Here is a 57671-nt window from a genome sequence, read left to right as displayed (position 1 = left end):
CCTCGTTATAATCCGGCCACTTACTGAGGGCCTATAGCTCAGTCGGTTAGAGCAGAGGACTCATAATCCTTTGGTCCACGGTTCGAGTCCGTGTGGGCCCACCAGAAAACTCAAAGGCCTACGTTGCAGAACGTAGGCCTTTTTCTTTTCGGCAGTTCTGCCGGATGAAAAAGCTACGGCCAATGTTTACATCCTGGGCCAGGCCGACACGGCAGCTGTAGGAGCGGCCTTGTGTCGCGAAAGGGCCGCGAAGCGGCCCCGGGATTTCGGCACTGAGCAAATATTGTTGGGGCTGCTGCGCAGCCCTTTCGCGACGCAAGGCCGCTCCTACAACGGGGGCGCATCAGCATGGCCAACTGTCTACCCTTGCCCTGCTTACCGCAGGCTGGCTAGGCTAGCGGGTCAACCGTAGAGACTCGCCATGTCGGATTCCCGCTCCATCACGCTGGATGAAATCGATCGCCAGCTGATCGCCCTGCTGCAGATAAACGCCCGCGAAAGCGTCGCCACCCTCGCCCGCCAGTTGGGTATCGCCCGCACCACCGTCAACTCGCGCCTGGAGCGGTTGGAGAAGAACAAGGTCATCTCCGGCTATGGCGTGCGCCTGGGCCAGCGGGTGATGGGTGGCGGGCTGCAGGCGTATGTGGGGATCAAGGTGCAGCCGCGCTCGGGCAAGGAGGTGGTGCGGCGCCTGAGTGCCATGGGCCAGGTGCAGCAGCTGTGCGCAGTGAGCGGCGAGTTCGACTATGTGGCTTGGCTGCGTACGGATTCGCCCGAGCAACTGGACCAGTTGCTTGACCAGATCGGCAGTGTCGACGGGGTGGAGAAGACCACCACGTCGATCATTCTCAGCAGCAAGGTGGACCGCGGGCAGCCGCTCTGAACCTGGCTGGCGGTCAGGCCTCCTGGCCGTCGAGCAGGCCTTCCAGAATCGCCGAAAGGCTTTCGGCGGAATGCTGCATCGACCAGACAATGTCACGGCTGCGCTCGGGGGCGTGATGCTGGGCGTAGTCGGTGGCGATCTGATTGAGGCCACGGGCCAGCAGGCAGGCGTGGACCAAGGCGTCTGCGGCATCGATGCCGGGGCGTATGGCGAATAATGGCGGATGGCTGGATTCGCAGTTGCAGAAGGTTTTTTCTGCGGTGGGTTTCAGTTTTTCGGGTTGGTCGGAATAAGTCTTCTTCATGATGCAATTTCCAAATTGAGTCTTGAGGAAACCGCCTACCAACTCCTTCTCACGGGAAATAGGTGGCAGCCATGCACGGGGTGAGAACCGGCCAACTTGGAAATCCGGCCAGGCGAAAGCCTGCCCGCGCACAGCTGCCATGACATAAGCCTTGGTGCGAAGTTGGAGATGGGTTCTCACACCCAGTCGCCCGAACAGCGGCGACCCAGTGAAGTTAACGATGAGGCGTTTCCCACGCAGCCAGACCGAGGCTATAGCGGGCGTAGGGTAATTCTTTAATTCATGGCATGGGTGTAGGAACTGTCTGATCACACCCTGTGGGAGCGGGCGTGCCCGCGAACACGGGCGCAGCCCGTGCCATACACCGCGGGGGCTCTTCGCGGGGCTCGCCCGCTCCCACAGGGACCGATGCTGTGCTTGAGATGGGTAGGTTTCCTGTTCGTCATAAAGCTATCTTGTTTATACATTTCGACGGCACAAGCTACATTCAGACAACAATCTGCACCTTAATAACGAACACCCCACTCCCTAAAATGGCCCCCAGGCATCTCCTATACTCAGGCTCCGCCCGCTGCGCAGCCTCTCTGGCAAGGTCACTTCATGAACAAGAAAAACCGCCACCCCGCCGATGGTAAAAAACCGGTCACCATCTTCGGCCCGGACTTCCCCTTCGCCTTCGACGACTGGCTGGAACACCCCGCAGGCCTGGGCAGCATCCCGGCCGAGCGTCATGGTGAGGAAGTGGCAATCGTGGGCGCCGGTATCGCCGGCCTGGTGGCGGCCTACGAGCTGATGAAGCTGGGCCTCAAGCCGGTGGTGTACGAAGCATCCAAGCTGGGTGGCCGGCTGCGCTCGCAAACCTTCAACGGCACCGACGGGATCATCGCCGAACTGGGTGGCATGCGCTTCCCGGTGTCATCCACTGCCTTCTACCACTACGTGGACAAGCTGGGCCTGGAGACCAAACCGTTCCCCAACCCGCTGACCCCGGCCTCGGGCAGCACGGTGATCGACCTGGAAGGCCAGACCTACTACGCCGAAAAACCCACCGACCTGCCCAAGCTGTTCCACGAAGTGGCCGATGCCTGGGCCGACGCGCTGGAAAGCGGTGCCCGGTTCGCCGACATCCAGCAGGCCATCCGCGACCGTGACGTACCGCGCCTGAAAGAGCTGTGGAACAAGCTGGTACCGCTGTGGGACGACCGCACCTTCTACGACTTCGTCGCCACCTCGCGCTCGTTCGCCCAGCTGAGCTTCCAGCACCGCGAAGTGTTCGGCCAGGTCGGCTTCGGCACCGGCGGCTGGGACTCGGACTTCCCCAACTCGATGCTGGAAATCTTCCGCGTGGTGATGACCAACTGCGACGACCACCAACACCTGGTGGTCGGCGGTGTGGAGCAGGTACCGCAAGGCATCTGGCGCCATGTACCGGAGCGCTGCGTGCATTGGCCGGAAGGCACCAGCCTGAGCGGGCTGCATGGCGGCGCACCGCGTACCGGGGTCAAGCGCATCGCCCGCGCCGCCGATGGCCGCCTGGCGGTCACCGACAACTGGGGCGACACCCGTCACTACAGTGCCGTGCTCGCCACCTGCCAGACCTGGCTGCTGACCACCCAGATCGACTGCGAGGAATCGCTGTTCTCGCAAAAGATGTGGATGGCCCTGGACCGCACCCGCTACATGCAGTCGTCGAAGACCTTCGTCATGGTCGACCGGCCGTTCTGGAAGGACAAGGACCCGGAAACCGGCCGCGACCTGATGAGCATGACCCTCACCGATCGCCTCACCCGTGGCACCTACCTGTTCGACAACGGTGACGACAAGCCGGGGGTGATCTGCCTGTCCTACTCGTGGATGAGCGACGCGCTGAAGATGCTGCCGCACCCGGTGGAAAAACGCGTGCAACTGGCCCTGGACGCACTGAAGAAGATCTACCCGAAGACCGACATCGCCGGGCACATCATCGGCGACCCGATCACCGTTTCCTGGGAGGCCGACCCGCACTTCCTCGGCGCCTTCAAGGGCGCGCTGCCTGGGCACTACCGCTACAACCAGCGCATGTACGCGCACTTCATGCAGCAGGACATGCCTGCCGAGCAGCGCGGCATGTTCATCGCCGGTGACGACGTGTCGTGGACGCCGGCCTGGGTAGAAGGCGCGGTACAGACATCGCTGAATGCGGTGTGGGGTATCATGAATCACTTCGGTGGCCGCACCCACCCGGACAACCCCGGACCAGGCGATGTGTTCGACGAAATCGGCCCGATCGCCCTGCCGGACTGAGACAAGGAGGCAGCATGCGCATCGCTCTGTTCCAGGGCGCACCCAAGCCACTGGACGTGCCCGGCAACCTGCAACGGTTGCGCCACCAGGCGCAACTGGCGGCCGAACGCGGCGCCAGTTTGCTGGTGTGCCCGGAGATGTTCCTGACCGGCTACAACATCGGCCTGGCCCAGGTCGAGCGCCTGGCCGAGGCCGTCGATGGCCCGGCGGCCATGGAGGTGGTGGAGATCGCCCAGGCGCACCGCATCGCCATCGTCTATGGCTACCCGGAGCTCGGTGATGATGGCGCCATCTACAACAGCGTGCAGTTGATCGATGCGCACGGCCGCAGCCTGAGCAACTATCGCAAGACCCACCTGTTCGGCGAGCTGGACCGCTCGATGTTCAGCGCAGGTTCCGATCACTTCCCGGTGGTGGAGCTGGATGGCTGGAAGGTCGGCCTACTGATCTGCTACGACATCGAGTTCCCGGAGAATGCCCGGCGCCTGGCGCTGGACGGCGCCGAGCTGATCCTGGTGCCGACTGCGAACATGTCGCCGTACGACTTCATCTGCCAGGTGACCGTGAGGGCGCGGGCGCAGGAGAACCAGTGCTACCTGGTGTATGCCAACTACTGCGGCTCGGAAGGCGAGATCCAGTATTGCGGGCAGAGCAGCATCATCGGCCCGGATGGCAGCCTGCTGGCCATGGCCGGGCGGGACGAATGCCAGTTGCTGGCGGAGCTGGAGCATGAGCGGGTGGTACAGGGGCGCGGGGCGTTTCCTTACCTCACCGATTTGCGCCAGGAGTTGCATCTGCGTAAGGACTGATGGCCCTTTCGCGGGCACGCCCGCTCCCACAGGGTCTGCGCTGCCTTTCATACCTGTGCCATTCCTGTGGGAGCGGGCGTGCCCGCGAAGAGGCCGGGCCTGCAAACAAATGGGTTAGCATGGACAGCAGTTACCGGAGCCCCCATGCCTGACGCCACCCGCCACCTCACCCTCGCCAACGGCCTGCAGCTGACCCTGCGCCACGCCCCGCGCCTGAAGCGCTCGGCCGCCGCCCTGCGGGTGCACGCGGGCAGTCACGACGCGCCGACCAATTGGCCCGGCCTGGCCCACTTTCTGGAGCACCTGTTCTTCCTCGGCACCTCGCGCTTCCCTCTGGACGACGGCCTGATGCGCTACGTGCAGGCCTACGGCGGCCAGGTCAATGCCAGCACTCGCGAACGCACCACCGACTTCTTCTTCGAGGTCCCGCCCAGCGCCCTGACCGGGGGGCTGGAGCGCCTGTGCCAGATGTTGGCCGAGCCAGACCTGGGCATCGAGCGCCAACGCCGCGAACGCGAAGTAATCCATGCCGAGTTCATTGCCTGGTCGCGCAGCCCTCAGGCCCAGCAGCAGTTCGCCTTGCTGCAATCGGCAGCGCCCGGCCATCCATTGGGCGCTTTTCATGCCGGTAACCGGCACACCCTGGCCTTGCAGGATCCTACCTTCCAGCAAGCGCTCGGTGGCTTTCACCAGCGCTTCTACCAAGGCGGCCAGGTCACTCTGAGCCTGTGCGGCCCGCAATCGCTGGATGAACTGGAATTGCTGGGCCGGCAGCATGCCAAGCTGTTCGCAACGGGTGAACGGGTGCCACAAGCTCTGCCACCGCCTTTATCGGCGACCGACACGCACCTGCTGTTCAGCCACGAGAACCTGCCGGCAGGTGCCGAGCAGGCCCTTGAGTTGCTCATCGCCTGCCTCGGCGATAGCCGCCCGGGCACCTGGCTGCATGCGCTTCGCCAGCGTGGCTGGCTGCAAGGTTTCAAGGCCGAGGCGATGTATGCCTTCGCCGGGCAGTTGCTGTGGCACATTGACCTGAAGCTGAGCGAGGACGCCTGCCCAGAGGAAGCCGATGCCCTGTTGCAGGGCTGGTTCGGCTTCATCCGCCAGGCCGCCCCTGAGCAATTGAGTACCGAATTCGAGCTGCTGCAGCAAAGCCGCGAACGCAGCGCCAGCGCGCTTGAGCTGGCCCGCCGGGACAGCGCCGGCCAGCCGTTCGCCGGTTTGGACACACAAGGCTTGCAGGCGCTCCGTGCCCTGCTGGAAGGCCTGCCGGCCCGCGAACATGGGCATTGGCAACTGCCCGCTGTCGACACCTTGCTCCTGGCCGACTTGCCTGATGCCAGGCCGCAGCCGCTGCCAGCGGCACTGAAGGTCAGCGACCAGCTGCCTGGCGCCCGTCAGTACGCGGCGCTGTACCTGCGCTGGCATGTCCCGTCCCTCTTGCGCCAGCGCCTGCATGCGCTGCTCGACCGCGCCTTGCACCCCCTGCAGGAGCGCTGCGAGCGCGTATCGGTGCAGTTGCAGTTCAGTACCGCTGGCGAATATTGGCAACTGCGCTGCGCCGGGCTGCCGGCAGCGGTATTGCGCACTGTGGAACAGGCCTTGGCACTGATGCTCAAGCCCCCGGCAGGAAGCTGGCTGCCGAGTTCGACGCAGCCTCCGGCACTGATCCCCATCCGGGCCCTGCTCAAGCAGCTGCCCGACGCCGTGCTGGGCGCCGCGCCTGCACCTGCTCCGGCCTGCACCCTGGCACAGACGCATCTCGACAGCCTGTGGCAGCAAGCACGCTGGCACGGCCTGGCTGCCGGCTTCGACGATGCCGCCCTGAACGCATTGGGCACCGTGCTGCAGCACTGCCCTGGCCAAGGCTCGGCGCCTGGCCCTCTGCCCGCCTGGGCCAACCACCGTTGGCAACATGCCGAAGTACCTGGCAGTGAGCATGCCCTGCTGCTGTTCTGCCCACTGCCGGCGGCCATGGAGGCCACTGGCCGCCTGCTCGCCCAGTTGCTGCAAGGGCCGGTTTACCAACGGCTGCGGGTAGAACTGCAACTCGGCTATGCGGTATTCAGTACCTTTCGTCAGGTCGAGGGGGTCGGCGGCCTGCTGTTCGGGGTCCAGTCGCCTCATGCCAGCCAGGTACAGATCCTCGACCACCTGCTCACCTTGCTGCGCCAGGGCGTCACCCTGGCCCCTGCCGCTGGTCAGGCCCTGGCCGGGCAATTCGATGAACCGGCGATGGGCAACGCCGAAGTCGCCGAATGGGCGTGGCAGACGTTCCTGGCCACACAACCCGGCAGGCTGGATGCACTGCACAGGTCTATCCTGAAAACGCGGCAGACGGATCTGGACCAGTTGCTGAGCCACTTGCTCGATACAGGCTCCACTTGGCTATGCCTTGCCAACGCTGCCGCACCAGATGCTTCCTGGCTGGGTACAACCCCATGATTGTTACGAAAACCGCAACGGAGTTTTCGAATAATTAACCTTTCGGTACAAATTTTTCTTGTAAGATAGCGCAATCCCAGCCATGGGAACCTCCAGCCAATGGCGGTACCCAAGTAGTAGCTGACAAACCCACCCCCTCATCCGGAAGGAGTAATTCCATGTGGACCAAACCTGCATACACTGATCTGCGCATCGGCTTCGAAGTCACCATGTACTTCGCCAACCGCTAAGCCCGGCTTACGGTTCAACGCCTCGGCCTGCCGGGGCGTTTTCGTTTTTTCGCTACGGTTTCTGCAGAGAGAGTGGCCATGTACATCCAGGTTCTCGGTTCCGCCGCCGGCGGCGGGTTCCCACAGTGGAACTGCAACTGCGTCAACTGCAAGGGCTTGCGTGACGGCACCCTGCGGGCCACGCCACGCACCCAGTCGTCCATCGCCCTGTCCGACGACGGCGTGCACTGGGTGCTGTGCAATGCCTCGCCCGATATTCGCGCCCAGCTCCAGGCCTTTGCGCCGATGCAGCCGGCCCGCGCCCTGCGCGACACCGGCATCAACGCCATCATCCTGCTGGACAGCCAGATCGACCACACCACCGGCCTGCTCAGCCTGCGCGAAGGCTGCCCGCACCAAGTGTGGTGCACCGACATGGTTCACCAGGACCTGACCACCGGCTTCCCGCTGTTCAACATGCTCAGCCACTGGAACGGCGGCCTGCAGTGGAACCGCATCGAGCTGGAAGGCAGCTTCGTCATCGACGCCTGCCCCAACCTGCGCTTCACCCCGTTCCCCCTGCGCAGCGCCGCGCCGCCCTACTCGCCGCACCGCTTCGACCCGCACCCGGGCGACAACCTTGGCCTGCTGGTCGAGGACACCCGCACCGGCGGCAAGCTGTTCTACGCCCCGGGCCTGGGCCAGGTGGACGACAAGCTGCTGACGATGATGCACGGCGCCGACTGCCTGCTGGTCGACGGCACCCTGTGGGAAGATGATGAAATGCAGCGCCGTGGCGTGGGCACCCGCACCGGCCGCGAGATGGGCCACCTGGCGCAGAACGGCCCCGGCGGCATGCTGGAGGTGCTGGATGGCTTCCCGCGCCAGCGCAAGGTACTTATCCACATCAACAACACCAACCCGATTCTCGACGAAGACTCGCCCGAGCGTGCCGAAGTGCTGCGCCGGGGTGTGGAAGTGGCCTTTGATGGCATGAGTATCGAGTTGTAAAAAGGTCTGCGAGTTACACAACCCCCTGTGGGAGCGGGCATGCCCGCGAAAAATCCAACACGGTGTATGGCACCGGCTTCGCCGGTGTTCGCGGGCATGCCCGCTCCCACAGGGGGCGAGGTGAGCCCAGACTCAGCTATACAGGAGCCAGCCGAATGAGCGACGCACTGCCAATGTCCCCTGCCGAATTCGAGCAGGCCCTGCGCGCCAAGGGCGCCTACTATCACATTCATCACCCGTACCACGTGGCGATGTACCAGGGTCGCGCCACCCGCGAACAGATCCAGGGCTGGGTAGCCAACCGCTTCTACTACCAGGTCAACATCCCGATGAAGGATGCCGCGATCCTGGCCAACTGCCCGGACCGCGAAGTGCGCCGCGAGTGGATCCAGCGCCTGCTCGACCACGATGGCGCGCCCGGCGAGGACGGTGGTATCGAAGCCTGGCTGCGCCTGGGCCAGGCCGTGGGCCTGGACCCGGACCAGCTGCGCTCCCAGGAGCTGGTACTGCCCGGTGTGCGCTTTGCCGTGGACGCCTACGTCAACTTCGCCCGCCGGGCCAGTTGGCAGGAAGCGGCCAGCAGCTCGCTGACCGAGCTGTTCGCCCCGCAGATCCACCAGTCGCGCCTGGACAGCTGGCCGCAGCACTACCCGTGGATCGACCCGGCCGGCTACGAATACTTCCGCACCCGCCTGGGCCAGGCCCGGCGTGACGTGGAGCACGGCCTGGCGATTACCTTGCAGCACTACACCACCCGCGCGGGACAGGAGCGTATGCTGGAGATACTGCAGTTCAAGCTGGACATTCTCTGGAGCATGCTCGACGCCATGAGCATGGCCTACGAGCTGAACCGCCCGCCCTATCACTCCGTCACCCAGGAACGGGTGTGGCACAAAGGGATCGCCCTATGAGTTTCGACCGTAATCAAGTGCCAGCCTGGCGCCCCGGCTATCGCTTCCAGTACGAGCCGGCGCAAAAGGGCCATGTGCTGCTGTACCCCGAGGGCATGATCAAGCTCAACGACAGCGCGGCCCTGATCGGTGGCCTGATCGACGGCCAACGCGACGTTGCCGCGATCATCAGCGAACTCGAACAACAGTTCCCCGGTGTCCCGGAAGTGGCCGATGACATCGAGCAGTTCATGGAGGTGGCCCGTGCCGAACACTGGATCGTCCTCGCCTGAGTTACCGCCCACGCCCGCAGTCGGCCTGCCACTGTGGCTGTTGGCCGAGCTGACCTATCGTTGCCCGCTGCAGTGTCCGTACTGCTCCAACCCGCTGGACTTCGCCGCCCAGGGCCAGGAGCTGAGCACCGCGCAATGGTTCAAGGTGATGGCCGAAGCCCGGGAAATGGGTGCCGCGCAAATCGGCTTTTCCGGCGGAGAACCGCTGGTACGCCAAGACCTCGCCGAACTGATCGGCGAGGCCCGCCGGCTGGGCTACTACACCAACCTGATCACCTCGGGCATCGGCCTGACCGAAGCGCGCATCGCCGACTTCAAGAAAGCCGGCCTGGACCATATCCAGATCAGCTTCCAGGCCAGTGACGAGCAGGTCAACAACCTGCTGGCCGGCTCGAAGAAGGCCTTCGCGCAAAAGCTGGAAATGGCCCGTGCGGTAAAGGCCCATGGCTACCCGATGGTGCTCAACTTCGTCACCCACCGGCACAACATCGACAAGATCGACCGCATCATCGAGCTGTGCATCGCCCTGGAAGCCGACTTCGTCGAGCTTGCCACCTGCCAGTTCTACGGCTGGGCCCACCTCAACCGGCTGGGCCTGCTGCCGACCCGCGCGCAGCTGGAACGGGCCGAACGCATCACCAACGAGTACCGGGACAAGCTCAAGGCCGAGGGCAACCCGTGCAAGCTGATCTTCGTTACCCCGGACTACTACGAGGAGCGCCCCAAGGCCTGCATGAATGGCTGGGGCAGCCTGTTCCTCACCATCACCCCGGACGGCACCGCCCTGCCCTGCCACGGCGCGCGCCAGCTGCCGGTGCAGTTCCCCAACGTGCGCGACCACGACCTGCACCACATCTGGTACGACTCGTTCGGCTTCAACCGCTTCCGCGGCTATGAGTGGATGCCCGAACCCTGCCGTTCCTGCGACGAGAAGGAAAAGGACTTCGGCGGCTGCCGCTGCCAGGCCTTCATGCTCACCGGCGATGCCAGCAACGCCGACCCGGTGTGCGCCAAGTCGGCCGACCACGGCATCATCCTCAAGGCCCGCGAGGAGGCGGAAAGCGCCCAGCTCACCATTGAAGAGATGACCTTCCGCAATGAACGAAACTCCCGTGTCATCGTCCGCGGCTGAGTTCAGCGCGGCCCAGGCAGTTGCCGCCGGCACCGACTTCGCCGAACTCAAGGTCAGCGCCGCGGGGCTGTTCTGGAACGAGTTTCGCCCGGCCGATGGTGCCTGTCGCATCTGGCACTGGCAGCACCAGCAGGCCCGCTGCCTGACCCCCGATGGCTTCAGCGTGCGTAGCCGGGTGTACGAATACGGCGGTGGCAGTTTTTGCCTGGGTGGTGACGGGCTACTGTTCGTCAACGAAAAGGACCAGCAGGTCTATACCCAGGACCTGGAAGGCGCGGTACCACGTGCCCTGACCGATGATGCCAGCTGCCGCTACGGCGATGTGCAGTGGCACGACGGCCTGGTGCTGGCGGTCGAGGAGCAGCATGGCGAACGGGTCGAGCATCGCTTGGTCGCCCTGGGTGAACGAGCCCGCGAAGCGCTCGCCGAGGGTGCCGACTTCTATGCCTCGCCTACGGTGAGTACCGACGGCCAGCGCCTGGCGTGGGTCGAATGGGACCGCCCGGCACAACCCTGGACCGTCACCAGGCTGATGTGCCGCACACGTGATGCAAGTGGCCACTGGGGGCCCGCGCAATGTGTGGCCGGCGCTGACGAATCGCTGCAGCAGCCGCGCTTCGATAGCGAAGGCCGACTCTTCTGCCTGTCTGACCGCAATGGCTTCTGGCAACCCTGGGGCGAGATCGATGGCTGCTGGCAGGCCCTGCCTGCCGAGCCCGCGGACCACGCTGCGGCGCCCTGGCAACTGGGCGCCAGCACCTGGTTGCCACTGGGACAGCAAAGCTATCTGGCCAGCTGGTTCGAAGACGGCTTCGGGCAACTGGGGCTGCGTACTGCCGATGGCCGCCTGGAGCGTTTCGCCAGCGCCTACACGCGTTTTCGCAGCCTGGCCATGGATGCCGAACACCTGTACGCGATTGCCGCCTCGCCGATCAGCCCGCCGGCGGTCATCGCCATCGCCCGTAGCAACCACGAGGTCAGCGTATTGGCTGGTGGCGCCGAAATGCTGCCGGCAAGGCATATCAGCCTGCCGCAGTCGATCCACTACGGCAGTGACGGCCACCGCGCCCATGGCTTCTTCTACCCGGCAGCCCGCTCGCAAGGGGCCGCGCCGCTGGTGGTGTTCATCCACGGCGGGCCGACTTCGGCCTGTTATCCCGTGCTCGACCCGCGCATCCAGTACTGGACCCAACGCGGCTTCGCCGTCGCCGACCTGAACTACCGGGGCAGCACCGGCTATGGCCGTGAATACCGCCAGGCCTTGCATCTGCGCTGGGGTGAAAGCGATGTGGCCGATGCTTGCGCGGCGGTGGAACACCTGGCCGGACGTGGGCTGGTCGACAGCCGCAAGGCGTTCATCCGCGGCGGTAGCGCGGGCGGCTACACCACACTGTGCGCCCTGGCATTCCATGATGTGTTCCGCGCCGGCGCCAGCCTGTACGGGGTCAGCGACCCGGTTGCCCTGGGCCGGGCCACCCACAAGTTCGAAGGGGACTACCTGGACTGGCTGATCGGCGACCCGCTGCAGGATGCCGAGCGCTATCGCCAGCGTACGCCGCTGCTGCATGCGGGGCAGATCAAGGTGCCGGTGATCTTCTTCCAGGGCGAACTGGATGCGGTGGTGGTGCCGGAGCAGACGCGGTCGATGCTGGCGGCATTGCAGGCTAACGGGATAGAGGCCGAAGGGCACTTCTATGCGGGGGAGCGTCATGGGTTCCGCAAGGCGGAGAACCTGGCGCATGCCTTGGAAGAAGAGTGGAAGTTCTATTGCCGGGTGTTGGAGGGCTGAGATTCTGGGGCCGCTTTGCGGCCCATCGCGACACAAGGCCGCTCCTACAGGGATCGGACAAGCCCGAATGTGGCGCTGTACCTGTAGGGGCGGCCTTGTGTCGCGATGGGCTGCAAAGCAGCCCCAAAAATCTCAGCGCTTGGCGATGATATACACCGCATGCACGATCCCCGGAATGTACCCCAGCAAGGTCAGCAAGATATTCAGCCAGAACGCCCCGCCAAACCCCACCTGCAGGAACACGCCCAGCGGTGGCAGGATGATGGCGATGATGATGCGTATAAAGTCCATGCGAGTCTCTCCTGAAGGGGTTACATCAGAGACTAGCCGCCCGCCACAGAGGTTCAACAGGCAAAAAAAAACGCCCCGGGCCGAATGAATCAGGCCAAGGGCGATGCGCAGGAACGCCAGACGGTTCGTAGAATTCTCGATGTCACCAGGCCGCTAGGCTGGCATTTCGCGGCGGGCCTGCTGCTGGGCGTGCAGGCGGGCAAAGGCACGGGCCAGGCGCAGCAGCATTTCGTCGATGTTGCCCTTGCTCACGGTCAGCGCTGGCGAAAAACGCACCACATCCGCCTGCGGTGCGTTGAGCAGCAGGCCTTCGTGCAGGGCAGCCGCCACCAGCTCGCGGGCCAGGTTTTCTTTCATCTGCAGGGCCCACAGCAGGCCTTGCCCGCGCACTTCGCCCTGGCCATAACGCCCGGCCAGCCGGCTCAGGCCTTCACGCAGGTGGCGGCCGTTGTCCTGTACCTGAACGAAGAAGCCAGGCTCCAGCACGGTATCCAGCACGGCCAGGCCGGCGGCGCACATCAGCGCGTTGCCATGGTGGCTGCCTTCCAGTTCGCCAGGCTCGGCGCAGCACGCCGTGCCCCGGGCCAGCAAGGCCGCCAGCGGCACGCCACCGCCCAGGCCCTTGCCCAGGGTGATGATGTCGGCGCGCACGCCGTAGGTTTCCTCGGCCAGCAGCGCGCCACAGCGGCCGATGCCGGTCTGCACCTCGTCGAGGATCAGCAGGATGCCCAGTTCGCGGCACAGCGTTTCCACACCCTTGAGGTATTCCTGCGTGGCCGGGATGACACCTGCCTCGCCCTGGATCGGCTCGAGCATGATCGCCACGGTGCGCGAGTCCACCTCGGCGTGCAGCGCCGCCAGGTCATTGAACGGCACCTTGCTGAAGCCCGGCAGGCCCGGCTCGCAGCGGTTGCATGGCAGCGGGTCGGACGCCGACAACGCGCCCAGGCTGCGGCCATGGCAGGCCTGGCTGGCGGTAATGATGTGATAGGCGCCGTTGCGGTGCAGTTGGCCCCACTTGCGCGCCAGCTTGATCGCACCTTCGCAGGCTTCGGCACCGCTGTTGAGCAGGTAGGCCTGGTCGCTGCCGGTGCTCTGGCACAGGCGGTTGACCAGCCCCAGCAGGCCACGGCTGTGGAAGCCCGAGCCCGGGTTGATCAGCGCCTGGGCCTGGTTGCCCAGCGCCTTCACCAGCACACTGGGGCTGTGGCCCAGGCTGTTGACTGCACCACCCTGGGTGAAGTCCAGGTAAGCATGCCCTTCGTTGTCCCACAACCAGGAGCCCTGGCCACGCACGAACACCTGCGCTGCGCGTTCGGTGCTGGGCATCAGGCGCTCACGCGACAGCTGCGGCGCTTCCGGCACGATCACCGGCGCACGCTTGGGCTCGGCGACGGCGGCAGGGGCCGGGCGGCGCAGGTTGAACAGGTTCATCAGGGCTCCAACCAATCACGACAGGGGCGGCCACGGTGCGGTCTGGGTGCCGGCACTCGATATTTTGCCTTGCCTATCAAAAGTGTTTTTCATCCGGGGTAACAATCGACCGATTCATCGCTGTAACCCATTGGAATACGGCGATAGACTAGGCCTCGCCAGGGTTTTCGACCATTTCGTTTTTCCAGCATTTTCGATAAGTATCACTTATGGATTTCCGCCAACTGCGTTATTTCGTCGCGGTGTATGAAGAAGGCCACGTGGGCCGCGCCGCCGAGCGCCTGTCGCTGTCCCAGCCAGCGCTTTCCCAGCAGATCCGCCAGCTGGAGCACAGCCTCGACCTGAGCCTGTTCGAACGCAGCAACAAGCGGCTGCTGCCGACTCTGGCCGCCCATACCCTGTACAACCACGCCCTGCCGCTGCTCGACGGCCTGCAGCGAGCCCACGAGGCCATGCGCAACTTCAAGGGCCAGTCGCTGCGTACTTTGGCCATCGGCGTGCTGCAGACCGTGCGACCGAGCCTGGTGCCGCAGCTGCTCGAACGCCTGCGCAGGGCACAGCCGCACCTTGTGGTGCAGATCTACGAATTGTCGGGGCTGGAGATCGAACGGCGCTTGCTCAATGGCAGCCTGGACATCGGTATCAGCTACCTGCCGCCACGCCAGCCGGGGCTGCATGGTCTGCTGCTGTACGAAGATGAGCTGCAACTGGTCATCCCCGCTACCCACCCGTTGAAGGACTTCAAGAAGGTGTCCATCCGCCAGGCCGCCGAGCTGCCCATGCTGATGCTGGGCGAGGAGTTCCAGATCCGCCAGATCTGGCAGGCGCAGCTGGCCAGCCAGGGGCGTCGGCCGCAGGTGCAGGCAGAGATGAACAACATGGCGGGGATTCTCGACAGCCTGGCCCATACCGCGCTGGCCACCATCCTGCCGGGGCGGGCCAAGGAGGCCGCCGAGGATGACCAGGGGCTGCTGTGGAAGCCGTTGAGCGAGCCGCGGGTACCGCTGAAGGTTGGCTTGGTGTTCCGCGATGCCCAGCGCCAGCAGGCCTCTGTGGAGCTGCTGCGCACGCTGCTGGAGGAAGAGACGGACGCCCGCCTGTTGGGGGCATCACCGCTGGATGTGCTGGGCTGAAAAACACGCGCACAAAGAAAACCCCGCCGAAGCGGGGTTTTCCAGACTGTTTCCCTGTGACATCCGTATCGCCCCGCCATCCTGGCAGGTGGTCCTTCGTCGTCATCCTTGATCTGTCCTTTGCGCTTCCTGCGCAACGTCCATGTGGTAAAGAATAACCGTGGATCCAATCTGAGAACAGTGGTGAAAAGTCACCACGTTGTGTAGGAAAAAGCTTACACGGCAGGTGCCACAGGGGAACGCATAGCCATTCGAGCTTGCGCGGTACCTGTGGGAGCGGCCTTGTGTCGCGATGGGCTGCGCAGCAGCCCCCAAATCTGTCAGAACTGCTCGGCATCCAGCAGGTACAACGACTCACTCCCCGCCTTCACCGAAGCCACCAGCGAATCCACCCGCGGCAGCAACCGCGCAAAGTAGAACCGCGCCGTACCCAGCTTGCCCGCATAGAACGCTTCATCCCCCTCACCCGCCTTCGCCGCCCGCGCCATCAATGCCCACATGTAGGCATAGGCGACATAACCAAAGGCATGCAGGTACTCGACAGAAGCCGCGCCAATCTCGTTCGGGTTGCCCTTGGCCTGTTCCAGCACCCACTCGGTCAGCCCGTCGAGCTGATCGAGATAGGCAGCCAACGGCTTGGCAAATTCCTCCAGCTCGCTACCCGCGCTGGCAATGAACTGGCGAATCTCGTCGGAGAACAGCCGGTAGTACGCCCCACCACTGGCCACCACCTTGCGCCCCATCAGGTCGAGGGCCTGGATGCCGTTGGTGCCTTCGTAGATCTGCGTAATACGCACATCGCGCACCAGTTGCTCCTGCCCCCATTCGCGAATGTAGCCATGCCCGCCGAACACCTGCTGGCCGTGCACCGCGCACTCCAGGCCCAGGTCGGTGAGGAAGGCCTTGGCCACCGGCGTCAGCAGTGCCACCAGCTCTTCGCTGCGCTTGCGCACGGCGGGGTCTTGGCTGTACTTGGCACTGTCCAGCTGCATGGCCACGTAGCTGGAGAAGGCACGGCCACCCTCGATCAGCGCCTTCATGGTCAGCAGCATGCGGCGCACGTCCGGGTGGACGATGATCGGGTCAGCGGCCTTGTCCTTGGCTTGCGGCCCGGTCGGGGCGCGGCTTTGCAGGCGGTCGCGGGCATACTCCACGGCGTTCTGGTAGGAGCGCTCGGCCGAAGCCAGGCCCTGGATACCAACACCCAGGCGCTCGTAGTTCATCATGGTGAACATGGCCGCCAGGCCCTTGTTCGGCTCACCGACGATATAGCCGACCGCTTCGTCGAAGTTCATCACGCAAGTGGCCGAGGCCTGGATGCCCATCTTGTGCTCGATCGAGCCACAGGTGGCCGGGTTGCGCGCACCCAGGCTGCCGTCTTCATTGACCAGGAACTTCGGCACCAGGAACAGCGAAATACCTTTCGGCCCCGCCGGTGCGTCCGGCAGCTTGGCCAGCACCAGGTGGATGATGTTCTCGGTCAGGTCGTGCTCGCCGCCGGTGATGAAGATCTTGGTCCCGCTGACCTTGTAGCTGCCGTCGGCCTGGGGCTCGGCCTTGGTGCGGATGATGCCCAGGTCGGTACCGGCATGCGGCTCGGTCAGGCACATGGAACCGGCCCACACGCCGGCGTACATGTTCGGCAGGTACTTTTCCTTCAGCGCATCACTGGCGTGGGCATTGATCGACAGGCAGGCGCCAGCAGTCAGCATCGGGTACAGGCCGAAGGACAGGCTGGAGGCGTTGACCATTTCCTCGACCTGGGCCGAGATGACCTTGGGCATGCCCATGCCGCCGAACAGCGGGTCGCCGCCCACGCCCACCCAACCGCCTTCGGCGTAGGTGTTGTAGGCCTCGATGAAACCGGCCGGTGTGCGCACTACGCCGTTGTCCCAGTGGCAGCCCTCTTCATCTGCGGCGCGGCTGAGCGGCGCAATGGATCTGGCAGTGACCTTGCCGGCTTCTTCCAGCACCGCCATGGCCGTGTCGGCATCGACAACCTCGGCCAGCCCGGGCAACTGCGCCCACTGCTCGGCCACGTTGAAGACTTCATTCAGTACGAAGCGCATGTCGCGCAGGGGCGCTTTATATTCAGCCATGACAACCTCTCGCTAGTCGGGTCGGGGCGGTCTCGGGGAACCGCGACACTGGGTTGCAGGCAGTGTAACCGAACAACTTTTACGAGACATAGGGTCATCACTAGACCGTATAGTCTATTTCGGTCACGCCGTGCGCACTGCCCCTCGCTGCGATTGTTGCCCATGCACCATGACACAATTGCGCCCCGCGCCCTTGGCGCTGTACAGCGCCTGGTCGGCGGATTTCAGCACGGCTTCGGGGTTACGATGATCGGCCTGGCGCTCGGCCACGCCGATGCTGATGGTGACCGACACCGTGCCGCCACTGCTGCCCGCCCGCCGCTGGCGTCCGGTGGTATCGTCCTGCGGGCGGTTGTGCTGGTCGCGCAGGTGCATCACGTAATTGGCGATCACTTCGCGCACGGCCTCCACGTGCGGCACGCATTCCTCGGCGGTCTTGCCAGCAAACACGAGGGCGAATTCCTCGCCGCCATAGCGGTAGGCGCGGCCACCCCCGGTGACCTTGGACAGGCGGCTGGCGACCAGGCGCAGCACCTGGTCGCCAACGTCGTGGCCGTGGGTGTCGTTGAATTTCTTGAAGTGGTCGACATCGGTCATGGCGATCACATAGTTGCGCCCCAGGCGCTGCATGCGCTCGTTCAGCGCACGGCGCCCCGGCAGGCCGGTCAGCTCGTCGCGGAAGGCCATCTGGTAGGCCTCGTGCGCCACCGCTGCGGCGATCATCAGCATCACCTGGCTGCACATGATGTTCAGGGTGAACGGCAGGATGAAGGTTTGCGGCAGCATCCAGAAGATGCCCAGCAGGCCCATCACCTGCGCAGCGTGCAGCGGCCGTGGCGCACGCAGGTATTGCACCACCAGCAGGATGAATACGCCGAGGAACAGCGGGTAGACCATCTGGATCAGACTCATCCACTGGCCATGCAAGGTTGGCCAGCGAATTTCGGCCAACCAGGTCAGCAGCGCTTCGGGGTAGCTTTGCTCCAGGGCCACTGCCACGCTGCCCACGGCAAACAGCACGGCGCCACGGGCGACCAGGTCCTGCAGCAGGTGGGTGCGCTCCTGCCAGGCACCATACAGCCCGAACAGGGTGGGCAGCAGCAGGCACACCAGGTGGAAGATCACCGCCGCGTCCTCGCGCACGCGGCCATGGTCACGGTAGAAGTCGGTCTGGGTGTCGAGCAGGTAGTAGGCGATGTACACCGTGAGCATCAGGAACAGCTCGCGCTGGCGACGGTACACCGCACAGTAGGCTCCGCCCAGTAGCAGGACCAAGGTGGGCAGGACGTTGAACAGCGATGTGAAAAAGACACTGAGGTCTCTCACATAGGCCGCGGCGAGGCCTGCCAGCAAAAGAATCAGCGAAGGCAGGAAGTGGCTCGCGCGAACAGCGTTAAAACGAAACAAGGGTAATCTCCAACCCGGCAGATCAATGGTGGCATTGTGCCCTTACTTCATCGGCAGTGCACATGAACAGTTGAATATGCGGATGGAATGAACAGGAAATTCCGGCGTGCACGCTATCTCTTGTGGGAGCGGGCATGCCCGCGAAACAGGCGACGCGGTGGCTGGCACCGGCTTTGCCGGTGTTCGCGGCGGTTCGACGCCTCGACACGCCCGATCCCACAGGAATTGCGCCCGCCCCAAAATGCAAAAACCCGCCTGCCGGTGAAGGCAGGCGGGTTTGGTTTACAGCGGCAGGATCAGTACGACAGGCCGAAGTGCTCTTCGTCCATCGCCATCAGGTTGTTGGCACCCGACAGCATGGTCGCCACGTGGGTACGGGTACGCGGCAGGATGCGCTGGAAGTAGAAGCGCGCGGTCTGCAGCTTGGCGGTGTAGAACGCTTCTTCGCTGGTGCCGGCAGCCAGTTTCTCGGCCGCCAGGCGGGCGATGTCGGCCCAGAAGTAGGCCAGGCAGGCGTAGCCGGAATACATCAGGTAATCGACCGAGGCCGCACCCACTTCTTCGCGGTCCTTCATGGCGGCCATACCCACTTTCATGGTCAGCTCGCCCCATTCCTTGTTCAGCGCCGCCAGCGGTTCGACGAACTCCTTGACCGCTTCGTTGCCTTCCTGCGCCTGGCAGAACTTGTGCACGATCTTGGTGAAGCCCTTCAGCGCTTCGCCCTGGGTCATCAGCACCTTGCGGCCGAGCAGGTCCAGGGCCTGGATGCCGGTGGTGCCTTCGTACAGCATGGAAATGCGGCTGTCGCGCACGTTCTGCTCCATGCCCCACTCGGCGATGAAGCCGTGGCCACCGTAGATCTGCACGCCATGGTTGGCGGCTTCGAAGCCGACCTCGGTCATGAACGCCTTGGCGATCGGGGTCAGGAACGCCAGCAGGGCATCGGCCTTCTTGCGCTCTTCTTCATCCTGGCTGTACTTGACGATGTCCACCTGCTTGGCAGTGAAGTACACCATCGCGCGGTTGCCTTCGGCGAAGGCCTTCATGGTCAGCAGCATGCGACGCACGTCCGGGTGGACGATGATCGGGTCAGCAGCCTTGTCCGGTGCTTTCGGGCCGGTCAGGGAGCGCATCTGCAGGCGCTCACGGGCGTACTTCAGGCCACCCTGGAACGCTACTTCGGCGTGGGCCAGGCCTTGCAGCGCGGTACCCAGGCGAGCGGTGTTCATGAAGGTGAACATGCAGTTCAGGCCTTTGTTGGCCGGGCCGATCAGGTAGCCGGTAGCGCCGTCGAAGTTCATCACGCAGGTGGCGTTGCCGTGGATACCCATCTTGTGTTCGATCGAGCCGCAGCTCACGCCGTTGCGCTCGCCCACACCGCCTTCGGCGTTGGGCAGGAACTTCGGCACGATGAACAGCGAGATGCCCTTGGTGCCAGCCGGTGCGTCCGGCAGGCGGGCCAGGACGATATGGACAATGTTGTCGGCCATGTCGTGCTCACCGGCCGAAATGAAGATCTTGGTGCCCGACACCTTGTAGCTGCCGTCTGCCTGTGGCTCGGCCTTGGTGCGCAGCATGCCCAGGTCGGTACCGCAGTGCGGCTCGGTCAGGCACATGGTGCCGGTCCACTCGCCGGATACCAGCTTGGTCAGGTAGGTGTGCTGCTGCTCGGCAGTACCGTGCGCAGAGATGGTGTTCATCGCGCCATGCGACAGGCCCGGGTACATGCCCCACGACCAGTTCGAACCGCCGACCATTTCGCTCAGGGCCAGGCCCAGCGACTCCGGCAGGCCCTGGCCGCCGTGCTCGACGTCATGCGCCAGGCTCGGCCAGCCGCCTTCGACGAACTGCTGGTAGGCCTCTTTGAAGCCGGTAGGGGTTTTCACGCCCGATTCGCTCCAGGTGCAACCTTCCTGGTCTCCCACGCGGTTCAGCGGCGACAGCACCTGCTCACAGAACTTCGCGCCTTCTTCGAGGATCGCGTCGACCATGTCGGGCGTGGCGTCCTGGCAACCCGGCAGGCTCTGATAGTGCGCCTCATAGCCGAGCAGCTCGTCGCGAACGAAGCGGATATCACGCAAGGGAGCTTTGTAATCAGGCATTGCGATGAACCTCTAGGTGAGTTCTGTGGGGTGACCCGCACTTGGCGGCCGTCGATCAAACAGTTGTTTGAAACTTACGTTTAGCTCCGCCTTATGTCAAGGATGGACTATGGTGCCATTTACGCCACGAAAAACGGCATTCATGCCAAGCCTTGAAAAATAAAGACGCCCCTGTGGGAGCGGGCGTGCCCGCGAAAGGGTCCGGCCAGGCAGTAGAGGTGCCTGATCTGACGCATTCGCGGGCACGCCCGCTCCCACAGGGGCTGCGTGTAAATCGGGTGAGCGCCCTGTCAGGCGTAGGTGTCGATGATCCGACCGAGCATTTCGTCGGATGCCTTGGCGACCTTTGCGCCAAGCTCGACTTCGAGTTTGCCCACGGCCAGCTGCACGGTGCTGGTGGCCAGGTCCATCTGCTGGCTGCGGTCGACCGCGCGCAGGCGTTCGGCCTGAAAATCGCTGGACTGGCTGGTGGCGCTACGTTCGGCGGTGGTGCTGGCGATCTGGCTGGCGGCCTGATCGACGCGGTTCTGGCCGGTCTGGATTGCGCTCAGGCCCGCGTAGTAGGCGGAGCTACCGGTGATTTCCATGTCAGGACTCCATTGACGCTGGATGACGAACAGGCCCAATTAAAGCAGGCCAGAGGTGAAAAGGCCCGTTTAAATCCCTAATGGCCTGGTGCCAGTTGATAGGCCTTAGGTATTCCTGTACCGGCCTCTTCGCTGGCTTGCCCGCTCCCACAGGGACCGCACAATACCTGAACCCTGCGCTGTACCTGTGGGAGCGGGCAAGCCCGCGAAAGGGCCAAGCCTGGAAACGGCTAATCCAGCAGATCCAGCTGAAGGTGTTCAGCCACCATGTCGGCACTGGCCTGCTTCAATTTGGGCACCCGCCCCAGGCATGGCGCCGGCAAACGCTCGGCCAGGCTGGCCAGGTTCTCTTCCAGGCGCGAAGTACGCGGCTCGATGATGTTCGCCACCCATCCCGCCAATTGCAGCCCGTCACGGGCAATCGCTTCGGCGCTGAGCAAGGCGTGGCTGATGCACCCCAGTCGCACCCCCACCACCAGGATCACCGGCAACTTCAAGGCAATGGCCAGATCGGACAAGTTGGCCTGCCCCGACAACGGCACGCGCCAGCCACCGGCCCCCTCGATCAGGGTGAAGTCGGCATTTTGTTGCAGCACTTTGCGCATCGCCGCTAACAGTTCCTGCACGGCAAGCGTTACTCCCGCCTCGCGCGCTGCCACATGGGGTGCGATAGCCGGTTCGAAGGCAAACGGGTTGACCTGTTCGTAGGGCAGCTTGATCGTGCTTTCATCGATCAGCGCCTGGGCGTCACTGTTGCGCAAGCCTTTCGGTGTCATCGTGCAACCGGAGGCCACCGGCTTGGCCCCCAGCGTGCTCATGCCCTGCAACCGTGCCGCATGCAACAGCCCGGCAGCGATGGTGGTCTTGCCAACATCGGTATCGGTACCGGCAATGAAATAGGCCTGGCTCATCTCGCTCCCCTTACACCTGTGGCTTGCGCAACAAACCATAGACCACCTGATAGGTGGCTGGCAGCCCCTCAGGCTGGCGAAATGCCTCATAAGCCTGCAGCAGGCCCTGCATGCGTGCCCGACCGGTAAGCCCGGAAGGCCGGCCAGGGTTCAGATTGTGGGCACCGAGGGCCTTGAGTTCATGGGTCAGGCTGCGTACATCCGGGTAGTGCAGCACGTGCGGGCAGCGCTGCAGCCCAAGCTGTTCGAAGCCGCTGGCTGCGCACAGGCGCTGATAGTCCTCGAAACGGCGGAAGCGGTTCACATGCACCAGGCCATCCACCGCCTGCCAACTGGCGCGCAGTTCATCGAGGGTACCCACACACAGGCTGCTGAAGGCCAGCACGCCGCCCGGGCGCAGCACTCGCAGCGCTTCTGCCAGCACGCTGGCGAACTGGTCGCACCACTGCACGGCCAGGCTGGTGAACACCAGGTCGACGCTGGCATCACGCAGCGGCAAACGCTCGGCGTCACCGGCCACGTGATAGAGCGCCCCGCCCTGTTCGTTGCGGGCATGGCACAACATGCCCTCGGCGATATCCACCGCCACACCGCTGGCCTGGGTGAAACGCTCGGCCAGCGCCCGGCTGAAATGGCCGGTGCCGCTACCCAGGTCCAGCCAGCGTGACGGCTGCAGGCCTTCCGGCAACTGCTCCAGCAAGCTCGAACCCACCGCGCGCTGCAAGGCTGCCACGCTATCGTAGCTGGCTGCGGCGCGGGAGAACGAGGCCGCTACCTGGCGCTTGTCGGGCAGCGCGCCGGGCAGGGTCGGACGGGAAAGGTCAGTCATCGCCACTCTCATGCAGGAAACTCTTGATGCCCGCCGCCAGTTCCTGCGGGTACTCCAGCAGGAACGCGTGGGAACTGTCTTCGACCAGGCCCACTTCCACATCGGGCAGCAGTTCGCTCAGCGCTTTTGCCGCCTCTGCCGGCACCAGCGCATCGCTGCCGGCGAACAGGTGCAACTGCGGGCCACCGTAGGCCTGCAATGCTTCGCGGGTGTCCAGCTTGGCCAGCACCTCAAGGCCGGTGGCCAGGTACAGTGGGTCGGTGTCCGGTACGCCGACACCCAGCTGGCGGAGCAGGGTGCGCGGTTGCAGGGCACCGTCGCTGCACAAGGTACGGAAGCGCTTCAGGGTGACCTGGGTATGGCTGCGGCAGCCGTCGAGGAAGGTGCCGAAAGTGTCTTCGGCCATGCCGTGGGGCCAGTCGGGGCGAGCCACGAAACTGGGGTTGCTGGCCAGGGTCAGCAGGCCACAGCAATGGTCGCCGCGCTTGTGCGCCAGCGCGCTGGCCAGCATGCCGCCTAACGACCAGCCGCCCAGCCAGACATCGCTCGGCAGCTTGCGGTCGAGGTGGTCGACCCAGGCCTGCACATCGCTGTGGGCCAGTTCCGGCAAGGGCATCAGCTCTACCTGCAGGCGGGCGTCCTGGGCACGCAGGCTGGCGGCCAGCGGCTCCAGAGAAGCAGTGCCCAGGCCCCAACCAGGCAACAGAACAAGTCGATTACGCATCGGCGCTCTCCAACTGTGGATAACACTCGGCCAATGCATTCAACAATAGCTGCACCTGCGCCTCGCTGTGCGCGGCGCTCAATGTCACCCGCAGGCGTGCGCTGCCCGCCGGCACGGTGGGCGGGCGGATGGCCGTCACCAGCAAGCCGCGCTCGCGCAGCATGCGTGACAGGCGCAGGGCCTGCGCGCTGTCACCGATGACGATCGGCTGGATCGGCGTCGGGCTGTCCATCAATGCCAGGCCGATCTGCTGCGCGCCTTCACGGAACTGGCGGATCAGCGCGGCCAGGTGCTCGCGGCGCCAGGCCTCGCGGCGCAGCAGTTCCAGGCTCTTGAGGGTGGCGCAGGCCAGCGCCGGTGGCTGGCTGGTGGTGTAGATGTACGGGCGGGCGAACTGCACCAGCGCCTCGATCAGCTCTTCGCTGCCGGCCACAAAGGCGCCAGCGGTACCACAGGCCTTGCCCAGCGTACCGATCAACACCGGCACATCTTCAACGCCCAGGCCGAAGTGCTCGACGATACCGCCACCCTGGGTGCCGAGGGTGCCCAGGCCATGGGCATCATCGACCATCAGCCAGGCACCGCGAGCGCGGGCGACATCGGCCAGCGCCGGCAGGTCGGCCAGGTCGCCGTCCATGCTGAACACGCCATCGGTCACTACCAGGGTATTGCCGACGGCCTTGTCCAGGCGGCTGGCCAGGCTGGCCGAATCGTTGTGCAGGTAGCGGTTGAAACGGGCGCCGCTGAGCAACCCGCCATCCAGCAGCGAAGCGTGGTTCAGGCGGTCCTGCAGCACCGTGTCGCCCTGCCCCACCAGCGCGGTGATGGCGCCCAGGTTGGCCATGTAGCCGGTGGAGAACAGCAGCGCGCGCGGGCGCCCGGTGAGTTCGGCCAAGGCCTCTTCCACCTGGTGGTGCGGCGTGCTGTGGCCGATCACCAGGTGCGAGGCACCGCCACCGACACCCCAGCGCTCGGCGCCGGCCTGCCAGGCGGCAATCACCTCGGGGTGGTTGGCCAGGCCCAGGTAGTCATTGCTGCAGAAGGCCAGCAAACGCTGGCCATCGACCACCACTTCCGGCCCCTGCGGGCTTTCCAGCAGTGGCCGCTGCCGATACAGGTCTGCGGCGCGCCGTTCGGCCAGGCGCGCTGCCAGGTCGAAGGCCATTTCAGGCTGTCGCGGCGTTGTAGAACATCTCGCTGCTGCGCTGCTCGACCAGCGCCTGCTCGATGGCCGCCTGGTGCACTTCGTCGGCGTGCTCTTCACGCGCTTCGGGCTTGATGCCCAGGCGTGCGAACAGCTGCATGTCCTTGTCGGCCTGCGGGTTGGCGGTGGTCAGCAGTTTTTCGCCGTAGAAGATCGAGTTGGCGCCAGCCATGAAGGCCAGGGCCTGCATCTGCTCGTTCATCTGCTCGCGGCCGGCGGACAGGCGCACGTGCGACTTGGGCATGAGGATACGGGCCACGGCCAGCATGCGGATGAAGTCGAACGGGTCGACGTCCTCTTCCTCGGCCAGCGGCGTGCCGGCCACCTTGACCAGCATGTTGATCGGCACCGACTCCGGGTGTTCGGGCAGGTTGGCCAGCTGGATCAGCAGGCCGGCGCGGTCGTCCAGCGACTCGCCCATGCCGAGGATGCCGCCGGAGCAGATCTTCATCCCGGCATCGCGCACGTAGGCCAGGGTCTGCAGACGCTCGCTGTAGGTGCGGGTGGTGATGATGCTGCCGTAGAACTCCGGCGAGGTGTCGAGGTTGTGGTTGTAGTAGTCCAGGCCGGCCTGGGCCAGGGCCTTGGTCTGTTCCTGGTCAAGCTTGCCGAGGGTCATGCAGGTTTCCAGGCCCATGGCCTTCACGCCTTTGACCATCTCCAGCACGTAGGGCATGTCTTTGGCCGACGGGTGCTTCCACGCCGCGCCCATGCAGAAGCGGGTAGAACCGATGGCTTTGGCGCGGGCGGCTTCTTCCAGCACCTTCTGCACTTCCATCAGCTTCTGTTTTTCCAGCCCGGTGTTGTAGTGGCCGGACTGTGGACAATATTTGCAATCTTCCGGGCAGGCGCCGGTCTTGATCGACAGCAGGGTCGAAACCTGCACGCGGTTCGGGTCGAAATGCGCGCGGTGCACGGTCTGCGCCTGGAACAGCAGGTCATTGAACGGTTGCTGGAACAGCGCCTTGACCTCGGCCAGGGACCAGTCGTGACGTGTTGTTGCAGTTGTGCTGGCGCTCATTGGCGTTTCCTTGTTTAGGCTGAAGCAGGCGCCGGGACAGGAAAGCCCGCCAGCGCATCACGGATAGCTCGCATAGTCATGGAAGGCCTATGAACTGTCAACCACACTGGAAAAGACTGGTTTACAAGTGCTCACTTATTAACCAATCATGTTTACTGTGCGATGAACCTGCCGAGCAGGCCTACCCGCTGTGTGTCGCCTGCGAGCAGGAACTGCCCTGGCTGGGCGATCATTGCCTGCGCTGCGCCCTGCCGTTGCCCATGGCCGGCCTGACTTGCGCCCAGTGCCAGCGCCGCGCACCGGCCTTCGAGCAGGTGCTTGCACTGTGGCATTTCGGCTTTCCGGTGGACACGCTGATCAGCCGTTTCAAGCACAACCGCCAGTGGCCCTTGGGACGCCTGATGGCCGAATTGCTCGCGCATGGGCTGCTGCACCGCTTTACCGAAGGGCTGCCGCGCCCCGACCTGTTGTTGCCTGTACCCTTGGCCAGACGTCGACTACGGGAGCGGGGGTTCAACCAGGCGGGGATGCTCGGGCGCTGGCTGTCGTCGCACGTGGGGGTACGTTGCGACGAGCGGCTACTGTTGCGTACACGGGAGACACCTGCGCAGCAACAACTGGACGCCAAGGCCAGGCGACGCAACTTGCGCCTGGCGTTTACCGTCACGGGCAAGCTGACGGGCAAGCATGTCGCCATTGTCGATGACGTGTTGACCACCGGTGCGACCGCGCAGGCGGTTGCCCAAGTGCTGCGCAAGGCCGGTGCGCGGCGGGTGGATGTGTATTGCCTGGCGCGCACGCCCAAGCCGGGGTATGTATGACGTGTGGGAGCGGCCTTGTGTCGCGAAAGGGGTGCGTAGCAGCCCCAGCGATTTTTGCCGTGGCAGAGATCCTGGGGCTGCTACGCAGCCCTTTCGCGACACAAGGCCGCTCCCACACAAGCTACACTTCGCTGCCACTTACAATGACCGAATGCCCATGTCCCTGCCCCCCCACCTCACCCAGCACATCGCCCGCCGCCCCCAGCGCATCGCGCTGCTGCAGCACATTGCCGAAGAAGGTTCGATCACCCGCGCCGCCAAGGCTGCGGGCATCAGCTACAAGGCCGCCTGGGACGCCATCGACGAACTCAACAACCTGGCCAGCCAGCCCCTCGTCGAGCGCAGTACCGGCGGGCGTGGCGGCGGTGGTGCCCGTCTGTCGCCAGAAGGCCAGCGGGTTCTGCGCCTGTATCAGAGGCTGCAGGCCCTTCAGGCGCAAATCCTCGAAGCGGCCGAGGAGTCCAGCGACCTCGACCTGCTCGGCCGGCTGATGCTGCGTACCAGTGCGCGCAACCAGTTGCAGGGCCAGGTCAGCGGCCTGCGCCGCGAGGGACGGCATGATCGCGTCAGCCTGGCGTTGGGCGGAGGGTTGGAGATCGAGGCGCTGATCACCCACGACAGCACCGCACGGCTGGAGCTGACGCTGGGGACGACGGTAGTGGCGCTGCTCAAGGCGGGGTGGGTGAGGTTGCTGGCCGACGAGGAACAGGCCGAAGCGGGGAGTAATTGCCTGCGGGCGACGGTGGAGGAGGTACTAGCGGAGGCTGATGGGCCTGGTGAGGTCCGGTTGGCGTTGGGGAATGGGCAGACGTTGTGTGCGTTTGCCGAGACGGATTGGTTGGCTGGGCAGCGGGTGGCAGCAGGCAGTTCGGTGCGGGTTCAATTTCATCCCTCTTATGTATTGCTTGGGATTCCTGCATAGCCTGGCCGCGCTTTGCGCGGTTCGCGGGCTTGCCCGCTCCCACAGGTGCATCGTTTCCCTGGTGGCCGCGCTGTCCATGTGGGAGCGGGTTTACCCGCGAAGAGGCCGGTACAGGCATAACGCGCTACCATGGCCCCCACGCCGCCTACCCCCGGAGCCACCATGTCCCACCCCTTCGACACCCTCACCCCCGACCTGGTCCTGGACGCCGTGGAAAGCCTGGGCTTTCTCAGCGATGCCCGGGTGCTGGCGCTGAACAGCTACGAAAACCGCGTCTACCAGGTGGGCATCGAGGGCGCGCAACCGCTGATCGCCAAGTTCTACCGCCCAGGCCGCTGGAGCGACGCGGCCATCCTCGAAGAGCACAGCTTCACCGCCGAACTGGCCGACTGCGAAGTGCCGGTGGTCGCCCCGCTGCAGCACGACGGCCGCACCCTGTTCGAACACCAGGGCTTCCGCTTCACCCTGTTCCCCCGCCGCGGCGGCCACGCGCCAGAGCCGGGCAACCTCGACCAGCTCTACCGCCTCGGCCAGTTGCTCGGCCGCCTGCACGCCGTGGGCGCCAGCAAACCGTTCGAGCACCGCGAAGCGCTGGCTGTGGACAACTTCGGCCATGCATCGCTGAATACCCTGCTGGAAGGCGACTTCGTCCCCCGCGAACTGCTGCCTGCGTTCGAATCGGTGGCGCGCGACCTGCTCAAGCGGGTGGAGGACATCTATGCCCGCACGCCGCACCAGCTCATCCGTCTGCATGGCGACCTGCACCCCGGCAACCTGATGCACCGCGACGAGGTGTACCACGTGGTCGACCTCGACGACTGCCGCATGGGCCCGGCGGTGCAGGACCTGTGGATGATGCTGGCCGGCAGCCGCGAGGAGCGCCTGGGGCAACTGGCCGAACTGATCGACGGCTACAACGAGTTCCACGACTTCGACCCGCGCGAGCTGGCCCTGATCGAGCCCCTGCGCGCCCTGCGCCAGCTGCACTACAGCGCCTGGCTGGCGCGGCGCTGGGACGACCCGGCATTCCCGCCGAGCTTCCCCTGGTTCGGCCAGCCACGCTACTGGGGAGACCAGATTCTCGCCCTGCGCGAGCAAATGGCCGCACTGGATGAAGCGCCGCTGAAATTGTTCTAGAAGCACGCCCACCTCTGTCTACAATAGGCGTCGCTTTATTTAGCTACCTAAGCAAGGATTCTGCATGCACGCCGCAAACCCGCGTCGCGGGTACCTACTGGGCCTCAGCGCCTACATCATCTGGGGGCTGTTCCCCCTGTACTTCAAGGCAATCCAGAGCGTCCCGGCGGTGGAGATCATTGTCCACCGGGTGCTCTGGTCGGCTTTGTTCGGCTCGTTGCTGCTACTGGTGTGGAAACACCCGGACTGGTGGCGTGAACTGCGTGACAACCCGCGCCGGCTGGGCATCCTGGCCCTGAGCGGGGCGCTGATCGCCGGCAACTGGCTGACCTACGTATGGTCGGTGAACAACGGGCGCATGCTCGAGGCCAGCCTGGGTTACTACATCAACCCACTGATCAATGTGCTGCTGGGCATGCTGATTCTCGGCGAGCGCCTGCGCCGCCTGCAGTGGCTGGCCGTGGCCATGGCCGCCGTGGGTGTGGCCCAGCAGGTGTGGCAGGTGGGCAGCCTGCCGTGGGTGTCGCTGGTACTGGCGCTGAGCTTCGGCTTCTATGGGCTGATTCGCAAACAGGCACCGGTGGCGGCATTGCCGGGCCTGGTGGTGGAAACCTGGATGCTGGTACCACTGGCCCTTGGCTGGCTGTTGCTGCACCCGGCGGCGACAAGTGCCCAGGGCGCGTTCTACACCAGCAGCGAAGCGTTGTGGCTGATGGCTGCGGGGCCGGTGACACTGGTGCCGCTGGTGTGCTTCAACGCTGCCGCGCGGCACTTGCCGTATACCACGCTGGGCTTCCTGCAGTACCTGGCGCCAACCCTGGTGCTGCTGCAGGCGGTGCTGCTGTTCGATGAGCACTTGTCGTCGAGCAACTTGGTGGCGTTCATGTTCATCTGGGCGGGTTTGGCGATCTACAGCGTCGATGCGTGGGTCAGTTTGCGCAAGCGCAGCTGATCAAAAAATGATCACAACTCTGCAGGCCTTGTATTTCGTGGCCTGCAGAGACATCTCCAAAGGTTATCCACACCCTCGTCCCCGTGCTTTGTGCACAAGCTGCTGATTTTTGGGTGTTTTTTGATCAAAGCCGTGTAAGGCGCGCGCGGTCTGGGCTGGAGAGGGGAACCCCCAGGTTATCCACAGGGCCGTCCCCGTGATATCGGGATAACCGTAGGGGGCTGCTTTGCAGCCCATCGCGACACAAGGCCGCTCCTACAGGGGAACGCGTAACCCTTGTAGGAGCGGCCTTGTGTCGCGATGGCCGCGAAGCGGCCCGGCAATCTCGGATCAATCCTCCGGCCGCAGCTTCAACTCCACCATCAAGTCGTCCGCCAGGCTCTCCAGCTTCTGCTGCAAATCCTCCAGCGACAGGGTCAACGGCAATGCCAGCAAGGCATCGGCATGGAACAGCGGCTCGCTGCTCATGGGCGCCGGCCGCACCTCAGTGGTAAACCGCTCAAGGTTCACCCCCAGGTCCGCCAGCAAGCGGGTGATATCACGCACGATCCCCGGCCGGTCATTACCTACCAGCTCCATGGCAATCGGCTTCCAGGTACACGACGGCTCGATGCCGCTCTCGGCGATCAGCACGCGAATGTCATATCGGACCAACCCCTGCAGCGAAGCGACCAGCTCGTCGTAGTTTTCCGCCGGCACCGCCACCCGCAGGATGCCGGCAAACTGCCCGGCCATGCGTGACATGCGGCTTTCCAGCCAGTTGCCACTGTGGTCGGCGATGCACTGGGCAATGCGCTCGACCTGGCCGGCCTTGTCAGGGGCAATCACAGTCAGTACAAGATGATCCACAAGCCCTTCCTCGTGTCGGACCGCGCCGTGCGGCAGAAAATCGGGGGATCGACTCAGTATAGGCAAGGCGCGGCAACCTGCCGCAGGGCAATCCGCATAACGAATCGTGTACTGTTTCAAGATTTATCTGGAACAATCCACCTGTTTTTTGCGAACATACTCACTCCCAGCGTGACCATACGCGACCAACGGGTCGCATAACGGCGCTTTTAGTCTGATTTTGCCCCGCCTACTGCTTCATGTAGTATCCCGTGGCGCGGACTACAAAACGTCGTTTGGATGTCTGCCAAGGCGCCTGTGAAAATACGCACACTGTCTGCCAGCCGGTCTGGCAGGCCGCACCCAGCCGCGCTCGGGGCTTTACTCGGGGGCATGCACTGGTGCCGTGTTTAGAGAAGCGCTACAGGCTTAATACAGAAGAGCGAAATAGCTGAGCAGAGTGAGGCAAGCAATGACTGGATACGTTCAAGTCGGTGGCCTTCAGGTCGCCAAGGTCCTGTACGACTTCGTGAACAACGAAGCCATCCCGGGGACCGGCATCGTCGCCGAGCAGTTCTGGGCCGGTGCAGAGAAGATCATCAATGACCTCGCTCCAAAGAACAAAGCCCTGCTCGCCAAGCGCGACGAGCTGCAAGCCAAGATCGACGCCTGGCACCAGGCACGCAAAGGCCAGGCCCACGACGCCGTAGCCTACAAAGCATTCCTCCAGGAAATCGGCTACCTGCTGCCACAAGCCGACGATTTCCAGGCCACCACCCAGAACGTGGACGAAGAAATCGCCCACATGGCCGGCCCACAGCTGGTCGTACCGGTGATGAACGCCCGCTTCGCCCTGAACGCCGCCAACGCCCGTTGGGGTTCGCTGTACGACGCGCTGTATGGCACCGATGCCATCAGCGATGAAGGCGGCGCCGAGAAAGGCCAAGGCTACAACAAGGTACGTGGCGACAAGGTCATCGCCTTCGCCCGCGCCTTCCTCGACGAAGCCGCGCCACTGGCGGCCGGCTCGCACGTCGACTCCACCGGCTACCGCATCGAAGGCGGCAAGCTGGTAGTTGCCCTGAAAGGCGGCAGCAACAGCGGCCTGCGTGACGACGCCCAGCTGATCGGCTTCCATGGCGATGCCGCCGCGCCGACTGCCGTGCTGCTCAAGCACAACGGCCTGCACTTCGAAATCCAGGTCGATGCCAGCACCCCGGTCGGCAGCACCGACGCCGCCGGCGTGAAAGACATCCTGATGGAATCGGCGCTGACCACCATCATGGACTGCGAAGACTCGGTTGCCGCCGTCGACGCCGACGACAAGGTGATCGTCTACCGCAACTGGCTGGGCCTGATGAAAGGCGACCTGGCCGAAAGCGTGAGCAAGGGTGGCAAGACCTTCACCCGCACCATGAACCCGGACCGCGAGTACGCCGCGCCCAACGGCGGCAGCGTGACCCTGCACGGCCGTTCGCTGCTGTTCGTGCGCAACGTTGGCCACCTGATGACCAACCCGGCGATCCTCGACGCCCAAGGCAACGAAATCCCCGAAGGCATCCAGGACGGCCTGTTCACCAACCTGATCGCCCTGCACAACCTCAATGGCAACACCAGCCGCAAGAACACCCGCAGCGGCAGCGTGTACATCGTCAAGCCGAAGATGCACGGCCCGGAGGAAGTAGCCTTCGCCGCCGAGATCTTCAGCCAGGTCGAAGACCTGCTGGGCATGAAGCGCAACACCGTCAAGGTCGGCATCATGGACGAGGAGCGCCGTACCACGGTCAACCTCAAGTCGTGCATCAAGGCCGCAGCCGAGCGCGTGGTGTTCATCAACACCGGCTTCCTCGACCGCACCGGCGATGAAATCCACACCTCGATGGAAGCCGGCGCCGTGGTGCGCAAGGGCGCCATGAAGAACGAGAAGTGGATCGGTGCCTACGAGAACAACAACGTCGATGTCGGCCTGGCCACTGGCCTGCAAGGCCGTGCGCAGATCGGCAAAGGCATGTGGGCCATGCCCGACCTGATGGCGGCCATGCTCGAGCAGAAGATCGCCCACCCGCTGGCCGGTGCCAACACCGCCTGGGTGCCGTCGCCGACCGCCGCCACCCTGCATGCCCTGCACTACCACAAGGTGGACGTACAGGCGCGTCAGCGTGAACTGGCTTCGCGCACCCCGGCGTCGGTGGACGACATCCTGGCCATCCCGCTGGCCGCCGACACCAACTGGTCGGCCGAAGAGATCCGCAACGAACTGGACAACAACGCCCAGGGCATCCTCGGCTACGTGGTGCGCTGGATCGACCAGGGTGTGGGTTGCTCGAAGGTGCCAGACATCAACAACGTCGGCCTGATGGAAGACCGCGCCACCCTGCGCATCTCGGCCCAGCTGCTGGCCAACTGGCTGCGCCATGGCGTGGTCAGCCAGGAGCAGGTGCTGGAAAGCCTCAAGCGCATGGCCGTGGTGGTCGACCAGCAGAACGCCGGCGACGCCCTGTATCGCCCGATGGCACCGAACTTCGACGACAACGTCGCGTTCCAGGCTGCGGTAGAGCTGGTGGTGGAAGGTGGCAAGCAGCCGAACGGCTATACCGAGCCGGTATTGCACCGCCGTCGCCGCGAGTTCAAGGCGCGTAACGGGTTGTAAGCGACATCTGCGACAGGGGCCGCTTTGCGGCCCTTTCGCGACACAAGGCCGCTCCTACAAGCACGCGCCAGACCTCAGCCTTGCGCGGTACTTGTAGGAGCGGCCTTGTGTCGCGAAAGGGCTGCAAAGCAGCCCCAATCCTGCACTACTCGATCTTCAGTTCTTTCTTCACCAGCTCCAGCAGCCTGTCCAGATCGACCGGCTTCAGCAGAAAATCCACAACCCCCAGGTGCATCACGTCCACCGCCTCTTTCACATCGGTGTCGCCCGACACCACGATGATCGACAACGCCGCCCGTTCCGACTCGCGAATCTGCCGGATCAGGTCCAGGCCATCCTCGGGCTGCATGCGCAAATCCGTGATCATCAAGCCGATTCGTTGCTGGTAGTGCAGGTATAGCCTGGCTTCCTCGGCCCCATCCGCTCCGACACAGTCGATCCCCCGGCTTTTCAGGTACAGGATCAGCGCCTCACGGTTCACCGCATTGTCATCCACCACCAGCACCAACGGCTTGGCTGCCACAGGCGCACTTACGACGGCCAATGCCTCGCGCTCGGCGTCGCTCAGGATGTCGTGTTGCTCAGGCATGCTCATCTCGTCAAAAAAATTCCGCTTCAGCATTAGGACCGCAGAACTTGCGTAACCCGGCTGGCCTTTCGTCGGGTCTTTGACAGGGGCGCTCATAGACTTACGTCCAATGGGCACCACCCCGCCGCAAGCCGACCATGGAGGCAGAGAACAACATGGCCGGCACCTATATATAGATATATATAGTTCGGCATAGCGATACGGTCAGTTTCATGAGCAAAAAGGACGCCTACACCCAGGCGGGCAGGACAGCAGTGCTGCAGAACATCCAGGGCACCCTGCAGTTCCTGCAGCGTTTTCCGCCGTTCAACCAGATGGAACACAGCCACCTGGCCTACCTGGTCGAACAGTGCCAGCTGCGCTTCTATGCCAGCGGCGAAAGCATCGTCAAACCTGCCGACGGGCCGGTCGAGCACTTCTACATCGTCAAGCAGGGCCGCGTGGTGGGTGAGCGCCAGCACCTGGTCAAGCCTGGTGTGGAGACCACCTTCGAAATCACCAGCGGCGAATGCTTCCCGCTGGCTGCCCTGCTCGGCGAGCGAGCGACCCGTACCGAGCACTTGGCCGGTGAGGACACCTTCTGCCTGCAGCTGAACAAGGCCGCGTTCATCCGCGTGTTCTCGATGTCGGAAGTGTTTCGGGATTTTGCCCTGCGCGGGGTCAGCAGCTTGCTCGACCAAGTCAACCAGCAGGTACGCCAGCGCGCGGTGGAAACCCTCGGCACCCAGTATTCGCTGAACACGCCACTGGGTGAACTGGCCATGCGCCACCCGGTTGTGTGCAGCCCCGACACGCCCCTGCGCGACGCCGTGCGGCTTATGCACGAGCAGCAGGTCGGCAGCATCGTGGTGGTCGACCCGCAGCGCTACCCCACCGGTATCTTCACCCTGCGCGACCTGCGCCAGGTGGTGGCGGCGGCCGATGCCGACCTGGGCGCGCCCATCGCGCGGCACATGACCGCCCAGCCGTTCTACCTCAGCCCCCAGGCCAGCGCCTTCGACGCAGCCATGGCCATGACCGAGCGGCATATCGCCCACGTATGCCTGGTGGAAAACCGACGCCTGTGTGGTGTGGTTTCGGAGCGCGACCTGTTCTCCCTGCAACGGGTCGACCTGGTGCACCTGGCGCGCACCATTCGCCATGCGCCACGCCTGGATACCCTGGTCTCACTGCGCGGCGAAATCAGCCAGCTGGTCGAGCGCATGCTGGCCCACGGCGCGTCCTCCACGCAGATCACCCAGATCATCACCCTGCTCAACGACCACACCGTGTGCCGGGTGATCGAACTGGCGCTGGCCGAGCGCGGTGACCCGGGCGTGCCGTTCAGCTGGCTGTGCTTTGGCAGCGAAGGGCGACGTGAACAAACCCTGCACACCGACCAGGACAACGGCATCCTCTTCGAAGCCGCCGACGGCGCCGAAGCCGACGCCATCCGCGCCCGCCTGCTGCCGCTGGCGCAATACATCAACCAGTGCCTGGCCCAGTGCGGTTTCACCCTGTGCAAGGGCAACGTCATGGCCGGCAACCCCGAGCTGTGCCTGTCGCGCAGTGAGTGGGCGCGGCGTTTTGCCGGTTTTGTCCGTGAAGCCAGCCCGGAGAACCTGCTGGGCTCGAGCATCTATTTCGACCTGCGCGTGGTGTGGGGCGACGAGCAAGGTTGCGAGCAGCTGCGCCAGGGCCTGCTCGAGCAGGTGGCCGACAACCGCATCTTCCAGCGCATGATGGCTGACAACGCCCTGCGCCAGCGCCCGCCGGTGGGCCGCCTGCGCGAGTTCGTGCTGACCCGCCAGGGCAACGACAAGGCCGCCACCCTCGACCTCAAGGTCCAGGGCCTGACGCCCTTCGTCGATGGTGCCCGGCTGCTGGCCCTGGCCAACGGCATCGGTGCCTGCAATACCCTGGAACGCCTGCGCCAGCTGGTGGCCAAGGGCGTGATCGAGGCACTGGACGGCGCAGCGTATGAAGAGGCCTACCACTTCATCCAGCAAACCCGCATGCAGCAGCACCAGCGCCAGACCCGCGACAACCTGCCCTATTCCAACCGCCTGGACCCGGACAGCCTCAACCACCTGGACCGGCGCATCCTGCGCGAGTCCCTGCGCCAGGCCCAGCGCCTGCAAAGCAGCCTGGCCTTGCGGTACCAGCTATGAGCCTGTTCGCCTGGTTGCGCCCCAGTGCGCCCGAACTGGACCATGCCACGCGCCAGCGCCTGGCCCGGCTGCCCAAGGCCGCGCCCCTGGGGGTGTGTACCCTGCGCGAGCAGCGCTGGGTGGTGCTCGACCTGGAGACCAGCGGCCTGAACCCCAACCGTGACCAGGTGCTGTCGGTTGGCGCCGTGGCCATCGAAGATGGCGCCATCGACTTTGCCCAGCAGTTCGAACGCACCCTGCACCGGCCTTTGCAGAAGACCAACGCCAGCGTGCTGATCCATGGCCTGGGCCCGAGTGCCCTGGCTGCCGGTTGCGACCCGGCCGAGGCCTTGCTCGATCTGCTCGACTTCATTGGCAATAGCCCGGTGCTGGCATTCCACGCGCCGTTCGACCAGCGCATGCTGGCCCGTGCGCTGAAGGAAAGCCTGGGCTATCGCTTGCACTCGCCCTTCCTGGATGTTGCCGAGCTGGCACCGATGCTCAACCCCGACACAGTGCTGCGCGAGGCCGGGCTGGATGACTGGGTGGCGCGGTTTGGCCTGCAGGTAGAGGAGCGCCATCATGCCAGCGCCGATGCCTTGGTGACCGCCGAGCTGGCGCTGATCCTGTTCAGCCAGGCCCGGCGCCAGCAGCTGGACAGCCCGCTGCAGCTGGAGCAGCGGCTGCGTGGGTGGCGCAGGCGCAAGGTGCACAACCACGGCCTGTAGATTTGTATTGACCTGACAGGGCCAATCGCCGGCAAGCCAGCTCCCACAGGTACTGCACAAGTTCCAGAATCAACGCGTTTCCTGTGGGAGCTGGCTTGCCGGCGATTGGCCACCTGCCTTTTTCATGATGGCCATCCGATAAGCGTCCATTGCACCCACCCCCTCCCCTCTGCAACAATCGCGAATAATTATCGTTAGTTAATGCATTCGTTCCGGGGGGACGCTGCTTGTCTTCTGCACAGAGCCCACACGCCGATCTGGTCGGTGCGCTGTACCGCGACCACCGCGGCTGGCTGCTCGCCTGGCTGCAACGCAGCATGGCCTGCCGCCAACGTGCCGAAGACGTGAGCCAGGACACCTTCGTGCGCCTGCTCGGCCGTGAGCAACTGGATACGCCCCGCGAACCCCGCGCATTCCTGGCCGCCGTGGCCAAGGGCCTGATGTTCGACCACTTCCGCCGCGCCGCGCTGGAACAGGCCTACCTGGCCGAACTGGCCCTGATGCCGGAAGCCGAACAACCTTCCCCGGAAGTGCAGCACCTGATCCTCGAGGACCTCAAGGCCATCGACCGCCTGCTCGGCAAGCTGTCGAGCAAGGCCCGCGCAGCATTTCTGCACAATCGCCTGGACGGTATGAGCCATGCCGAAATCGCCGAGCGCATGGGGGTTTCGGTGTCGCGGGTGCGCCAGTACATCGCCCAGGGCATGCGCCAGTGCTACGTGGCCCTGTACGGGGAGCCGACGTGAGCAGTGCACCGGTTTCGTCGCGGGTGCTGGAAGCTGCCATTGCCTGGAAACTCAGCCTCGACAACGGCAGCGGCACACCCGACGAGCGCAGCGAATTCATGCGCTGGCATGCCGCCAGCGAGGAGCACGCCCGCGCCTGGCGCCAGCTCGGCGCCATGGACCAGCGCGTGAGCGCCGCTGCCGGCCCGGCACGCCAGGCCCTGCTGCAATCGCGCGCCGGCCTGCGCCGACGCATCGGCAAGGTCGGCGGCGGGCTGGCCGGCATGTTTCTTTTGGGCTCGCTGCTGGCCTGGGTCGGCGCACCATCGCTGGCACCGAGCTACTGGCTGGCCGACCAGCGTACCGCCACCGGCGAACTGCGTACCCTGCGCCTGGAAGACGGCACCTTGCTGAGCCTGAACAGCCACACTGCCGTGGATATCGACTACGCCGGCGAGCAACGGGTGATCGTGCTGCACCAGGGCGAGATCTCGGTCGAAACCGGCCATCAGGACCCGCGCCCGCTGCTGGTGCGCACCGACGATGGCCGCCTGCGCCCATTGGGCACGCGCTTCCTGGTACGCCGCGAGGACGACGGCACGCGCCTGGAAGTGCTGCAAGCCTCGGTCGCCGCCATGCCGCTGAACAGCGGCGACGAACAGGTGCTGCGCGAAGGCCAGCAGGTGCTGATGAACGCTAACGGCCTTGGCCGGATCGGCACTGTGCCAGCCGGTGCCGACGCCTGGACCCGCGGCATGCTGGTGGTGGACAACGTGCGCCTGGCTGACCTGCTGGCCGCGCTCGGCCAGTACCGCAGCGGTTACCTCGGGGTGGACGACCAAGTCGCCGACCTGCGTGTGACCGGCAGCTTCCCGCTGACCGACACCGACCTGGCGCTGTCGTCGCTGGTGCCGGCACTGCCGGTGAAGGTCGAGCGGCATACGCCGTGGTGGGTGACCGTCGTTCCGAAGTAAACCTGTACCGGCCTCTTCGCGGGCTCGCCCGCTCCCACAAGTACCCCACCGTGCTTGAAACCTGTGTGGTACCTGTGGGAGCGGGCAAGCCCGCGAAAGGGCCGGTACAGGCAAAAGCCAACTTCAAATAATTCTCAATTTTTTTCAGATTCACCCTGTCACTTTTCAAATCTCGCTCGGCAAGGAAGCAGAAAGCACTTATCCGTCGAGGAGCCGCTGCATGTCCCGTGCTGTTGATCGTATCCTGCGCCCCAGCCTGATGGCCCTGGCCATCGCCGTGGCCGCGCCATTGGCCAGCCCTGCCCTGTTCGCCGCCGAGCAATCCGCTCAGCGCGCCTACGACCTGCCCAGCGCCCCGCTGGCCACCACTCTCAACCAGATCGCCAGCCAGGCCGGCATCACCCTGGCCATCGACCCGGCACTGGTCAGCGGCCGCACCTCGGCCCCGGTGAGCGGGCAGTACGATGGCCTTGGTGCCCTGCAGGCCGCCCTGCGTGGCACCGGCCTGCAGCTGCAGCAAAGCAGCGTGGGCAGTTACAGCCTGGAGGCTACGCCGGAAGGGACACTGGCGTTGCCGGAGACTGCGATCAATGCGACTTCCAACTATGAAAGCGCTTGGGGTGCCTCCAGCGGCTACGTGGCCACGCGCACTGCCGCGGGTACCAAGACCGACACACCAATCGTCGAAACCCCACGCTCGATGACTGTCATCACCCGCCAGCAACTGGACGATCGGCAGGTACTCAACCTCAATGACGCCCTGCGCTACACCGCTGGCGTGCAAAGCAGCGGTTACGGTTCGGACTCGCGTGCCGACTGGCTGCGTGTGCGTGGTTTCGACCCGACCCAGTTCCTTGACGGCCTGCCGCTGCCCAAGGGCTCGTTCGCCAACCCGAAGGTCGAGCCGTGGAACCTCGAACGCATTACTGTACTGCGCGGCCCGGCATCGTCGGTGTATGGCCAGACACCACCGGGCGGCATGCTCGACATGGTCAGCCGCCGTCCGCAGCTTGAGAGTGCACACCAGATCGAAGCCCAGGTGGGTAGCAACGAACACAAGCAGATCAACTTCGACAGCACAGGCAAGATCGATGAAGAGGGCAAGTTTCTCTACCGTGTGAGTGGTGTGGTGCGTGACAGCAACTCGCCCGTCGACCACATCCCGGACAAGCGCTACAACATCGCACCCAGCCTGACCTGGAACATCGATGACGATACCAAGCTGACGTTCATCTCCCAGTACACCCGGGACGATACCGGCATCACCGGCCAGTTCCTGCCGCTGCAAGGCACCAAACTGGACGGCCCGACCGGCAAGATTTCCCACCACAAGAACCTTGGCGAACCGGATTGGGACTTCTACGACCGCAGTTACTACGCGTTGGGCTATGCCTTCGAGCACCGACTGAACGACACCTGGCAGTTCCGCCAGAACCTGCGCTACACCAAGAGCGATTTGTCGTTCCAGGCCGTGCAGGTGGCCACCATCAACAGCATCGATGCCGATGGCAACGTCAATCGCGAGTCGGGTATCGTCAACGAAGACATCAGCCAGTTCGCCGTCGACAACAACTTCCAGGCCGACTTCCAGACCGGCGACATCAGCCACACCGTGCTGCTGGGCCTGGACCATCAGCGTTCGAATACCAACTATCAGTGGCTGTATGGCATGGGCGTACCTCCGATCAATGTCAACCGCCCGGTATATGGCGCCGACCTGTCGAACGTCACCTACTTCGCCATGCAGGACTTCCAGCAGAAAACCCACCAGACAGGTGCCTACGTCCAGGACCAGATGTCACTCGACAACTGGCGCCTGACCTTGGGTGGTCGTGAAGACTGGATTCACACCGGCACTGTGTTCCACAACAGCGCCGACGCAACCAATACCCAGCGCGACAAAGCCTTCAGCGGCAACGTCGGCCTGAGTTACGTTTTCGACAACGGCATCACGCCGTACTTCTCCTACACCGAGTCGTTCCAGCCGGCCAGTGGTGCCAACGTCAACTCCACGGAATCTTTCAAGCCAACCGAAGGCCGTCAGTATGAAGTGGGTGTGAAATACCAGCCCGTCGGGACTGACACCCTGCTCACTGCAGCGGTTTATGACCTGAAGCAGCAGAACGTCAGCGTCACGGAAGGCAGCATCACCCGCCAGGTGGGTGAACTGCAGGTTCGCGGCCTGGAACTGGAGGCCGCCACTCAGGTTACCGAGAACCTCAAGGCCATCGCGTCATACACCTATACCGACACCGAGATCCTGAAGGGTGACGACAAAGGCAACCGCATGGCGCTGATCCCGCGCAACCAGGCAACCCTGTGGGCCGACTACACCTGGCACAGCGGGCCACTGGACGGCTTCGGCATTGGCGGTGGTGTGCGCTATGTGGGTGACACCTACGGCAACACCGCCAATACCGAACTGGCCCATGTAGGCTCGTACACGGTATACGACGCTTCGGTGCACTACGACCTGGGCCGCCTGGACAACAGCATGAAAGGCGTGACGGTAGCCGTGGAGGCGAAGAACCTGTTCAACAAGGATTACCTGGCCAACTGTGACGGTTACTGGTGCTACTACGGCGACGAGCGCAACGTGGTGGCCAGTGTCAATTACAAGTTCTGAGTGAACGGGGGCCGCTTTGCGGCCCTTTCGCGACACAAGGCCGCTCCTACAGGAAAACGTGCTCCCCTGTAGGAGCGGCCTTGTGTCGCGAAAGGGCTGCGCAGCAGCCCCAGCTTCCAACAGGCAAAAATCGGTACCGTGATGAAAAGCCCAACCATCCGCCGCTGGTCGGTGATCCACACCTGGAGCAGCCTGGTCTGCACCCTGTTCCTGCTGTTGCTGGCAGTCACCGGCCTGCCGCTGATCTTCCACCACGAACTCGAACACCTGCTCGGCGACGCCCCCGAACTGCGGGAAATGCTAGCCGATACACCACACCTCGACCTGCAGCAGTTGGTGATCAAGGCCGAGCAGCACCGCCCCGGCGAGGTCATGCAGTACTTCGGCTACGACGAGGACGAAGCCAACGGCGTAGTGGCCATAACCGCCGCCACCGCCGGCACCGAACCCAATTCGTCGCACACCTTCATGCTCGACGCCCGCACCGGTGAAGCCGTGGCCATGCCGGCCGCCAACGGCGGCTTCATGATGACCATGCTGCGCCTGCACGTGGACATGTTCGCCGGCCTGCCCGGCAAGCTGCTGCTGGCCTTCATGGGCGTGCTGTTCGTCGTGGCGATCATCTCCGGCACCGTGCTCTATGCACCGTTCATGCGCCGCCTGGACTTCGGCACGGTGCGCCACGGCAAATCCCGTCGACTGCGCTGGCTCGACCTGCACAACCTGATCGGCGTGGTCACCTTGGCCTGGGCACTGACGGTAGGCGTGACCGGCGTCATCAGCGCGCTGTCGGACCTGGTCATCGCCGCCTGGCGCAACGACAGCCTGGCCGCCATGGTTGCCCCGTACCGTGATGCCCCACCGCTCACCGAACGCGCCCCGGCCACCCACCTGCTGACCATCGCCGAACAGGCCGCCCCCGGCATGCGCCCGGACTTCATCGCCTTCCCCGGCACACGCTTTTCCAGTGAGCACCACTATGCGGTGTTCATGAAGGGCGCCACGCACCTGACCTCGCACCTGCTCACGCCCGTGCTGATCGATGCGCGAACACTGGCGGTGACCGCCGTCGGCGAACGCCCCTGGTACATGGATGCCATGGGCCTGTCGCAACCACTGCACTTCGGCGACTACGGCGGCCGGCCAATGCAAATCCTGTGGGCGCTACTCGATGTGCTGACCATCATCGTCCTCGGCAGCGGCTTGTACCTGTGGTGGGGCAAGCAACGCACGAAGCGGGAGGCGCGGGCATGAGCCACAAGTCACAGCCGACCTGGCGCATCTTCATCTGGCCGATGGTCGTGGCCTTGCTCACTGCCGTGGGGCTGTTTGCCGCCTTGCTGGGGGACGGGGTCTGGGACAGCCTGGCCTGGCTCGGCCTGGGGGTGTCGGCGGCTCTCGGCCTGCAAGGTTTCTACCCTCGTCCACGGCAGTAACCGGGTAATACCCGCACCCTCTTTTGCCGCGACATGGTTGGCTCCCATTTTCCAAGGAGCCATACCATGACACCTTTGCAGCGCCTCGAAGCGCTCGATCAACAACTCATCGCCCTTGAGCAAGGCAAACCCGAACTGGCGGGCGAAACGGAACCGGCCGCCCTGCGCCAGCGTTTTTTTGGTGACCTGGCAGCGTTCTGGAACGCCCCTGTCGAAACAGGCCACAGCCGCGTCCGGCAACTGCGCGAACTGCGTCATGAGCAACTTCTGGCCGAACTGGAACTGCGCCTCGCCGACCAGACCCTGGACTACAGCCACATCAGCCTGCTGCGCACCTCCCTGGAGCTGCCGCTACCCTGGCAGCGCAACCACCTGCCAGACACCCACCGGGCCCAGGTTTATCGGCCGGTATTCAACCGTTCAAGCCCCCATGGCCGGTTGCCGTTACCCGGCGTGCTGGTAATGGTGGCAGAAGCACCGGAAGGGGCCATTGCCGAGCCCGCAACAGCCACAGGCCAGGCACTGCTGTGCAGCGTGTCTCATGGCGTTGAAGGCTTCGCCAACCTGGCCGAACTGCACAGGGAGCTGTGCGAGCGCCTGGACGACCCCATGCAAAGCCGGCCAATGCTGCAACTGCTACCCCGCCTGCAGGACCAGCAACTGGTCCGGTGTGCCGACCGGCTGCGCTACGAGTGGTTTACCGGCGACCTGGTCGAACAACAGGCCACTGACGTGATCGACGCGCAGCATCAACGGCTCACCATCGCCTGGCACGCCGCCTGGGCGCTTGACCAGAACCCGGATCTACCGGCACTGAAAAGCACCCTGGCCAAACAGCAGTCACTGACCGATCTCATGGGCAGCCAATATGCGTTGTCCACCCGTTATGCGCTGCTGCTGGAAAAACACCTGCCCGCTTGGCTGCGCCAGAGCTCCACGAAAAGCCTGACGCACATCATGCAAACGATCCAGGAGCTCGCCGGGGCCATCACCCAGGCTGCTGCACCCGGCCTTTTGACCCTGGAGGCATTCGGTAATCGCCACCACCTGCTGGCATGGGTGCGCGAACGCCTTGGCAAGGCGCTGCGGCGCGAATTCTCCATCGACTTGCCTGCCGAAAAAGTCTGCATAACCGTCACGCTTGCACACCGCACCGGCCCGCTGATCAACCCGCTGGCACCTTCGGGTTACGTGGCCGTTGCCAACCGTCGCCATGTCGGTGGCACCATCGAACTGGTAACCACCACCTACCGCCTGGACGAGCTGGCCCTGCTGAACATCGGCTGGTTCGACGTCGATTACTGGCTGACTGCCCGAATACACCACGAAGACGGTTCCACGCTGGAGTCAATATCCGCAGAAGGGGTAAAGCGCCTGGTGCGCGAGCTTGACGCCGGCAGTGGCTACATCCGCTACCTGCGAACCCACCTGCTGGAGTCTCCAGGTGCGCGCTGGCGCATGCAATGCCACGGCAACATGAACCGCGCCCGCATGCGCGCCGAGGCGGCCAAGGCCCGCTATGCCAGGCACTTTCTGAACGATACCCACGAGCGAGGCTATCGCTGGGTCAAAGCCGTCACCGACCACCCCGACAACAATTGGCGCCCTACCATCGACGAGCATCGTATCGCGGTGCGCCAGCTGATCATCGACGGGCACACGCTGCAAGGGGTACTGCTGCTCAATGCCGAGAGCGACAACCAGCCGTCGCTGGTGCTGTATACACCGGACGCACCCGACCGGCGCGCATGGCGTGAATACCCCGATACCCGGGCGCTGCTCAGAACCCTTCGCAGCACGCCGTCCTTGCGAAAATACCTGATCCAGCGCGCGCCTCTGGCTGATGGCAAGCGGCTCGACAAATTGGTGCGCAAGGGCCGCCTCGGGCCATATGTGCAAAGGCCAATGATCAACGGCAACCTCTTCGATGCCCTTTACAAGGCCCAGGTCCACGCCATGATCGCCGAGGCCGATACCAACAGCCGCAGCAACCGCGAGCTGCTCGGCGAGTACGGGCTGTCGACGCTGCGCCTGGTTCTCGACATGATCAGCCTCGTGCTACCGGCCCCGACAATGTCAGCCCTAGCCTTCGGCCGTATGTCGATTTCGCTGTGGGACGGCTTCGAAGCCCTGGAAAAAGAGGATTACGCAGCAACCTTCCACCACGCCATGGCCGCTTTGAGCCACAGCGCCGACGGGTTGTCCAGTTTCGCTGGCTCGCCCCTCATGCGCAGGGCGATGCGCGGCCTGCCACCGCAACCCCCGCGCCCACTGCCGAAAACCCACGAAGCGGCCGTGGACGTGAGCAAGCTGCGCTACCGGATCGACGGGGTTCATGGCGAGGAAGTGTACGAACAGATCAACAGCGTGCCAGGCCCGGACCGTTACTTCGTCAAGGACAGCCAGGGGCGGTTGTACAACGTCCACTTCGACGGCTATCGCTGGCGGGTGCTCGACCCCAGGCAGCCGGATGCCTACGCGCAGCTGCCGATCAAACGGCTGCGCAATGGCAATTGGGTGGTCGATTCCATCGTGCTATGGCATGACGGGTTGCCTGACGTAGCCCAGCTGTTGGAAGAGGTACGCCTGCAACCGCCGCTCGAGGGCGAATCGGTGGCAGGGGAAGCCGACCTGCACGACGCCGGGGGGCAACTCTATCTACAGCTGGGTGACCAGCAGTTGCCGGTTCGTCGGCACCTGCTCGCCGGGCATTACCATCTGCTGCTGCCCGAGAAGGCACTGGGCGCAGTCCACGCCTGGGCAGTACTGCGCCAACAGGGCGGCCAATGGCGTATTCGCGTGCGCCAGCCAGGCCGCAGCAGCGACTGGCTGGCACTGCCGGCGGACTACTCGGCCAGCTTGGGCAGCAGCCGGTCCAGCCGCTGATGCAAGGCACTGCCACTCGGCCAGTTGCGCAGCAGCCGCGCCCGATCACGGGCGTAGGCCGGGGCAAAGCTGAGCTGGGTGGCGTGCTGGCACATGGCGTCGAGGTCGATCAGCGACCACTGGCCGTTGTGCCAGAACAGGTTGTGGCCCTTGAAGTCACCATGGCTGATACGCTCGCGAATCAGCTGCTGCATCACATGCACCAGGGCATCCACCTGCTCCTCGGGCGCATCGCCGTTATCCACGTAGGGCGCGAAGCATTCGGCCAGGTCTGGGCCATCGATATACTCGGTGACCAGGTAGGCACGGCTTCGCAGCCCCATCACCCGTTGTTCCAGCACCGCGAGTGGACGCGGCGTGGCAATATCGAGGAATTCCAGGCGGTGGCCTTCGACCCAGGAATGCCAGGCCCGGCTCGGGCGCCAGAAGCGCTTGAACCAGTGCGCGGTGTTCTTGATGTTGTAGCGTTTGAGCACCAGCGTGCGGCCGCCAACCTCGATGCGCGCCACGCTGGCCGCACCACCGGTCTTGTACAGGTGGCCCTGGTCGATCAACGCGTCGGCCTGCTCCAGCACCGGCAACATGGCTTCGGCCTCGTCGCGGCGGACTGCCCGCAAGCCCGAAAGGCTGCGCTCGACACTGAACAGGCTGCATTCACGACCAGCCTTTTCCAGGTAATCCTTCTGGCGCCAGCTGCGCACCTTGTCCACCTGCTTCTGCAAGGCTTCCAGCGGCAGCGCATGCTCGGCGTTGGCCAGCAGGTAGTGCACCAGCAGTTCTTCGATGAACGGCTCCAGGCGCTTGGGTAGCTGGGCGAAGAATACCCCCAGGTTTTCCAGCACACGTGGGCGCGACAGCTGCTGGCCAGGCGTTTCGGCCTTGATGCCGGCGCCGTCGATCAGGTACAGCTTGCCGCCGTGGCGCAGCAGGTTGTCCAGGTGCAGGTCTTCCTGCCACAGGCCCCGGGCGTGCATGTGCGCCACTGCGGTGAGCGCCTCGCCCAGCACCAGGTGCTGCTCGTCGGCCAGTACCGGCAAGCTCTCCACTGCCGCCCAGGCATCGGCCAGGCTTTCGGCGCCGTCGAGGAATTCGAACAGCAGCCAGCCGCCCTCGCCTTCCTTGAGGCCGTCGGCCAGCAGCTTCGGCGTGGTCAGGCCCTGCTCGGCCAGCAGCTTCACGCCCTGCAGTTCGCGCTGGAAATGCCGTGCAGCGTTACCACCGACCAGCAGCTTGGCCAGCACCGGAGTGCCGCGCCACACGCCGGCGCCCACATAGCGCTGGCCCGGCAGCACGCGCAGCAGGCTGAGCAATTGCAGGTCGGCCGTGCCGGCAGCATCGGCCAGGGTGATGCTCAGGGGCAACGAGGGGCTGCGCCCGGCCTCTTTCAATTCAGACAAACGCATCAGCGGGCCTCTTTTTCACGACGGCGTTGCGTCAGGCGTTGCAGCCAGGTATCGACCAGCGTGCCATCGGCAGGCTGCGCCAGGTAGCTGGCCAGCAAGGTACGTACATCACGCTCGCTCCAGACCGGGGCACGACGCAGCAGCGGCTCCAGGTCCTTGAGACGGTCACGCATGCCGAACAGCAGGGGGCGGGTCTTCTCCAGGTCGATCAGTTGCGCGTCCCAGCCTTCGCGGCGCTGGCGCAGGAAGATGTGCTTGGGGTAGAAGCAACCATGCACCTGGCCGGCGCTGTGCAGGGTGCGCGCCAGCTGGCCGCAGGCCTGCAGGACGCCATTGCGTTCAGCATCGCTCAGTTGTGGCCACTGGGCCAGCAGGCTGTCGAGGTCGGCCCATTCGTCCAGGGCGCGAGTCATCAGGATCGCCCGGTGCGTGCCGCCTTTCTTGCGCTCGCCATAGAACACCGCCTGCAAGGCCGGAATCTGCAGCTTCTGGTAACGGCTGATGTTGCGGAATTCGCGGGCGAAGGTCGGCTCGCCGAATGGCCGGTGCAGGGTACGGGTCAGGTAGTCGCTCTGGCGCTTGAGGTAGTAGCCCTTGCCTTCGAGCTCCAGGCGGAACACGCTGCTCCAGCCACCGCGGCCGGTGTTCGGTTCGTCCACGGCATCCAGTTGCAGCGCCCACAGCGCCTCGAAGTCGTCCAGGCCATGGCGTTTGAGCAGCGCGAGGTCCGCGCTGGCCAGGTAATCGGTCATTCCCTTCCCTCGAAAAAGCTCACCACCTGGCGAATGCGCTTCTTGTCACGCGCATTCAGCCGGTCGCGGCCACGGTATTGCAGGTAGAAACGCAGGCGCTGGGTTGCCGACAGGTGGTATTTGGCCACTTTGTCCAGACACGCCAAGTCCTTGATCATCCGGTGCCGCCACATGAAGCCGCGCCAGAAATCGCCGGTGGGGCAGTCGATGAAGAATAGCGTGCCCTGGTCGTCGACCAGCAGGTTGCGCCATTTCAGGTCGTTGTGGGCGAAGTGGTGCTGGTGCATGACCCGGGTGTGGCGCGCCAGCTGGCTGCTGACATGCCCGACCCAGGCGCGATCGGCCAGGCGTGCATCGTTGCGCTCGGCCAGCGCCGACAGGTCTTCGGTGCGCGGCAGTTCGCGGGTGATCATGGCCCCCCGGCCAAAGGCCAGGCCATTGCGCTCCAGGCCCCAGGCCACCACTTCGGCAGTGGGGATGCCCCACTTGTCGAACTGCTTGAGGTTCTGCCATTCGGCCTTGATCCGCGGCCGGCCCAGGTAACGGCGCATGTGCTTGCCTGCCCCGGTGTAGCGCTTGACGTAGTAATTGACCCCGTCACGCTCGATACGCACCACCTCGCTGATCGGGTCGCGGGTCAGGCGCTCGCCTTGCAGGGCAAATACCGCTTCCAGGCTGCCGAAGTCCGCCGCCAGGTGTTCATAGCCTGGCGCCAGTGTCCACCCCGCCATCAGAGTGCATCCCCATAACGTTGCTTGCGGTCATAGAGTTTCTGCGCCTTGCGCTCCAGCCAGGCGAGCAGCGCGGCTTCATCCTTCAGGACCTGCCGCAGCGGCCGCTGGAAGTAACCGCGCAGGAAGCGCAGCTTGTCGCGCTGGGTCAGGCCGATGTCCAGCGCCGAGAAGTACAGCGCGGCCAGGTCCTTGTCGCGCCAGCGTCGGCTGATTTTCGCCCGGGTCTGCGCGCGGTGCAGGTCGATCACCGACAGTTTGAAGTCGTCCGCCGTCACCGGGCGGTCGGTGTGCAGCAGGAAGTGGCAGATGTAGCAGTCGCGGTGGTTGACCCCGGCGCGGTGCATGCCGCCGGTCATCTTCGCCACTTCGGCGATCAGCGCGCGCTTCAGGCGCGGCTCGGGCGGCTGCCTGACCCAGTCGATGCTGAAGTCTTCCAGGCTGATGGTCGGCGCCAGTTCTTCGGTGATGATGAACGAATGCTGCGCGGCCGGGTTGCTGCCACGCTCGCCATAGGCGACGGCAGTCATGGTCGGCACGCCAACCTGGTGCAGGCGCTGGATGGCCTGCCATTCCTGGCCGGCGCCAAGCACCGGCAGCTTGGCGGTAAGCAGGTTCTTGAAGATCTCGCCCCAGCCGATGCCGCGGTGGATCTTGACGAAGAAGCCCTCGCCAGCGACCTCGGTGCGCAGCGTGCGGCGCCCTTCCAGTTCGCGATAGACCTCGCCTTGCAGCGCCTCCACGGCATCGAAGGCATCACGCCCGGCCCACAGGCGCTTGAACGGTTCGGCCAGTATCAGCTTCATGCGGACTCCTGCCCCAGGATCACGTCGGCGGCATGCTGCGGCATGCTGTACAGATCGGCGGTCTCAGCAAACGCCAGGCCGTTGCGCGACCAGCTGGCGCGGGCCTGTTGGTCTTCGAGCATGCGCTGCAGGTAACCATTGAGCTGTTCCTGCTCGAACGGCTCGTCCAGCACCAGGCCGCTGTCGGCCTCGGCAATGTAGTGGGCGTAGCCGCACACCTTGGACACCAGCACCGGCAGGCCGGCCACCAGCGCCTCGAGCAGCACCGTGCCGGTGTTCTCGTTGTACGCCGGGTGGATCAGCAGGTCGGCGCCCAGCAGGAAACGCGGGATGTCGCTGCGGCCCTTGAGGAACTGCACCTGCTCGCCCAGGCCCAAGGTAGCGCTTTGCAGCTGGAACACCTTGGGGTCATCCTGGCCGATCACCATCAGCCTGGTGCGCTTGCGCAGGGCCGACGGCAGTGCGGCCAGGGCCTTGAGGCTGCGGTCAACGCCCTTGGTCTTGAAGCCCGAGCCAATCTGCACCAGCAGCAGGTCGTCATCGCCCAGGTTGAATTCCTTGCGGAACTCGGCGCGGATTTCGCCGGCATTGGCCGGCGCGCGGCGGTCCTGGGAAATGCCCGGCGGCAGCAGGTGGAAACGCTCCACCGGGGTGCCGTAGTGCTTGATGAACAGCGGCTGCTGCACCTCGGAAATCATCAGCACTTCGGTATGGGCGTCCTTGGCGAACACCGCACGTTCGTACTCGGCAAAGTGCCGGTAGCGGCCCCAGCGGCGGTACAGGCCGCCACGCAGGGTCTGCGCCTTGTCCTCGAAGCAGCCGTCGGCGGCGTAGTACACGTCCAGCCCAGGCATCTTGTTGAAACCGATCAGGCGGTCGACCGGGCGCTTGGCCAGGTCGGCGGCCATCCAGGCGCTGAGCTTCTCGTTGCGGCGGTGGTTGAAAATCGCCTTCACCGGCGCCACCAGCACTTCGAAGCCCGGCGGAATGTCACCCTCCCAGATCAACGTGTACACACGGATCTGGTGGCCCCGCTTCTGGCATTCCAGGGCAATGCGCATGAAGTCGCGCTGCAGCCCGCCGAAGGGGAAATATTTGTAAAGCACGAAAGCCAGTTGCATCAACGGACATCCTCAGCCAGCAGCAACGCGCTCAAGCGGCTCGCCACATGCTCGGGATTCAGGCGAGTGAAGCACAATGGCCACTCGCGTTTCAGATCGAACCGGCGCAGGTCATCGGCGCTCGGTTTGTAGGTGCACTTTTTCTGCAGGCAGGGCGCGCAGGGCCAGTCACTGGCCTGGTGAATCTGGGTCCGTCCGTAGGCGCCGGTCAGGCCCGGGTTGGTCGGGCCGAACAGCGAAATGGTGGGCACATCGAGTGCCGCCGCCAGGTGGCCGAGGCCGGTATCGACCGCCACGCAGGCTTTTGCCGCCGCCAACACGCGTGCGACGCCGGCAAGGTTCAATTTGGGGAGCACCTGGCAGTTGTTCAAGCCCTGGGCGATGCGCTCGGCCCGCGCCTTCTCGGCCGGGTTGCCCCACGGCAGGCGCACTTCCAGCTTGCGCCGGCCCATGCGCTCGGCCAGTTCGCGCCAGTAGGCTTCGGGCCAGTGCTTGGTCGCCCAGGTGGTGCCATGCAGGAACACCACATAGGGGGCGGCCGGCGGCAGTTGCAGGCGCTCGAGGTCGAGGCCGTAGTTGCCGATGCCTTCCGGCAGGTCGTAGGCCAGGGCCATGGCGAACAGCTGGCGTACCCGCTCCACCGCGTGCTGGCCGGTGGCAACCGACAGGCGCCGGTCATAGAAGCGGCTGGCCCAGCCTTCGCGGGCCGAGTAGCGGTCCAGGCCAGCCACCGGCGCCTTCACGTAGCGGGTCAGCCAGGCCGATTTGACCAGGCCCTGGGCGTCGATCACCAGGTCGTACTTGCGCTCGCGTACACGTTGCTTGAACGCCTTCCACTCGCCGCTCTTGATGGTTTGCCAGAGGTTCTTGCGCCAGCGGCGAATGGCCACCGGGATCACCTGGTCGACCGCCGGGTGCCAGCTGGGGATTTCGGCGAAGCCTTCTTCCACCACCCAGTCGAAGCGGATGCCCGGGATGGCGTGGGCGGCATCGGTAAGCGCCGGCAAGGTGTGGATCACATCACCCAGCGACGAAGTCTTGATGATCAGTACCCGCACTTAGTCGACCTCGGCCACGGTATCGATCAGGTCCGGCCCGGTCAGGCTGTGCAGGGCAGCAATGACTTTACCCGGTTCCAGCAAGCGCAGGCAGTTGTAGTGGCCGAAGCGGCAGGTGCGGTCGAAGCACGGGCTGCACTCGATGCCGGTGCGCACCACTTCCACGTGCTCGGCCAGCGGCGGGGTGAAGCCTGGCGAGGTCGAGCCGTACACCGCCACCAGCGGGCGGTTCAGCGCGGCGGCCACGTGCATCAGGCCCGAGTCGTTGGACACCACGGCATGGGCGCAGGACATCAGGTCGATAGCCTCGGCAAGCGAGGTTTCGCCGGCCAGGTTGGACGATTCTTCACGCAAGCCCGGGATCAGCCGGTCGCGAATCTGCTCACCAACCGGGTGATCGTTCTTCGAGCCGAACAGCCACACCTGCCAGCCCTGGCGGATCATCGCATCGGCCACGGTGGCGTAGTGCTCGGCAGGCCAGCGCTTGGCCTCGCCGAACTCGGCACCGGGGCACAGCGCCAGCACCGGGCGGTCCAGCTCCAGGCCGAACTTGGCCAGGGCGGCGTCGCGGCTTTGCGCTTCGATCTGCAGGCTGGGGCGCGGGTACGGCTGCGGCAGCTCGGCGCCGGGCGCGTAGGCCAGGGCCATGAAGCGCTCGATCATCAGCGGGTAGCGGGCCTTGTCCAGCTTGCGCACGTCGTTGAGCAGGCCGAAGCGCATTTCGCCACGCCAGCCGGTGCGCTTGGGGATACCGGCAAAGAACGGCACCAGCGCCGACTTGAGCGAGTTGGGCAGCAGGATGGCCTGGTCGTACTGGCCGGCCAGGGACTTGCCGATGCGCCGCCGCGTGGCCAGTTCCAGTGCGCCGTGGCCGAGCGGGAAGCTCAGGGCCTGACGGACCTCGGGCATGCGTTCGAGGATCGGCCGGCTCCACTCGGGGGCCAGCACATCGATCACGCAGTCGGGGTGCTGCTGTTTCAGGCACTGGAACAGGGTCTGCGCCATCACCATGTCGCCGACCCAGCTGGGGCCAATGATCAGTATTCTCATGCTTAGTCCAGAAACGCTCGGGGAGGCTACAGGCTGCGGTACAGCCTGGCCTCCCCTCTTTATATTCAGGCTATGTGGCGGACAGTGTACCACTCACATGGCCCATTCGCGGGCACGCCCGCTCCCACAGGTATTGCACGGTCCTCTAGGTCTGCGCTTTCCCTGTGGGAGCGGGCATGCCCGCAAATGAGGCCAACTCGGTATCAGGTCAAACCCAATTCACCCCAGATCCGCCGCACCTCACGGCGTTCATCGGCAAACTGCGCCGCATCGATAACCCCGGCCTGCTTCTGCAGGGCCTGGCGATGCGAGGCCGAGCGGAACGCCTTGTACACTTCACGCAACAGCACCGCGTCACTGGCCGGCATCAAACCCGCCTGCTCCAGCTCTTCCAGAATGCGGATGTTATCGGTCCATCGGAGTATGGCCGGGTGGTCGTGGGACCAGGCCAAAGCGGCGTATTGCACCATAAATTCGATATCGACGATACCGCCGGCATCCTGCTTGATATCGAACGGCACACCGGCCTCGAAGGCGTTTGCCGCGGTACCGGCTGCGGTGGCCTTGGTGCCGAGGTTGTCGCGCATCTTGGCGCGCATTTCGCTCACTTCGCTGCGCAGTTTTTCCAGGTCGCGGGCCTGGCCCAACACCTTGGCGCGCACGCCTTCGAACGCCGTGCCCACCTGCTTGCAGCCCACCAGCACCCGGGCCCGCACCAGGGCCTGATGCTCCCAGGTCCAGGCCTCGTTCTGCTGGTAGCGCTCGAACGCTCCCAGCGAACTCACCAGCAGGCCCGAGGCCCCTGACGGGCGCAGGCGCATGTCCACGTCATACAGCTGGCCCGAGTTGGTCTGGGTGGTCAGCAGGTGAATGATGCGCTGGCCCAGGCGGGTGAAGAACTGCGCACTGTCGATCGGCTTGGCGCCGTCGGTTTCCGCCTGCGGGTCGCCGTCATGGATGAATACCAGGTCCAGGTCCGAACCGTGACCCAGCTCCAGGCCACCTACCTTGCCGTAGCCGATGATGATGAAGCCCGGGTCGCACAGGCTGCCGTCGCTGCGCTTGGGCTGGCCGTGGCGGGCCACGGTCTGGCGCCAGGCCAGGGCCAGTACCTGGTCGAGGATGGCCTCGGCCAGCCAGGTCAGGTAGTCGCTGACTTTCATCAGCGGCAGGTTGCCGCTGATTTCCGAGGCGGCCACGCGCAGGCTGTGGGCCAGCTTGAAGTGGCGCAGCGCCTCCATTTGCTGTTCCAGGTCGTCCTCGGGGATGCGCGTCAGGCGCTCGCGCAGTTCGCTGGCCAGCTCCGGCGCCAGTGGCGGGCTGAACAGGCGGCCTTCATTGAGCAGTTCGTCGAGCAGCAGCGGGTAGCGGGCAATCTGCTCGGCAATCCACGGGCTGGCGGCACACAGGGTCAGCAGGCGGCGCAAGGCGCCGGGGTTTTCGGTGAGCAGTACCAGGTAGGCAGAACGGCGTGCCACCGCCTCGACCAGCGGCAGCACGCGCTCGAGCACCAGGTCGGGGTTGTCATGTTCCACAGCCTGGGCCAGCAACCGCGGGATAAAGGCGTCCAGGCGCTCACGGCCAATCCGCTGCATCGAACGCAGCTGCGGGCTGGAGCGCAGCGCGGCCAGGCGCCGCAGGGCTTCTGCGGGCTGCTGGAAACCGGCCTCCTGTAGCTGACGGCCAGCAGCATCTTCATCCTGCGCCTGCTCCCACAGCGGCGACCATTCGCCACCCACCACCAGCTCGCCCTCGCCGTCTTCATCATCCGGGTCGGCGATCACCTGGCGGAAGTGCCAGTCAATGCGGCCACGCCAGTGCGTCAGCTGGTCATGGAAGCTTTGCCAGTCGGCATAACCGAGCATGTAGGCCACCCGCGCCTTATCGGTCTCGCTGTCCGGCAGCATCTGCGTCTGGCGGTCGGCGATGGCCTGGATGGCGTGTTCGGTATAGCGCAGGAACTCATAACCCTCGCGCAACTCGGCGACCACGGCTGGCGGCAGGTAGCCCTGGCCCTCGAGGGTGGCCAGCACTTTCAGCAGCGGCCGCTGTTGCAGGCTGAGGTCGCGCCCGCCGTGGATCAGCTGGAAGGCCTGGGCGATGAATTCCACCTCGCGAATGCCACCGGCACCCAGCTTGATGTTGTCGGCCATGCCCTTGCGCCGCACTTCCTGCTGGATCAGCTGCTTCATGGTGCGCAGCGCTTCGATCGCGGAAAAGTCCAGGTAGCGGCGGTACACGAACGGCCGTAGCATCTCCTGCAGCTGCGCGCCGGCCGCCTGGTCGCCGGCCACCACCCGCGCCTTGATCATCGCGTAGCGTTCCCAGTCACGGCCCTGGTCCTGGTAGTACTGTTCAAGGGCATTGAAGCTGAGCACCAGCGCGCCGGCCGAGCCATACGGGCGCAGGCGCATGTCGACGCGGAACACGAAACCGTCGACGGTGACCGGGTCCAGCGCCTTGATCAGGCGCTGGCCCAGGCGGGTGAAGAACTCCTGGTTGTCCAGCGAGCGCTTCACCCCTTCGGTTTCGCCGCCTTCGGGGAAGGCGAAGATCAGGTCGATGTCCGACGACAGGTTCAGCTCCACCGCGCCCAGCTTGCCCATGCCCAGCACCACCATGTGCTGCGGCTGGCCGCTGCGGTTGCCGACAGGCGTGCCGAACTGCTGGCAGTGGCGCGGGTACAGCCATTGGTAGGCTTCATCGATGGCGGCGTCGGCCAGGTCGGACAGGTCGCGGCAGGTTTCGCCCAGCGCGGCCTGGCGGGTGATGTCGCGCCAGATGATGCGCAGCTGTTGGCGGTTGCGCTCGCGGCGCAGGTTGCGCGCCAGCTCGTCCTCGCTCTGCGCCGCCTGGGCGGCTGCCGCAATGTGCCCGCGCAGTTCACCCGCGGCGTAACGCCGATCCAGCTCGCCACTGGCCAGCAGGCCGAACAGCATGGCCGGCTCGCGCCGGACCAGGCCGAGCACGAAGTCGCTGGCGGCGGCTACCCGGTCGAACTGTTGCCGGTGCAGCGGGCTCCAGGCCTGGAGATCGAGTTCCGGGTGGGCAGCCACCGCATCGCTGATGAATTGCTGGTTGCGCGCGACCAGCGGCTGCAGGGTAGCGGGCAGATCGGACGGCAAAGGTAGGCGCATGGTCTATCCTTGATCGGCGTGAAATAGAGGGGAAGAAGCGGCCAAGGGGAAGCCGGACCACGGTTGGACTGTCGTACAAAAGTTGGAAATAGCTGAAAGAAACGAAAAATTGGCAACAAACATCAAGAGTTACCCGTTCGCGACACAATGCCAACCAACATGAACGTTTTTCCTCACAAGCCAGCATGCGACGAAACGTCGCACAAATGTAGTTTTACTACTACTCGTGTCGTGTAAAAGCATGAAATGCGAAAGCAAATGTAGTAAAACTACACGGCGCCGGAGGACACCCCGGTAATCCAAGAATTCACGACGTCTGCCCATAAGGCCAGTCGCAATCTCAGGCAATCGATTCTGGTTGCCTTTCCGCCCTGGAGCAAGCCATGCAAGACCTCGATCCAATCGAAACCCAGGAATGGCTGGATGCCCTGGAGTCGGTCCTCGACAAAGAAGGCGAAGACCGCGCTCATTACCTGATGACCCGTATGGGCGAGCTGGCCACCCGTAGTGGCTCCCAGCTGCCGTATGCGATCACCACGCCATACCGCAACACCATCCCTGTCACCCACGAAGCACGCATGCCTGGCGACCTGTTCATGGAACGCCGCATTCGCTCGATGGTGCGTTGGAACGCCCTGGCCATGGTCATGCGTACCAACCTGAAAGACTCGGACCTGGGCGGACACATCTCCAGCTTCGCCTCCAGCGCCACCCTGTACGACATCGGCTTCAACTACTTCTTCCAGGCCCCGACCGAAGAACACGGCGGCGACCTGATCTTCTTCCAGGGCCACGCTTCGCCAGGCGTCTACGCCCGTGCGTTCATGGAAGGCCGCATCAACGAAGACCAGATGAACAACTTCCGTCAGGAAGTGGACGGCAACGGCCTGTCTTCGTACCCGCACCCATGGCTGATGCCTGACTTCTGGCAGTTCCCGACCGTTTCGATGGGTCTGGGCCCGATCCAGGCCATCTACCAGGCACGCTTCATGAAGTACCTGGAAGCCCGTGGCTTCATCCCGGCCGGCAAGCAGAAGGTCTGGTGCTTCATGGGCGACGGCGAGTGCGACGAGCCGGAATCCCTGGGCGCAATCGCCCTGGCCGGCCGCGAGAAGCTGGACAACCTGATCTTCGTCATCAACTGCAACCTGCAGCGCCTCGACGGCCCGGTTCGCGGCAACGGCAAGATCATCCAGGAACTCGAAGGCGTGTTCCGTGGCGGTGGCTGGAACGTCAACAAGGTCGTCTGGGGCCGTTTCTGGGACCCACTGTTCGCCAAGGACACCAACGGTGCTCTGCAGCGCCGCATGGACGAAGTCATCGACGGCGAGTACCAGAACTACAAAGCCAAAGACGGCGCGTACGTTCGTGAGAACTTCTTCAACACCCCAGAGCTCAAGGCCATGGTCGAAGACCTGTCCGACGAAGAGATCTGGAAGCTCAACCGTGGCGGCCACGACCCGTACAAGGTCTACGCGGCGTACCACCAGGCGGTCAACCACAAGGACCAGCCTACCGTCATCCTGGCCAAGACCATCAAGGGTTACGGTACCGGTGCCGGCGAAGCCAAGAACACCGCGCACAACACCAAGAAGGTCGACGTCGACAGCCTGCGTCACTTCCGTGACCGCTTCGACATCCCGGTCAAGGATGCCGACCTGGAGAACCTGCCGTTCTTCAAGCCGGAAGAAGGTTCTGCCGAAGCCAAGTACCTGGCCGAGCGCCGTGCTGCCCTGGGCGGTTTCGTGCCACAGCGCCGCGCCAAGAGCTTCAGCGTACCGACCCCGCCACTGGAAACGCTGAAAGCGATCCTGGACGGCTCGGGCGACCGCGAAATTTCCACCACCATGGCCTTCGTGCGTATTCTGGCGCAGCTGGTCAAGGACAAGGAAATCGGCCAGCGCATCGTCCCGATCATCCCGGACGAAGCCCGTACCTTCGGTATGGAAGGCATGTTCCGCCAGCTGGGCATCTACTCGTCGGTCGGCCAGCTCTACGAGCCAGTCGATAAAGACCAGGTGATGTTCTACCGCGAAGACAAGAAGGGCCAGATCCTCGAGGAAGGCATCAACGAAGCCGGCGCCATGTCGTCGTTCATCGCTGCCGGTACCTCGTACAGCTGCCACAACCAGCCGATGCTGCCGTTCTACATCTTCTACTCGATGTTCGGCTTCCAGCGTATTGGCGACCTGGCCTGGGCCGCTGGCGACAGCCGCACCCGTGGCTTCCTGATCGGCGGTACCGCCGGCCGTACCACCCTGAACGGTGAAGGCCTGCAGCACGAAGACGGTCACAGCCACATGATGGCGGGCACCATCCCGAACTGCCGCACCTACGATCCGACCTACGGCTACGAGCTGGCGGTGATCATTCAGGACGGCATGAAGAAGATGACCGAAGAGCAACAGGACATCTTCTAC

The 57671-nt window shown here is 64.5% G+C and carries 48 protein-coding genes and 1 tRNA gene (2 of these 49 cut by a window edge); 27 read left to right on the top strand and 22 right to left on the bottom strand.

The genetic code is table 11. The features are described from left to right. The 3 genes from CAG34_RS16960 to CAG34_RS16950 form a co-directional block, all read left to right on the top strand. On the top strand, positions 1–11 hold the 3' portion of the coding sequence (locus CAG34_RS16960; RefSeq protein WP_085591376.1) for an EAL domain-containing protein. Its footprint begins 3733 nt before the window's first position; only the last 11 of its 3744 coding nucleotides appear in the window; its start codon lies off the left edge, out of view; its stop codon occupies positions 9–11. A 16-nt stretch (positions 12–27) separates the two neighbouring features. Then, a tRNA-Ile gene (locus CAG34_RS16955) sits at positions 28–104 on the top strand. A gap of 317 nt (positions 105–421) precedes the next feature. Further along, positions 422–883 carry an Lrp/AsnC family transcriptional regulator gene (locus CAG34_RS16950; RefSeq protein ID WP_015268712.1) on the top strand — a complete coding sequence of 154 codons (462 nt, stop codon included), beginning with the start codon at positions 422–424 and terminating at the stop codon, positions 881–883. Between the two features lie 13 nt (positions 884–896). On the opposite strand, the gene CAG34_RS16945 is transcribed toward CAG34_RS16950, so the two are convergent. Continuing rightward, positions 897–1328: a hypothetical protein gene (locus CAG34_RS16945; RefSeq protein ID WP_232880970.1), complete on the bottom strand. Its 432-nt coding sequence runs from the start codon at positions 1326–1328 to the stop codon at positions 897–899. Between the two features lie 459 nt (positions 1329–1787). On the opposite strand from CAG34_RS16945, the gene CAG34_RS16940 reads away from it, so the two are divergent. The 9 genes from CAG34_RS16940 (at position 1788) to CAG34_RS16900 (ending at position 12048) form a co-directional block, all read left to right on the top strand. Further along, positions 1788–3470, top strand: a complete 1683-nt coding sequence (locus tag CAG34_RS16940) for an NAD(P)/FAD-dependent oxidoreductase (RefSeq protein ID WP_013970572.1) — start codon at positions 1788–1790, stop codon at positions 3468–3470. A 14-nt stretch (positions 3471–3484) separates the two neighbouring features. Further along, complete coding sequence (locus CAG34_RS16935; protein ID WP_085591374.1) at positions 3485–4279, top strand: carbon-nitrogen hydrolase family protein; 795 nt, start codon at positions 3485–3487, stop codon at positions 4277–4279. Positions 4280–4423: 144 nt separating this feature from the next. Then, on the top strand, positions 4424–6724 hold the full coding sequence (pqqF, locus tag CAG34_RS16930) for a pyrroloquinoline quinone biosynthesis protein PqqF (RefSeq protein ID WP_085591371.1): 2301 nt from the start codon (positions 4424–4426) through the stop codon (positions 6722–6724). A gap of 158 nt (positions 6725–6882) precedes the next feature. After that, positions 6883–6954 carry a pyrroloquinoline quinone precursor peptide PqqA gene (pqqA, locus tag CAG34_RS16925; protein ID WP_003243383.1) on the top strand — a complete coding sequence of 24 codons (72 nt, stop codon included), beginning with the start codon at positions 6883–6885 and terminating at the stop codon, positions 6952–6954. A gap of 78 nt (positions 6955–7032) precedes the next feature. Continuing rightward, positions 7033–7944: a pyrroloquinoline quinone biosynthesis protein PqqB gene (pqqB, locus tag CAG34_RS16920; protein ID WP_024086143.1), complete on the top strand. Its 912-nt coding sequence runs from the start codon at positions 7033–7035 to the stop codon at positions 7942–7944. 155 nt (positions 7945–8099) lie between these two features. After that, the gene (gene pqqC, locus CAG34_RS16915; protein ID WP_085591369.1) at positions 8100–8855 is read left to right on the top strand and encodes a pyrroloquinoline-quinone synthase PqqC; all 756 of its coding nucleotides are present in this window, start codon (positions 8100–8102) and stop codon (positions 8853–8855) included. Beyond that, entirely contained in the window at positions 8852–9127 is a 276-nt protein-coding gene (gene pqqD, locus CAG34_RS16910) for a pyrroloquinoline quinone biosynthesis peptide chaperone PqqD (protein ID WP_004375207.1), read from the top strand. The genes pqqC and pqqD overlap by 4 nt, the downstream gene beginning before the upstream one ends. Then, on the top strand, positions 9099–10259 hold the full coding sequence (gene pqqE, locus CAG34_RS16905) for a pyrroloquinoline quinone biosynthesis protein PqqE (protein WP_025337440.1): 1161 nt from the start codon (positions 9099–9101) through the stop codon (positions 10257–10259). The genes pqqD and pqqE overlap by 29 nt, the downstream gene beginning before the upstream one ends. Beyond that, positions 10225–12048, top strand: a complete 1824-nt coding sequence (locus CAG34_RS16900) for a S9 family peptidase (RefSeq protein ID WP_085591367.1) — start codon at positions 10225–10227, stop codon at positions 12046–12048. Before pqqE ends, CAG34_RS16900 begins: the two co-directional genes overlap by 35 nt. Positions 12049–12180: 132 nt before the next feature. Here the strand turns inward: CAG34_RS16900 and CAG34_RS16895 are convergent, their stop codons facing one another. Both CAG34_RS16895 and CAG34_RS16890 read right to left on the bottom strand, forming a co-directional pair. Then, positions 12181–12339 carry a YqaE/Pmp3 family membrane protein gene (locus CAG34_RS16895; RefSeq protein ID WP_009681539.1) on the bottom strand — a complete coding sequence of 53 codons (159 nt, stop codon included), beginning with the start codon at positions 12337–12339 and terminating at the stop codon, positions 12181–12183. Between the two features lie 153 nt (positions 12340–12492). Next, positions 12493–13773, bottom strand: a complete 1281-nt coding sequence (locus CAG34_RS16890) for an aspartate aminotransferase family protein (protein WP_085591364.1) — start codon at positions 13771–13773, stop codon at positions 12493–12495. Positions 13774–13982: 209 nt separating this feature from the next. Between CAG34_RS16890 and CAG34_RS16885 the strand changes: the two genes are divergently transcribed. After that, the gene (locus CAG34_RS16885) at positions 13983–14906 is read left to right on the top strand and encodes a LysR family transcriptional regulator (protein WP_004375209.1); all 924 of its coding nucleotides are present in this window, start codon (positions 13983–13985) and stop codon (positions 14904–14906) included. Between the two features lie 320 nt (positions 14907–15226). On the opposite strand, the gene CAG34_RS16880 is transcribed toward CAG34_RS16885, so the two are convergent. The 9 genes from CAG34_RS16880 to bioB all read right to left on the bottom strand — a co-directional run bounded on the left by CAG34_RS16880 (position 15227) and on the right by bioB (position 25790). Continuing rightward, positions 15227–17005, bottom strand: a complete 1779-nt coding sequence (locus CAG34_RS16880; protein ID WP_085591362.1) for an acyl-CoA dehydrogenase C-terminal domain-containing protein — start codon at positions 17003–17005, stop codon at positions 15227–15229. Between the two features lie 123 nt (positions 17006–17128). Continuing rightward, entirely contained in the window at positions 17129–18412 is a 1284-nt protein-coding gene (locus tag CAG34_RS16875) for a diguanylate cyclase (protein ID WP_025337436.1), read from the bottom strand. A gap of 296 nt (positions 18413–18708) precedes the next feature. Further along, a complete protein-coding gene (locus tag CAG34_RS16870) occupies positions 18709–20514 on the bottom strand; it encodes a phenylacyl-CoA dehydrogenase (protein WP_025337435.1) in 1806 nt (601 codons plus the stop codon). A 290-nt stretch (positions 20515–20804) separates the two neighbouring features. Continuing rightward, entirely contained in the window at positions 20805–21101 is a 297-nt protein-coding gene (locus tag CAG34_RS16865; RefSeq protein WP_003258614.1) for a hypothetical protein, read from the bottom strand. Positions 21102–21331: 230 nt separating this feature from the next. After that, positions 21332–22012, bottom strand: a complete 681-nt coding sequence (gene bioD / locus CAG34_RS16860) for a dethiobiotin synthase (protein WP_085591360.1) — start codon at positions 22010–22012, stop codon at positions 21332–21334. A 10-nt stretch (positions 22013–22022) separates the two neighbouring features. Continuing rightward, the gene (gene bioC, locus CAG34_RS16855; protein WP_075044392.1) at positions 22023–22841 is read right to left on the bottom strand and encodes a malonyl-ACP O-methyltransferase BioC; all 819 of its coding nucleotides are present in this window, start codon (positions 22839–22841) and stop codon (positions 22023–22025) included. After that, the gene (locus CAG34_RS16850) at positions 22834–23565 is read right to left on the bottom strand and encodes an alpha/beta fold hydrolase (protein ID WP_054573687.1); all 732 of its coding nucleotides are present in this window, start codon (positions 23563–23565) and stop codon (positions 22834–22836) included. The genes bioC and CAG34_RS16850 overlap by 8 nt, the downstream gene beginning before the upstream one ends. Further along, the gene (gene bioF / locus CAG34_RS16845; protein ID WP_085591358.1) at positions 23558–24730 is read right to left on the bottom strand and encodes an 8-amino-7-oxononanoate synthase; all 1173 of its coding nucleotides are present in this window, start codon (positions 24728–24730) and stop codon (positions 23558–23560) included. Before bioF ends, CAG34_RS16850 begins: the two co-directional genes overlap by 8 nt. A gap of 1 nt (position 24731) precedes the next feature. Next, positions 24732–25790, bottom strand: coding sequence for a biotin synthase BioB (gene bioB / locus CAG34_RS16840; protein WP_013970556.1), 1059 nt, complete (start codon positions 25788–25790; stop codon positions 24732–24734). A gap of 89 nt (positions 25791–25879) precedes the next feature. Between bioB and CAG34_RS16835 the strand changes: the two genes are divergently transcribed. The 4 genes from CAG34_RS16835 to rarD all read left to right on the top strand — a co-directional run bounded on the left by CAG34_RS16835 (position 25880) and on the right by rarD (position 29622). After that, a complete protein-coding gene (locus CAG34_RS16835; RefSeq protein ID WP_085591356.1) occupies positions 25880–26611 on the top strand; it encodes a ComF family protein in 732 nt (243 codons plus the stop codon). Between the two features lie 157 nt (positions 26612–26768). Next, positions 26769–27533 (top strand): TOBE domain-containing protein, encoded by a 765-nt coding sequence (locus tag CAG34_RS16830; RefSeq protein WP_085591354.1) that lies wholly within the window; start codon positions 26769–26771, stop codon positions 27531–27533. A gap of 162 nt (positions 27534–27695) precedes the next feature. After that, positions 27696–28670: a serine/threonine protein kinase gene (locus CAG34_RS16825; RefSeq protein WP_075044386.1), complete on the top strand. Its 975-nt coding sequence runs from the start codon at positions 27696–27698 to the stop codon at positions 28668–28670. 64 nt (positions 28671–28734) lie between these two features. Then, complete coding sequence (gene rarD, locus CAG34_RS16820; protein WP_085591351.1) at positions 28735–29622, top strand: EamA family transporter RarD; 888 nt, start codon at positions 28735–28737, stop codon at positions 29620–29622. Positions 29623–29952: 330 nt separating this feature from the next. Here rarD and CAG34_RS16815 read toward each other — a convergent pair whose 3' ends face one another. Next, entirely contained in the window at positions 29953–30471 is a 519-nt protein-coding gene (locus CAG34_RS16815) for a glycine cleavage system protein R (RefSeq protein WP_085591348.1), read from the bottom strand. Positions 30472–30922: 451 nt separating this feature from the next. Between CAG34_RS16815 and CAG34_RS16810 the strand changes: the two genes are divergently transcribed. Beyond that, positions 30923–33100, top strand: a complete 2178-nt coding sequence (locus tag CAG34_RS16810; protein WP_051101104.1) for a malate synthase G — start codon at positions 30923–30925, stop codon at positions 33098–33100. 145 nt (positions 33101–33245) lie between these two features. Here CAG34_RS16810 and CAG34_RS16805 read toward each other — a convergent pair whose 3' ends face one another. Next, a complete protein-coding gene (locus tag CAG34_RS16805; RefSeq protein WP_025337423.1) occupies positions 33246–33785 on the bottom strand; it encodes a response regulator in 540 nt (179 codons plus the stop codon). Between the two features lie 116 nt (positions 33786–33901). On the opposite strand from CAG34_RS16805, the gene CAG34_RS16800 reads away from it, so the two are divergent. The 8 genes from CAG34_RS16800 (at position 33902) to CAG34_RS16765 (ending at position 45193) form a co-directional block, all read left to right on the top strand. Further along, on the top strand, positions 33902–35839 hold the full coding sequence (locus CAG34_RS16800; protein ID WP_085591345.1) for a DUF294 nucleotidyltransferase-like domain-containing protein: 1938 nt from the start codon (positions 33902–33904) through the stop codon (positions 35837–35839). After that, the gene (locus CAG34_RS16795) at positions 35836–36546 is read left to right on the top strand and encodes a PolC-type DNA polymerase III (RefSeq protein ID WP_075044380.1); all 711 of its coding nucleotides are present in this window, start codon (positions 35836–35838) and stop codon (positions 36544–36546) included. The genes CAG34_RS16800 and CAG34_RS16795 overlap by 4 nt, the downstream gene beginning before the upstream one ends. A gap of 227 nt (positions 36547–36773) precedes the next feature. Beyond that, positions 36774–37292 carry an RNA polymerase sigma factor gene (locus CAG34_RS16790; protein WP_085591343.1) on the top strand — a complete coding sequence of 173 codons (519 nt, stop codon included), beginning with the start codon at positions 36774–36776 and terminating at the stop codon, positions 37290–37292. Further along, positions 37289–38245 carry a FecR domain-containing protein gene (locus CAG34_RS16785; protein WP_025337419.1) on the top strand — a complete coding sequence of 319 codons (957 nt, stop codon included), beginning with the start codon at positions 37289–37291 and terminating at the stop codon, positions 38243–38245. Before CAG34_RS16790 ends, CAG34_RS16785 begins: the two co-directional genes overlap by 4 nt. A gap of 220 nt (positions 38246–38465) precedes the next feature. Then, positions 38466–40871 (top strand): TonB-dependent siderophore receptor, encoded by a 2406-nt coding sequence (locus CAG34_RS16780; RefSeq protein ID WP_085591341.1) that lies wholly within the window; start codon positions 38466–38468, stop codon positions 40869–40871. Between the two features lie 141 nt (positions 40872–41012). Continuing rightward, a complete protein-coding gene (locus CAG34_RS16775) occupies positions 41013–42125 on the top strand; it encodes a PepSY domain-containing protein (protein ID WP_085591339.1) in 1113 nt (370 codons plus the stop codon). Next, the gene (locus tag CAG34_RS16770; RefSeq protein ID WP_015268683.1) at positions 42122–42307 is read left to right on the top strand and encodes a hypothetical protein; all 186 of its coding nucleotides are present in this window, start codon (positions 42122–42124) and stop codon (positions 42305–42307) included. The genes CAG34_RS16775 and CAG34_RS16770 overlap by 4 nt, the downstream gene beginning before the upstream one ends. 66 nt (positions 42308–42373) lie before the next feature. Further along, positions 42374–45193 (top strand): dermonecrotic toxin domain-containing protein, encoded by a 2820-nt coding sequence (locus CAG34_RS16765; protein WP_085591337.1) that lies wholly within the window; start codon positions 42374–42376, stop codon positions 45191–45193. Here CAG34_RS16765 and CAG34_RS16760 read toward each other — a convergent pair. From CAG34_RS16760 to glnE, 8 genes are all read right to left on the bottom strand, one after another. Continuing rightward, positions 45154–46596, bottom strand: a complete 1443-nt coding sequence (locus tag CAG34_RS16760; protein WP_085591335.1) for a lipopolysaccharide kinase InaA family protein — start codon at positions 46594–46596, stop codon at positions 45154–45156. The genes CAG34_RS16765 and CAG34_RS16760 overlap by 40 nt on opposite strands. Continuing rightward, positions 46596–47348, bottom strand: coding sequence for a lipopolysaccharide kinase InaA family protein (locus CAG34_RS16755; protein ID WP_025337413.1), 753 nt, complete (start codon positions 47346–47348; stop codon positions 46596–46598). Before CAG34_RS16755 ends, CAG34_RS16760 begins: the two co-directional genes overlap by 1 nt. After that, positions 47345–48079, bottom strand: coding sequence for a lipopolysaccharide kinase InaA family protein (locus CAG34_RS16750; protein WP_085591333.1), 735 nt, complete (start codon positions 48077–48079; stop codon positions 47345–47347). Before CAG34_RS16750 ends, CAG34_RS16755 begins: the two co-directional genes overlap by 4 nt. Continuing rightward, the gene (rfaP, locus tag CAG34_RS16745; RefSeq protein ID WP_025337411.1) at positions 48079–48885 is read right to left on the bottom strand and encodes a lipopolysaccharide core heptose(I) kinase RfaP; all 807 of its coding nucleotides are present in this window, start codon (positions 48883–48885) and stop codon (positions 48079–48081) included. The genes CAG34_RS16750 and rfaP overlap by 1 nt, the downstream gene beginning before the upstream one ends. Next, on the bottom strand, positions 48882–50006 hold the full coding sequence (locus CAG34_RS16740) for a glycosyltransferase family 4 protein (protein WP_013970538.1): 1125 nt from the start codon (positions 50004–50006) through the stop codon (positions 48882–48884). The genes rfaP and CAG34_RS16740 overlap by 4 nt, the downstream gene beginning before the upstream one ends. Further along, positions 50006–51064 (bottom strand): lipopolysaccharide heptosyltransferase I, encoded by a 1059-nt coding sequence (gene waaC, locus CAG34_RS16735; RefSeq protein ID WP_015268679.1) that lies wholly within the window; start codon positions 51062–51064, stop codon positions 50006–50008. Before waaC ends, CAG34_RS16740 begins: the two co-directional genes overlap by 1 nt. Continuing rightward, on the bottom strand, positions 51065–52114 hold the full coding sequence (waaF, locus tag CAG34_RS16730) for a lipopolysaccharide heptosyltransferase II (RefSeq protein WP_013970536.1): 1050 nt from the start codon (positions 52112–52114) through the stop codon (positions 51065–51067). A gap of 203 nt (positions 52115–52317) precedes the next feature. Beyond that, positions 52318–55251, bottom strand: a complete 2934-nt coding sequence (gene glnE / locus CAG34_RS16725) for a bifunctional [glutamate--ammonia ligase]-adenylyl-L-tyrosine phosphorylase/[glutamate--ammonia-ligase] adenylyltransferase (protein ID WP_085591331.1) — start codon at positions 55249–55251, stop codon at positions 52318–52320. Positions 55252–55634: 383 nt separating this feature from the next. Here glnE and aceE point away from each other — a divergent pair, with 383 nt between their 5' ends. Continuing rightward, a protein-coding gene (gene aceE / locus CAG34_RS16720) for a pyruvate dehydrogenase (acetyl-transferring), homodimeric type (protein ID WP_025337408.1) crosses the window boundary here: on the top strand, positions 55635–57671 show its 5' portion. 609 nt of this gene lie beyond the right edge of the window; only the first 2037 of its 2646 coding nucleotides appear in the window; the start codon lies at positions 55635–55637; its stop codon lies off the right edge, out of view.

Origin of the sequence: Pseudomonas sp. B14(2017) (assembly GCF_002113255.1) — a bacterium.
Lineage (GTDB): Bacteria > Pseudomonadota > Gammaproteobacteria > Pseudomonadales > Pseudomonadaceae > Aquipseudomonas > Aquipseudomonas putida_Z.
Note: the sequence above shows the minus strand (reverse complement) of the source record. Positions and strands in the feature narration are given on the sequence as shown.

Bases quoted from the DNA above. Each gene is read 5' to 3' on its own strand.
- pqqD (WP_004375207.1), top strand. From the start codon at position 8,852: ATGAGTTTCGACCGTAATCAAGTGCCAGCCTGGCGCCCCGGCTATCGC.
- bioF (WP_085591358.1), bottom strand. From the start codon at position 24,730: ATGGCCTTCGACCTGGCAGCGCGCCTGGCCGAACGGCGCGCCGCAGAC.
- pqqB (WP_024086143.1), top strand. From the start codon at position 7,033: ATGTACATCCAGGTTCTCGGTTCCGCCGCCGGCGGCGGGTTCCCACAG.
- CAG34_RS16940 (WP_013970572.1), top strand. From the start codon at position 1,788: ATGAACAAGAAAAACCGCCACCCCGCCGATGGTAAAAAACCGGTCACC.
- CAG34_RS16870 (WP_025337435.1), bottom strand. From the start codon at position 20,514: ATGCCTGATTACAAAGCTCCCTTGCGTGATATCCGCTTCGTTCGCGAC.
- CAG34_RS16795 (WP_075044380.1), top strand. From the start codon at position 35,836: ATGAGCCTGTTCGCCTGGTTGCGCCCCAGTGCGCCCGAACTGGACCAT.
- CAG34_RS16830 (WP_085591354.1), top strand. From the start codon at position 26,769: ATGTCCCTGCCCCCCCACCTCACCCAGCACATCGCCCGCCGCCCCCAG.
- glnE (WP_085591331.1), bottom strand. From the start codon at position 55,251: ATGCGCCTACCTTTGCCGTCCGATCTGCCCGCTACCCTGCAGCCGCTG.
- waaF (WP_013970536.1), bottom strand. From the start codon at position 52,114: ATGAGAATACTGATCATTGGCCCCAGCTGGGTCGGCGACATGGTGATG.
- CAG34_RS16775 (WP_085591339.1), top strand. From the start codon at position 41,013: ATGAAAAGCCCAACCATCCGCCGCTGGTCGGTGATCCACACCTGGAGC.
- CAG34_RS16885 (WP_004375209.1), top strand. From the start codon at position 13,983: ATGGATTTCCGCCAACTGCGTTATTTCGTCGCGGTGTATGAAGAAGGC.
- bioD (WP_085591360.1), bottom strand. From the start codon at position 22,012: ATGAGCCAGGCCTATTTCATTGCCGGTACCGATACCGATGTTGGCAAG.
- CAG34_RS16890 (WP_085591364.1), bottom strand. From the start codon at position 13,773: ATGAACCTGTTCAACCTGCGCCGCCCGGCCCCTGCCGCCGTCGCCGAG.
- CAG34_RS16780 (WP_085591341.1), top strand. From the start codon at position 38,466: ATGTCCCGTGCTGTTGATCGTATCCTGCGCCCCAGCCTGATGGCCCTG.
- CAG34_RS16800 (WP_085591345.1), top strand. From the start codon at position 33,902: ATGAGCAAAAAGGACGCCTACACCCAGGCGGGCAGGACAGCAGTGCTG.
- CAG34_RS16750 (WP_085591333.1), bottom strand. From the start codon at position 48,079: ATGGCGGGGTGGACACTGGCGCCAGGCTATGAACACCTGGCGGCGGAC.
- bioB (WP_013970556.1), bottom strand. From the start codon at position 25,790: ATGAGCGCCAGCACAACTGCAACAACACGTCACGACTGGTCCCTGGCC.
- CAG34_RS16740 (WP_013970538.1), bottom strand. From the start codon at position 50,006: ATGCAACTGGCTTTCGTGCTTTACAAATATTTCCCCTTCGGCGGGCTG.
- CAG34_RS16850 (WP_054573687.1), bottom strand. From the start codon at position 23,565: ATGCGTAATCGACTTGTTCTGTTGCCTGGTTGGGGCCTGGGCACTGCT.
- CAG34_RS16880 (WP_085591362.1), bottom strand. From the start codon at position 17,005: ATGGCTGAATATAAAGCGCCCCTGCGCGACATGCGCTTCGTACTGAAT.
- CAG34_RS16810 (WP_051101104.1), top strand. From the start codon at position 30,923: ATGACTGGATACGTTCAAGTCGGTGGCCTTCAGGTCGCCAAGGTCCTG.
- pqqF (WP_085591371.1), top strand. From the start codon at position 4,424: ATGCCTGACGCCACCCGCCACCTCACCCTCGCCAACGGCCTGCAGCTG.
- CAG34_RS16765 (WP_085591337.1), top strand. From the start codon at position 42,374: ATGACACCTTTGCAGCGCCTCGAAGCGCTCGATCAACAACTCATCGCC.
- CAG34_RS16755 (WP_025337413.1), bottom strand. From the start codon at position 47,348: ATGACCGATTACCTGGCCAGCGCGGACCTCGCGCTGCTCAAACGCCAT.
- CAG34_RS16935 (WP_085591374.1), top strand. From the start codon at position 3,485: ATGCGCATCGCTCTGTTCCAGGGCGCACCCAAGCCACTGGACGTGCCC.
- CAG34_RS16805 (WP_025337423.1), bottom strand. From the start codon at position 33,785: ATGAGCGCCCCTGTCAAAGACCCGACGAAAGGCCAGCCGGGTTACGCA.
- CAG34_RS16760 (WP_085591335.1), bottom strand. From the start codon at position 46,596: ATGCGTTTGTCTGAATTGAAAGAGGCCGGGCGCAGCCCCTCGTTGCCC.
- CAG34_RS16950 (WP_015268712.1), top strand. From the start codon at position 422: ATGTCGGATTCCCGCTCCATCACGCTGGATGAAATCGATCGCCAGCTG.
- CAG34_RS16900 (WP_085591367.1), top strand. From the start codon at position 10,225: ATGAACGAAACTCCCGTGTCATCGTCCGCGGCTGAGTTCAGCGCGGCC.
- CAG34_RS16835 (WP_085591356.1), top strand. From the start codon at position 25,880: ATGAACTGTCAACCACACTGGAAAAGACTGGTTTACAAGTGCTCACTT.
- CAG34_RS16825 (WP_075044386.1), top strand. From the start codon at position 27,696: ATGTCCCACCCCTTCGACACCCTCACCCCCGACCTGGTCCTGGACGCC.
- CAG34_RS16945 (WP_232880970.1), bottom strand. From the start codon at position 1,328: ATGGCAGCTGTGCGCGGGCAGGCTTTCGCCTGGCCGGATTTCCAAGTT.
- rarD (WP_085591351.1), top strand. From the start codon at position 28,735: ATGCACGCCGCAAACCCGCGTCGCGGGTACCTACTGGGCCTCAGCGCC.
- rfaP (WP_025337411.1), bottom strand. From the start codon at position 48,885: ATGAAGCTGATACTGGCCGAACCGTTCAAGCGCCTGTGGGCCGGGCGT.
- bioC (WP_075044392.1), bottom strand. From the start codon at position 22,841: ATGACTGACCTTTCCCGTCCGACCCTGCCCGGCGCGCTGCCCGACAAG.
- CAG34_RS16770 (WP_015268683.1), top strand. From the start codon at position 42,122: ATGAGCCACAAGTCACAGCCGACCTGGCGCATCTTCATCTGGCCGATG.
- CAG34_RS16895 (WP_009681539.1), bottom strand. From the start codon at position 12,339: ATGGACTTTATACGCATCATCATCGCCATCATCCTGCCACCGCTGGGC.
- pqqC (WP_085591369.1), top strand. From the start codon at position 8,100: ATGAGCGACGCACTGCCAATGTCCCCTGCCGAATTCGAGCAGGCCCTG.
- CAG34_RS16865 (WP_003258614.1), bottom strand. From the start codon at position 21,101: ATGGAAATCACCGGTAGCTCCGCCTACTACGCGGGCCTGAGCGCAATC.